Origin of the sequence: Paenibacillus sp. EC2-1, from assembly GCF_049311625.1 — a bacterium.
Lineage (GTDB): Bacteria > Bacillota > Bacilli > Paenibacillales > Paenibacillaceae > Paenibacillus_AQ.
Window position 1 is genome coordinate 310,343 of record NZ_CP186006.1, and the last position, 57,671, is coordinate 368,013.

43 protein-coding genes and 1 other RNA gene (2 of these 44 running past the window's edge) are annotated in these 57,671 nt (G+C 42.8%); 40 read left to right on the plus strand and 4 right to left on the minus strand.

Annotated elements, in window-relative coordinates; all coding sequences use genetic code 11:
* The 19 genes from ACK8P5_RS01630 to ACK8P5_RS01720 all read left to right on the plus strand — a co-directional run.
* On the plus strand, positions 1 to 523 hold the end of the coding sequence (locus ACK8P5_RS01630; protein WP_422659267.1) for a 3-hydroxyacyl-CoA dehydrogenase NAD-binding domain-containing protein. It extends 1,925 nt beyond the left edge of the window; the window shows 523 of its 2,448 coding nt (coding positions 1,926–2,448); its start codon lies beyond the left edge, outside the window; the stop codon is at positions 521 to 523.
* Between the two features lie 32 nt (positions 524 to 555).
* Positions 556 to 1,737 carry an acetyl-CoA C-acyltransferase gene (locus ACK8P5_RS01635; protein ID WP_422661338.1) on the plus strand — a complete coding sequence of 394 codons (1,182 nt, stop codon included), beginning with the start codon at positions 556 to 558 and terminating at the stop codon, positions 1,735 to 1,737.
* A gap of 29 nt (positions 1,738 to 1,766) precedes the next feature.
* A complete protein-coding gene (locus tag ACK8P5_RS01640) occupies positions 1,767 to 3,557 on the plus strand; it encodes an acyl-CoA dehydrogenase family protein (RefSeq protein ID WP_422659268.1) in 1,791 nt (596 codons plus the stop codon).
* A gap of 164 nt (positions 3,558 to 3,721) precedes the next feature.
* Complete coding sequence (locus ACK8P5_RS01645) at positions 3,722 to 5,392, plus strand: long-chain-fatty-acid--CoA ligase (protein WP_422659269.1); 1,671 nt, start codon at positions 3,722 to 3,724, stop codon at positions 5,390 to 5,392.
* A 116-nt stretch (positions 5,393 to 5,508) separates the two neighbouring features.
* A complete protein-coding gene (locus tag ACK8P5_RS01650) occupies positions 5,509 to 5,958 on the plus strand; it encodes a PaaI family thioesterase (RefSeq protein ID WP_422659270.1) in 450 nt (149 codons plus the stop codon).
* 264 nt (positions 5,959 to 6,222) lie between these two features.
* The gene (gene secG / locus ACK8P5_RS01655) at positions 6,223 to 6,453 is read left to right on the plus strand and encodes a preprotein translocase subunit SecG (RefSeq protein ID WP_422659271.1); all 231 of its coding nucleotides are present in this window, start codon (positions 6,223 to 6,225) and stop codon (positions 6,451 to 6,453) included.
* A 200-nt stretch (positions 6,454 to 6,653) separates the two neighbouring features.
* Positions 6,654 to 9,428, plus strand: a complete 2,775-nt coding sequence (gene rnr / locus ACK8P5_RS01660; RefSeq protein ID WP_422659272.1) for a ribonuclease R — start codon at positions 6,654 to 6,656, stop codon at positions 9,426 to 9,428.
* 328 nt (positions 9,429 to 9,756) lie between these two features.
* Entirely contained in the window at positions 9,757 to 10,236 is a 480-nt protein-coding gene (gene smpB / locus ACK8P5_RS01665) for an SsrA-binding protein SmpB (RefSeq protein ID WP_422659273.1), read from the plus strand.
* A 321-nt stretch (positions 10,237 to 10,557) separates the two neighbouring features.
* Positions 10,558 to 10,922, plus strand: a transfer-messenger RNA (tmRNA) gene (gene ssrA / locus ACK8P5_RS01670).
* 471 nt (positions 10,923 to 11,393) lie between these two features.
* Positions 11,394 to 14,102: a DNA-directed RNA polymerase subunit alpha C-terminal domain-containing protein gene (locus ACK8P5_RS01675; RefSeq protein ID WP_422659274.1), complete on the plus strand. Its 2,709-nt coding sequence runs from the start codon at positions 11,394 to 11,396 to the stop codon at positions 14,100 to 14,102.
* A 55-nt stretch (positions 14,103 to 14,157) separates the two neighbouring features.
* A complete protein-coding gene (locus ACK8P5_RS01680; protein ID WP_422659275.1) occupies positions 14,158 to 15,369 on the plus strand; it encodes a hypothetical protein in 1,212 nt (403 codons plus the stop codon).
* Positions 15,362 to 17,929 (plus strand): SNF2-related protein, encoded by a 2,568-nt coding sequence (locus ACK8P5_RS01685; protein WP_422659276.1) that lies wholly within the window; start codon positions 15,362 to 15,364, stop codon positions 17,927 to 17,929. The genes ACK8P5_RS01680 and ACK8P5_RS01685 overlap by 8 nt, the downstream gene beginning before the upstream one ends.
* A gap of 379 nt (positions 17,930 to 18,308) precedes the next feature.
* Positions 18,309 to 22,397, plus strand: a complete 4,089-nt coding sequence (locus ACK8P5_RS01690) for an NACHT domain-containing protein (protein WP_422659277.1) — start codon at positions 18,309 to 18,311, stop codon at positions 22,395 to 22,397.
* Between the two features lie 432 nt (positions 22,398 to 22,829).
* On the plus strand, positions 22,830 to 24,026 hold the full coding sequence (locus ACK8P5_RS01695; protein WP_422659278.1) for an AAA domain-containing protein: 1,197 nt from the start codon (positions 22,830 to 22,832) through the stop codon (positions 24,024 to 24,026).
* Positions 24,010 to 25,617 carry an AAA domain-containing protein gene (locus ACK8P5_RS01700; protein WP_422659279.1) on the plus strand — a complete coding sequence of 536 codons (1,608 nt, stop codon included), beginning with the start codon at positions 24,010 to 24,012 and terminating at the stop codon, positions 25,615 to 25,617. Before ACK8P5_RS01695 ends, ACK8P5_RS01700 begins: the two co-directional genes overlap by 17 nt.
* Before the next feature lie 331 nt (positions 25,618 to 25,948).
* On the plus strand, positions 25,949 to 26,854 hold the full coding sequence (locus ACK8P5_RS01705; RefSeq protein WP_422659280.1) for an ABC transporter ATP-binding protein: 906 nt from the start codon (positions 25,949 to 25,951) through the stop codon (positions 26,852 to 26,854).
* A gap of 26 nt (positions 26,855 to 26,880) precedes the next feature.
* Positions 26,881 to 27,624 carry an ABC transporter permease gene (locus ACK8P5_RS01710; protein WP_422659281.1) on the plus strand — a complete coding sequence of 248 codons (744 nt, stop codon included), beginning with the start codon at positions 26,881 to 26,883 and terminating at the stop codon, positions 27,622 to 27,624.
* Positions 27,625 to 28,797 carry a sensor histidine kinase gene (locus ACK8P5_RS01715; protein WP_422659282.1) on the plus strand — a complete coding sequence of 391 codons (1,173 nt, stop codon included), beginning with the start codon at positions 27,625 to 27,627 and terminating at the stop codon, positions 28,795 to 28,797. It abuts the gene before it with no gap.
* A complete protein-coding gene (locus ACK8P5_RS01720; protein WP_422659283.1) occupies positions 28,798 to 29,403 on the plus strand; it encodes a response regulator in 606 nt (201 codons plus the stop codon).
* A gap of 187 nt (positions 29,404 to 29,590) precedes the next feature.
* Here the strand turns inward: ACK8P5_RS01720 and ACK8P5_RS01725 are convergent, their stop codons facing one another.
* Positions 29,591 to 30,541 (minus strand): helix-turn-helix domain-containing protein, encoded by a 951-nt coding sequence (locus ACK8P5_RS01725; protein ID WP_422659284.1) that lies wholly within the window; start codon positions 30,539 to 30,541, stop codon positions 29,591 to 29,593.
* Positions 30,542 to 30,791: 250 nt separating this feature from the next.
* On the opposite strand from ACK8P5_RS01725, the gene ACK8P5_RS01730 reads away from it, so the two are divergent.
* Positions 30,792 to 32,153 (plus strand): sulfatase, encoded by a 1,362-nt coding sequence (locus ACK8P5_RS01730; RefSeq protein ID WP_422659285.1) that lies wholly within the window; start codon positions 30,792 to 30,794, stop codon positions 32,151 to 32,153.
* 208 nt (positions 32,154 to 32,361) lie between these two features.
* Positions 32,362 to 33,156 (plus strand): sensor domain-containing protein, encoded by a 795-nt coding sequence (locus ACK8P5_RS01735; RefSeq protein ID WP_422659286.1) that lies wholly within the window; start codon positions 32,362 to 32,364, stop codon positions 33,154 to 33,156.
* Positions 33,157 to 33,253: 97 nt separating this feature from the next.
* On the opposite strand, the gene ACK8P5_RS01740 is transcribed toward ACK8P5_RS01735, so the two are convergent.
* A complete protein-coding gene (locus ACK8P5_RS01740; RefSeq protein WP_422659287.1) occupies positions 33,254 to 33,601 on the minus strand; it encodes a hypothetical protein in 348 nt (115 codons plus the stop codon).
* A 538-nt stretch (positions 33,602 to 34,139) separates the two neighbouring features.
* On the opposite strand from ACK8P5_RS01740, the gene ACK8P5_RS01745 reads away from it, so the two are divergent.
* The 17 genes from ACK8P5_RS01745 (at position 34,140) to ACK8P5_RS01825 (ending at position 49,414) form a co-directional block, all read left to right on the plus strand.
* The gene (locus tag ACK8P5_RS01745) at positions 34,140 to 34,658 is read left to right on the plus strand and encodes a GNAT family N-acetyltransferase (RefSeq protein WP_422659288.1); all 519 of its coding nucleotides are present in this window, start codon (positions 34,140 to 34,142) and stop codon (positions 34,656 to 34,658) included.
* A 123-nt stretch (positions 34,659 to 34,781) separates the two neighbouring features.
* Complete coding sequence (nikA, locus tag ACK8P5_RS01750; protein ID WP_422659289.1) at positions 34,782 to 36,416, plus strand: nickel ABC transporter substrate-binding protein; 1,635 nt, start codon at positions 34,782 to 34,784, stop codon at positions 36,414 to 36,416.
* A 13-nt stretch (positions 36,417 to 36,429) separates the two neighbouring features.
* A complete protein-coding gene (gene nikB, locus ACK8P5_RS01755) occupies positions 36,430 to 37,368 on the plus strand; it encodes a nickel ABC transporter permease (RefSeq protein ID WP_422659290.1) in 939 nt (312 codons plus the stop codon).
* Between the two features lies 1 nt (position 37,369).
* Complete coding sequence (gene nikC / locus ACK8P5_RS01760) at positions 37,370 to 38,215, plus strand: nickel ABC transporter permease subunit NikC (RefSeq protein WP_422659291.1); 846 nt, start codon at positions 37,370 to 37,372, stop codon at positions 38,213 to 38,215.
* Positions 38,216 to 39,046 carry an ABC transporter ATP-binding protein gene (locus tag ACK8P5_RS01765; protein ID WP_422659292.1) on the plus strand — a complete coding sequence of 277 codons (831 nt, stop codon included), beginning with the start codon at positions 38,216 to 38,218 and terminating at the stop codon, positions 39,044 to 39,046. It abuts the gene before it with no gap.
* Between the two features lie 28 nt (positions 39,047 to 39,074).
* Positions 39,075 to 39,941: an ABC transporter ATP-binding protein gene (locus tag ACK8P5_RS01770; RefSeq protein WP_422659293.1), complete on the plus strand. Its 867-nt coding sequence runs from the start codon at positions 39,075 to 39,077 to the stop codon at positions 39,939 to 39,941.
* Positions 39,935 to 40,618 carry a class I SAM-dependent methyltransferase gene (locus tag ACK8P5_RS01775; RefSeq protein WP_422659294.1) on the plus strand — a complete coding sequence of 228 codons (684 nt, stop codon included), beginning with the start codon at positions 39,935 to 39,937 and terminating at the stop codon, positions 40,616 to 40,618. The genes ACK8P5_RS01770 and ACK8P5_RS01775 overlap by 7 nt, the downstream gene beginning before the upstream one ends.
* 18 nt (positions 40,619 to 40,636) lie before the next feature.
* Positions 40,637 to 41,056, plus strand: a complete 420-nt coding sequence (gene nikR / locus ACK8P5_RS01780) for a nickel-responsive transcriptional regulator NikR (RefSeq protein WP_422659295.1) — start codon at positions 40,637 to 40,639, stop codon at positions 41,054 to 41,056.
* A 286-nt stretch (positions 41,057 to 41,342) separates the two neighbouring features.
* Positions 41,343 to 41,645: an urease subunit gamma gene (ureA, locus tag ACK8P5_RS01785; RefSeq protein WP_422659296.1), complete on the plus strand. Its 303-nt coding sequence runs from the start codon at positions 41,343 to 41,345 to the stop codon at positions 41,643 to 41,645.
* 122 nt (positions 41,646 to 41,767) lie between these two features.
* A complete protein-coding gene (locus ACK8P5_RS01790) occupies positions 41,768 to 42,130 on the plus strand; it encodes an urease subunit beta (protein ID WP_422661339.1) in 363 nt (120 codons plus the stop codon).
* A gap of 3 nt (positions 42,131 to 42,133) precedes the next feature.
* A complete protein-coding gene (gene ureC / locus ACK8P5_RS01795; RefSeq protein WP_422659297.1) occupies positions 42,134 to 43,846 on the plus strand; it encodes an urease subunit alpha in 1,713 nt (570 codons plus the stop codon).
* A 72-nt stretch (positions 43,847 to 43,918) separates the two neighbouring features.
* Positions 43,919 to 44,362, plus strand: a complete 444-nt coding sequence (locus ACK8P5_RS01800; protein ID WP_422659298.1) for an urease accessory protein UreE — start codon at positions 43,919 to 43,921, stop codon at positions 44,360 to 44,362.
* The gene (locus tag ACK8P5_RS01805) at positions 44,304 to 45,044 is read left to right on the plus strand and encodes an urease accessory protein UreF (protein ID WP_422659299.1); all 741 of its coding nucleotides are present in this window, start codon (positions 44,304 to 44,306) and stop codon (positions 45,042 to 45,044) included. The genes ACK8P5_RS01800 and ACK8P5_RS01805 overlap by 59 nt, the downstream gene beginning before the upstream one ends.
* 311 nt (positions 45,045 to 45,355) lie before the next feature.
* On the plus strand, positions 45,356 to 45,991 hold the full coding sequence (gene ureG / locus ACK8P5_RS01810; RefSeq protein ID WP_422659300.1) for an urease accessory protein UreG: 636 nt from the start codon (positions 45,356 to 45,358) through the stop codon (positions 45,989 to 45,991).
* Entirely contained in the window at positions 45,966 to 46,793 is an 828-nt protein-coding gene (locus ACK8P5_RS01815) for an urease accessory protein UreD (protein ID WP_422659301.1), read from the plus strand. Before ureG ends, ACK8P5_RS01815 begins: the two co-directional genes overlap by 26 nt.
* A gap of 48 nt (positions 46,794 to 46,841) precedes the next feature.
* Positions 46,842 to 47,903 carry a DMT family transporter gene (locus ACK8P5_RS01820; protein ID WP_422659302.1) on the plus strand — a complete coding sequence of 354 codons (1,062 nt, stop codon included), beginning with the start codon at positions 46,842 to 46,844 and terminating at the stop codon, positions 47,901 to 47,903.
* Positions 47,904 to 48,160: 257 nt separating this feature from the next.
* On the plus strand, positions 48,161 to 49,414 hold the full coding sequence (locus ACK8P5_RS01825; RefSeq protein ID WP_422659303.1) for a mechanosensitive ion channel family protein: 1,254 nt from the start codon (positions 48,161 to 48,163) through the stop codon (positions 49,412 to 49,414).
* A gap of 86 nt (positions 49,415 to 49,500) precedes the next feature.
* On the opposite strand, the gene ACK8P5_RS01830 is transcribed toward ACK8P5_RS01825, so the two are convergent.
* Together ACK8P5_RS01830 and ACK8P5_RS01835 are read right to left on the minus strand one after the other, a co-directional pair.
* Positions 49,501 to 50,283, minus strand: coding sequence for a LytR/AlgR family response regulator transcription factor (locus ACK8P5_RS01830; RefSeq protein ID WP_422659304.1), 783 nt, complete (start codon positions 50,281 to 50,283; stop codon positions 49,501 to 49,503).
* On the minus strand, positions 50,255 to 53,218 hold the full coding sequence (locus tag ACK8P5_RS01835) for a histidine kinase (protein WP_422659305.1): 2,964 nt from the start codon (positions 53,216 to 53,218) through the stop codon (positions 50,255 to 50,257). The genes ACK8P5_RS01830 and ACK8P5_RS01835 overlap by 29 nt, the downstream gene beginning before the upstream one ends.
* Before the next feature lie 159 nt (positions 53,219 to 53,377).
* Here ACK8P5_RS01835 and ACK8P5_RS01840 point away from each other — a divergent pair, with 159 nt between their 5' ends.
* The gene (locus tag ACK8P5_RS01840; protein WP_422659306.1) at positions 53,378 to 56,749 is read left to right on the plus strand and encodes an S-layer homology domain-containing protein; all 3,372 of its coding nucleotides are present in this window, start codon (positions 53,378 to 53,380) and stop codon (positions 56,747 to 56,749) included.
* Between the two features lie 222 nt (positions 56,750 to 56,971).
* Positions 56,972 to 57,671: the 5' portion of an amidohydrolase gene (locus tag ACK8P5_RS01845; protein WP_422659307.1), read on the plus strand. Its footprint extends 524 nt past the window's final position; the window shows 700 of its 1,224 coding nt (coding positions 1–700); its start codon is at positions 56,972 to 56,974; its stop codon lies off the right edge, out of view.

A 57,671-nucleotide genomic window follows, 5' to 3' on the forward strand; every position in this document is an offset into this window, starting at 1 on the left:
CTGTAAGGAGCTGGCACTTCGTATCAGCGATAGTCAGTCGGACCCTGAGGCTGATTTACAGCCAGCTATTAATAGGATCTTCGAGACCATTGCCTTGGCGAAGACATCCACAAGCGGACATCATGCCATTTCAATGGGATATGGACGGCAGACAGACAGTGTTGTGATGAACCCCGATTATCGCATTTTCGAAGCGAAGCAGACGGTTCTCTCAATGGATCGCGCTGGATATATACCACAGCAGCCAGGTCTTGTCCGCGTTGTCGGACGTGATGGCCGTGCCGTTCTGCATATGGGCGCGCTAGGCATGAGACAGAGCGGATACATTAGTGATCATGATCTCCTGATTGCGAAGAAGCTGGCGCATATTTTGACAGGGGGAGATGTACCTGCAGGTACCGTGGTATCGGAGCAGTATATGCTCGATCTCGAACGGGAGGCATTCCTCAGCCTGCTTGGGGAAGTGAAGACCCAGCAACGCATGCAGCATATGCTCGCAAAAGGTAAGCCGCTTCGTAACTGATGACCCATTTTAGGAAGAATGAGGTGAGTGACATGAGAGAAGCCGTTATCGTATCTCTTGCCCGTACAGCCGTTGGCAGGGCGAAGAGAGGAAGTCTTGCTGAGACACGCGCCGAGGATCTAGGCAAAGCGGTACTCGAAGCGGTTATTGAACGGGCACCCGGTCTTAAGAAAGAAGACGTGGAGGATGTCATTCTCGGCTGTGCGATGCCGGAAGGAGAGCAGGGGCTGAACGTAGCCCGGATCATCTCCTTATACGCAGGTTATCCCGTGACCGTACCTGCGCTGACGGTGAATCGCTTCTGTTCCTCAGGTCTTCAAGCCATTGCCTTTGCGGCGGAGCGAATTATGCTCGGTCATGCTGAGGTGATTGTAGCCGGCGGTGTAGAGAGTATGAGTCATGTACCGATGACGGGCTTTAAGCCCGCACCCCATCCGGGGCTGGTCGAGCAAATGCCAGAGGTCTATATGGGCATGGGTCATACCGCAGAAGAGGTGGCCCGCAGGTTTGGCGTCAGTAGGGAGGATCAGGATGCGTTTGCTGTCAGCAGTCACCGGAAAGCAGCGGTAGCGATTCAAGAGGGGAGATTTCGGGATGAGATTGTTCCGCTAAGCGTGAAGCTGACAACGTCTGATGATCAGGGGAGTATCCGGCGCAAAGCATTTATTTTCGATACCGATGAGGGGGTGCGACCTGACACTTCGCCAGCGGCTTTATCCAGGTTGAAGCCTGCATTCGCCCTTGGAGGAACCGTCACAGCTGGGAATGCATCACGGACGAGTGACGGTGCAGCGGCTGTTACAGTCATGAGCCGTGAGAAGGCAGAATCACTCGGTCTGAAGCCGCTGGCAACGTTCCGTTCTTTTGCTCTTGCTGGCGTTGATCCGGAGATTATGGGCGTCGGCCCTGTCGAGGCCATTCCCAAAGCGCTCAATATGGCCGGGATTACGCTGGATCAGGTAGATCTGTTCGAGATTAATGAAGCCTTCTCTTCTCAATGCCTTCACATTATTCGTGCACTGGATCTGGATGAGCGAAAGGTCAACGTGAATGGAGGAGCCATTGCTCTGGGGCATCCGCTGGGCTGTACAGGAGCCAAACTGACAACGAGTCTGATCTCAGAACTGAGACGCCGTGGTGGCGGCTTTGGTGTTGTGAGTATGTGTATTGGAGGAGGGATGGGTGCAGCAGGCGTGTTCGAGGTACACGGTTAGCTCATAAACGGTGAAAGGGGAAATCAAGCATGCGTGAGAATCAAACGAAGCAACCCAAAATCGCAGGCGGCGGATTTGTGATTGAGAACCCGGATATAGACCGGATCCTGACACCTGAGGATTTCACTGAGGAGCATCGTATGATTGGTGAGACCGTTCGTGACTTTGTTGAGGGAGAAATTATTCCGCAGGATGAACATATCGAGAAGCTAGATTATAACCTGACCGTAGAATTGCTTCGTAAAGCTGGGGATCTTGGCCTCCTGGGTGCCGATATTCCCGAGGAATACGGTGGTGTCGGACTCGATAAGGTAAGCTCCACGATTATTAATGAATCGCTTGCGAAAGGATCTTCCTTCGCCCTATCCTTTGGTGCCCATGTTGGGATAGGCACCTTGCCTATCGTGCTTTTCGGTACAGCAGCGCAAAAACATAAGTATCTCCCTGATCTGGCTACCGGAACCAAAATCGCAGCCTATTGCCTTACAGAGCCGACTTCTGGCTCAGATGCAATGAGCGCGAAGACAACAGCGCGCTTGTCGGATGACGGCGAACACTACATTTTGAACGGGTCCAAATTGTACATTACGAACGCCGGATTTGCAGATATTTTCATAGTATACGCGAAGATCGACGGGGAGCATTTCACCGCATTTATTGTGGAGAAGGGCCTTGAGGGCTTCTCGCTCGGACCGGAAGAGAAGAAGATGGGCATTAAGGGCTCGTCTACTCGTCCACTATTCTTCGAAGATGTGTTGGTGCCGAAGGAGAACCTGCTTGGTGAGATCGGCAAGGGTCACCGAATCGCATTTAACATTCTGAACATTGGACGGTATAAGCTCGCGGCAGGAACGCTTGGCGCAGCGAAGGAATCGATTGAGCTGAGTTCGGAATATGCAAATACACGTAAGCAGTTTGAGACACCGATTTCGAGTTTCCCGCTGATGCGTAAGAAGCTTGCGGAGATGAACATCACCTCTTTTGTGATGGAGAGCATGGTATACCGGACAGCCGGTCTCCTTGATGAAGCGATGCAGGACATCGACTACAGCAGTGATGATGCTGGCGCTCAGGTGGCAGCTGCTGTATCTGAGTATGCGATTGAGTGCTCCATTAATAAGGTGTATGCCTCGGAGGGGCTCGATTTCATCGCGGACGAAGCGGTTCAGATGCATGGAGGCTACGGGTACATCCAAGAGTATAAGGTTGAGCGGATTTACCGCGATTCTCGGATTAATCGGATTTTTGAAGGAACAAATGAGATCAATCGCTTGCTCATTCCGGGTACGCTTGTCAAAAAAGCGTTGAAAGGCCAGATTGCGCTTTTAGAGAAGGCTCAAAGCCTTCAGGGCGAACTGCTTCAACTTATTCCGGGTCAGACGTTCGAAGGTACACTTGAGCAGGAAGCTCATTATCTCGATATGAGTAAGAAAATTTTCCTCCTCGCTGGTGGTCTTGCCGTACAGAAGTTCGGTACGAAGCTTGAAAAAGAACAAGAGGTGCTCGCGAATTTAGCGGATATGATGATTGATATCTATGCTCTAGAGAGCGCACTACTGCGCACCCGGAAGCAGATAAACCGTACATCGGAAGAGAAAGCGGCTAACATGATTGAAATGACGCAGGTATGCGCCTACGAGGCCTTCCAGCGTATTGAAGCGATCGCTAAAGAAACACTTGCCTCGGTGGATACTGGAGATATGCTGCGTATGCAGCTCTCGATACTGAAGAAGCTTACTCGCAGTACACCTACGAATACGGTAGCTCTTAAGCGCAGCATTGCGGCACGTGTGGTACAGAACCAGCGTTATACCGTGTGATGGTGGATGTATTGCCTGAGCACGTAAGATAGGCGTTACCCTATACCGCTTCTGATTCATTACGAGATAGCCCACTTCTTAGATGAGAAAGGGCCGTGTAAATTTTCACATGGAGTAGGAGTGAAGGAAGCTTACAGCATCCCTCAGGAAAGGGTTGGTTTTGTATGAATGCAAAGCCTTGGCTGCCGTTTTACCCAACTGAAGTAGCCCCTACTTATGAATATCCGAAACAGAATTTGGCGTTATTTCTTGTAACATCTGCACAGAAATATCCGGATCGGCCTGCACTGTATTTTATGGGTAAAAGTATAAGCTACAAAAAATTACTAGAGTTGTCCTACCGGATGGCTCATGCACTTCGAAGCAAAGGAGTGAGTAAGGGAGATCGGGTAGCAATTATGCTGCCTAACTGCCCACAGGTGGTCATCTCCTATTATGGAACGCTGCTAGCCGGAGCAGTTGCTGTAATGACGAATCCGCTTTATGTGGAGCGGGAGATTGAGCATCAGATGAGGGATTCTGGGGCCAAAATAATGATCACCATGGATTTGTTCGTGAACCGGGTGGAAAAGGTCATGCCAGAGACGGAGCTTAAGCATATCATTGTAACCTCCATAGCAGATTATCTCCCTTTTCCCAAAAATAAATTGTATCCGATCAAGGCCAAAAAAGACGGCCCACTTCCCGTAGTCACTTATCGTGATTCCGTTCATTCGTTCAAGGCAGTTCTCGCTGCTGCAGCGGACATTCCCGTATGCGAGAAGATTAACGGTGATGTGGATTTGGCTCTGCTTCAATATACGGGGGGAACGACAGGTGTGCCCAAAGGGGTGATGCTTACCCATTCGAATCTCATTGCGAACACGCTCCAAAGTGCCCATTGGTGTTACAAGGTAGAAGAGGGAAAGGAACGCTATTTAGCGGCGCTGCCTTGCTTCCATGTGTTCGGTCTCACGGTACTGATGAATCAGGCGATTTACAGGGCGGGAGAGCTGCTTCTTGTGCCAAAGTTCGAGGTAACGATGATTCTAGAGCTGATCCGAAAAAGAAAACCGACCCTATTCCCCGGTGCCCCAACAATGTATATAGCACTCATTAATCATCCACGTATTTTGGAATATGATCTATCTTCCATAAATGCATGTATCAGTGGTTCGTCAGGGTTACCAGCAGAGGTGCAGGATAGATTTGAGGAGTTAACAAAAGGACGTCTGATCGAGGGCTACGGCCTGACAGAGGCATCTCCTGTGACACATGTGAATCCGATCTGGGAAAGACGCAAGCTGGGTACGATCGGGCTCCCGATGCCGGATACCGAGGCGATGGTGGTGAATCCAGACACGGGGGAAGAGGTGCCGATCGGCGAGCCTGGAGAATTGGTAGTTAAGGGCCCACAGGTGATGAAAGGTTACTGGAACCGCCCAGAAGATACATTTGATACAATCCGCAATGGCTGGCTATTCACGGGTGATATGGCGACGATGGATGAGGAAGGGTATTTTCGTATTATCGACCGGAAGAAGGATATGATCATTGCCAGTGGTTACAATATATATCCGCGCGAAATCGAAGAGGTACTATATGAACATCCGTCTGTGAAAGAGGCTGTTGTCATTGGCACTCGGGACGAATATCGCGGGGAGACGGTCAAAGCATTCATTGTGCTGAAGGATGACGCGAAGCCCGATCCTGAGGATCTAGAGAAATATTGCCGCAGCCAGCTAGCAGCCTACAAGGTACCACGCCAGTATGTATTCCGGGATTCACTGCCTAAGACGATGATTGGGAAGGTTCTGCGGAGAAAGTTAATTGAAGAGGAGGATGAGGGGAAATAACGGAGCATAGCGCATCATGACAGAGGCGAATCGTCCGCTCGTCCGCATGAATAAGAAGTATTTTGGTTAATCAATGAATAGTTAACGAAAATACGAAGAAGGGAGGTACTGTCCTTATGAATCATGCCGATACCGGACCAAGCATGTATCCGAAACCGAATGATGAGGAACGTGAGGCATATATACAAGCGATGAGCAAGGCTGCAGAGCCAACCTTCTGGGGATACCTGGGGTGTCAGATGGAGTCTGCAAGTGAGGAGGAAGTGGTTGTAACACTGGATGCAGAGCCGCATCATATGAATATGATGGGCATTGTTCATGGCGGTGTCCTGTCCTCACTGATGGATAATGCGATGGGGATCGCAGTCATGTTAGAGCGCCCTGGAGATCAGACGGTAACGAGTAATTTGAACGTTCACTTTCTAACTCCGGCAAGAGAAGGGAAGCTGACAGTGAAGGCAAGTATCGTGCATCGTACACGGCGCTCAGTTACGGTGGAATCTCGGATTTCACATGAGAATGGGGAGCTGGTAGCGATCAGCACGGGATCTTTTCGGGTCAAATAGTGTCAGGTTATGCACCCTCGTATGCAGGTTTATAGCAGGTAACATCCGTGGTCTGCCGTTCTTCGTTTGATGAAGAGGGAGGCCACTTTTTTGCGTTGTCAGGGGAAGTGAACATACTAGTAGTGAACTTCCTGAAATCACCATGTCTGTCTTGTCAATCCTTTGTAGCTATGCTACAATAAGAATGCTGTTTTTATATGTGAAGATGTAAGTATACTTATTGTAATAAATATTAGATGTCTACTCGTTTAGGAGGTGGAAGTAATGGGAATGTTTTTTGAGGTGCTGCTTGTTATTTTCTCGATCGCGTTGATTGCAATTGTTCTTCTGCAGAAAGGGAAAAGTGCAGGTCTTTCCGGTGCCATCTCCGGCGGTGCGGAACATCTTTTCGGTAAAACGAAAGCCCGCGGTATGGAGCTCGTGTTGCAGCGTGTAACGGTTGGTGTTGCAGCGGCATTTTTCATTCTAGCCATTGTCGTAGCCGTTTTGAAATAACTCACAAACATAACCTTCGCTTTTTCATCTATGGAAGAGCGGAGGTTTTTTTATTTTTTTCTCATATACATAGGATATGATGCTAAGGATACCCGGGATTAATTTCGTGTATACTAGGGTATGAGTAATAAGTAGGTAAACATTGGACGACATTTGTATTTTAGACGAACAGGTTTGCACGTTCCCTCGAGGTGATAATGATGATAACAGAAGAAAACATATTGGATTTAATGCGGGAAACCGATTATAAACCGATGACGTATCAGGAATTAGAGAAGCATTTTGGAATTAATGATGCGCAAGAATTTCGTGAATTTTTAAAGCTATTAAACGAATTAGAGGAATCTGGAAAGATCCTGCTGACTAGTAACCAGCGCTATGGTGTACCGGAGCGCCTTGATTTTCTGCGTGGAAGACTTCAAGTTCATGCGAAGGGCTTTGCCTTCCTCATTCCGGATGATCGCGAGCATCCTGATGTATATATCCATGCGAATGACCTGAAAAGCGCTATGAATGGTGATATCGTGCTGGCACGTGTTCATTCGAAGAGCGTCGCTGGTGGCAAGCTGGAGGGTGAGGTGGTTCGCATTGTGACACGCGCGGTTACCCAAGTGGTTGGCGTGTTCCAGAATCATGAGGCGTATGGCTTCGTTCTACCGGATGATAAGCGGATTAATCGCGATATTTTTGTACCCAAGCATGCGATAAATGGTGCAGTAGACGGCGTTAAGGTTGTTGTGAAGCTGGTGAGCTATCCAGAAGGACGCGCCGCTGCCGAGGGTGAGATTATTGAGATTCTTGGACATAAAGATGATCCAGGTATCGATATTCTGTCCATTATTCGGAAGCATCAACTGCCTGAAGGATTCCCAGAGGATGTGCTGGCTGCGGCGGATCATGCACCGGACTCCATTACGGAGGAAGAGATCGCACAGCAAGGCCGCCGGGATCTACGCGGACTGAATATCGTTACAATTGATGGAGAAGATGCTAAGGATCTTGATGATGCGGTTAATGTAGAGCGTCTGTCTAACGGTCACTATAAGCTTGGTGTACACATCGCAGATGTAGGCTACTACGTACGCGAGGGTTCGCCACTGGATATTGAAGCCTATAACAGGGGTTGTAGTGTGTACCTGGTAGACCGGGTTATTCCGATGCTGCCACACCGGCTCTCGAACGGGATTTGCAGCTTGAATCCTCAGGTGGACCGTCTTACATTGTCCTGTGAGATGGAGTTCGATGAGCAGATGAAAGTTGTGAAGCATGATGTGTTCACAAGCGTGATTCGCACGAAAGAACGGATGACCTACAATAATGTCCGTAAAATTCTGATCGACGAAGATCCAGAATTAATCGAGCGCTACAGTGATCTCGTTGAGGATTTTAGATTGATGCGTGAGCTGGCACTCAAGCTTCGGAATCGCCGGATGCAGCGCGGTGCGGTGGATTTCGATTTCGTGGAATCCAAGGTCATTGTGAATGAGAACGGTAAGGCTGTAGACATTGTTAAAAGAGAACGCTCTATTGCAGAGCAAATCATAGAGGAATTCATGCTTGCGGCGAATGAGACCGTGGCAGAGCACTTCCACTGGCTGAAAGTGCCGTTTATTTACCGGATTCACGAAGATCCGGATCAAGAGAAACTGCAGAACTTTATGGCATTTGCTGCGAATTTCGGTCATCACGTCAAAGGACGGGGCAACTCGATTCACCCGCGTGCACTTCAAAGCTTGCTTGAAGACATCCAGGGTACGAAGGAGCAGACCGTACTTAGCACGATGATGCTTCGCTCGATGAAGCAGGCGAAATACGATGCAGAAAGCACGGGCCACTTCGGACTTGCAGCAGAGTATTATTCTCACTTTACATCCCCGATCCGCCGGTATCCGGACCTTGTTATACACCGGGTTATTCGGGAAGTTATTGAGAACAACAATATATTGTCAGAGAAGCGTCAGGCGTATCTGGCAGAGAGAATGCCGGATGTTGCACAGCAATCGTCCGAGCGGGAACGTGTTGCAGTTGATGCTGAGCGTGATACGGAAGCTCTTAAGAAAGCGGAGTATATGCTGGATAAAGTCGGCGAAGAATTCGAAGGTATTATCAGCAGCGTAACCAGCTTCGGGATGTTTATTGAGCTGGAGAACACGGTTGAAGGCTTGATCCGTATGGGTGGCCTTACTGATGATTACTATCACTTCGATGAGAAGCACATGGCCCTGATTGGTGAACGGACATCTAAGGTGTTCCGGATCGGTGATGAGGTGAAGGTGCGTGTAGCGAACGTGAACATGGCGGAGCATACCATCGACTTCGAGATGGTGGATATGAAGCCACGCGGAGGTCGTGGTGGCAACCGCGGTGGAGCTGGAGCAGGCGCCGGAGGCCGCGGTTTCGGCGGTGGTTTTGGTGGTAATCGTGAAGGCGGCAATGGTAAAGGTGCCGGCCCTAAAGGCGGCGGACGCGGTAAACGTGGCGGCGATGCACCAGCTACTGGCGGCGGCGAGAACGGCAGCTATGGTGCAAGACGTAGTAAGGGCAAGCGCGGTACTGGCGATCCAGCAGCGCGTGGTAATGAGAGCGCAGGTCATACAAGTGGCGGGCGTGGTAAACGCAGCGGTGATGCTGCTGGCCAGTCCGGTTCAGCGAGTCAAGGAATTGCGATCAACAAAGGTGAAGCAAGAGCACCTGAATCGGCCGGTGGTGAAGAGAAGCGCAGCTTTGCTTTTGGCTCAGGTAAAGGTGGATATAGCTCGAAGAGCGGTGGAAATCTTGGGTTTGACCGTAACTCCCGCAGTGGCGGAAGCGGCAAGGGACGCCGGAAGAAGACAACGGGTAGTGGGATCTTCATCGGTGACGGACCTACTCCTGGTCAGAGCGCTGGCGATGAGAGCAGTGGTAACGGTGGTCGCAAACGGAAGAAAAAAGGCGGCAACAGCACAGCGGCTTTTGTACGGAAGAAGAAAAAGTAAGAAATGCTGATGGGAATAACCCCTGAAGTGATGTGGTCGGTGGATATCGGCTGCAAATGAGATATAGCGTGTCAAATACCCTGAAGTCAGAGAGATAGGGAACACGGAGCGGGTAAGAGCGGTTTCGTATTCTGCTACGAGTTGATCGAATCTGCTTAAACCCGCGGTCCATCTTGCATGTGAGAACGGCGCAACCGCCTGTCCTTTCTTGCTTTTGACCCATTCAGTTGGTACAATGGACTTCTGGTATGATTGCTGTTTGAGGCGGTCTTCCGGAAGTCCTTTTGATTAATAATGAAGTGATATGACGATGATAAGGAGTGAGACCATGGGTAAGAAAAGTGACGGGAAGGTTCTGGCCCAGAACAAAAAAGCTTCCCATGATTACTTCATCGAAGATACGTATGAAGCCGGTATGGTGCTGACAGGCACGGAGATAAAGTCCATACGTAATGGCCGTGCGAATATCGGGGATGCGTTTGCTACGATTCGAAATGGCGAGATTCATATCCATAACATGCACATCAGTCCTTTTGAGCAAGGGAACCGGAATAATCCCACAGATCCGACGCGGACCCGTAAGCTCTTGATGCATAAAGAACAGATTCGCAAGCTGCTCGGTCAATCCAAGCAGGATGGATACTCAATTGTACCACTTAAGGTGTACATTCGTAACGGTTACGCGAAGCTGTTGCTTGGTCTTGGTAAAGGTAAGAAGCAGTACGACAAGCGTGATACGGCTGCGAAGCGGGATGCTCAGCGTGATATCCAGCGTGCTCTGCGTGAGAAGCAGAAGATTGCGAGATAAGCTGAGATTTATATGAGAAGTATGAATTTGGCATGATGTTTAATTCATGGACATATCGTGTAATGATATAGACAGTGGATGGCAGCAATTAGCTGCTTTCCCTGTTAAATATATATCACTGTACAGCAGAATGTGATATACTAAGTGATATAAGAGATCGCTAAGATCATTGAAAACAAGCTTTAAGCTTCGTCATTCTTTCTTGGAGGGAAAGAATGCGGAATAGATCGATCTGCTATGGCTGATCGTCTTTGATCTAATCCGGAAGCCCTTTTGAGTAGACAGTTCACCTTATAAGGTAGTTACTGTTTCTCATATTAAGGGGGCGTTTTTGGATTCGACGGGGATAGTTCGGGCATGAGTAGCGGGTAGTGGGGACGCGTCCACTTCATCAACGCTAAAGCCTATTAAACGGCAAACAACAAAACAACTACGCTTTCGCAGCTTAATAACCTGTGAGCGTGCTCTCGCTCTGTATCGCCCATGTACCGGGATGAGGGCCCAACTTTAGTGGGATACGCTGTCACATCTCCGCCTGGGGTGTGCTGAAGAAGACAATCAGGCTGACCCAAAGTAGAGCCGGTTACGGGGCGCTACTCGGGTGACATCAAAACTGTAACTACACCCGTAGAAGCTTGTGTTGTCGTTATCTTCGGACAGGGGTTCGACTCCCCTCGCCTCCATACATACAATTCAAAATCCACAACCGAATGAGGTTGTGGATTTTTGCATTTTTACTAATTAGAACTTGAGTATGCTCTACATGACACGTTATAAATGGTGCCCTTTTATAGTAGCCGATGAATTTCTTGATCTCAGGAAGATCGGGGTTTGATATGAGGGCTCCGAACTGAGAAAGCAGTCATATCAAAGTATCTTTTGTGATGACGGTTTTTTTCTATTTCTCACGGTAGATATGAAAGATCTTGATTATAGTGTTTTTCGTGAAGAGTTCTAATCTCCTAGAGTCAGTTTGTTATTTGATTCGTTATCAAATCATGTCTGATTTTTGTGGTTCATGTTATATTATGTATATAAAAAGGCTTTTACTCGAATACATTGCTCAGTGCTACGAACTGCAATAATATGGGGAATTTAATGTTGAACTGCTTTCACTTACGGCAATTCTTTTGCGAAACGAGGGGGATGTAGTGAATTTGACGCGAATAGATCCAATAGAAAAATTAGAACTCTCTGTAAGAGCGTATAAAGCACTTCGTAAAGCAGGTATCAATGGGGTGGGCGATCTGCTGGATTTCCCAAAAGAAAACTTCCCAAGTCTGAAAAACATGGGGGTTAAATCTGTAAGGGAAATTACGGAAGTGATTGAGCAGATAGAAATTATCGAGATTGATCCTATAAATTGCAATGCAAACAAAAAGGCAGAAGATGATTTGGATGCATGGTTTATTGGAAGGGATGGCCAAAAATATAGAGACATCACTATAAAAGATATTGAACTGTCAAGGAGATCATTCAATTGCTTAAAGGGAGCTGGAATTGACTATATTTCCAAGTTGCTGGAAAATACAGAAAATGATCTATTTGCAATCCCTCATATGGGCGCAAAGAGCGTGAGAGAAATAATGGAAGTTATAAATCAACTTGTTCTTGAACCGGCACCTGCTGCTCAGAGCTCACACAATAATGATTCAGATTCCAGATATGGTAATATTTGTAGTTATATATTACAGGAAATTGTTAAGACGGTAGACGTTCATGCAGGCCAGCTATATGAGGAGATACTTCCGCTAGTTGAGAATTTTAATAGTAGGTTTATTCCATCAATATCAGTTGTTGAGATCGATGAGCAACTAATTACAGAACTTTATGGGTCATCTCTTTTGAGATGTGCAATCAAGGGTACTTTTTTGAAGCAACTAGAATCTAACCCTTATGGATTGGATAAGTTTAATTTAGTGAGGACTTTACCTTCATTTCTGCAGCACGAAGAATTAGCGGATAGTCTAATATCAGAACTTATACAGGACGGTGATGTACTTTGCCTAAACGATCAGAGGTACAGGCGGAAGTATCTAACGGCTCTTCAGTATGCCGCATCCTTGCCAAAATCTCAAGAATGTACTGTATTAACTGGAAGGCTATACGGACAGACGCTGGATGAGATAGGAAAGAGATTAAACCTTTCGAGAGAGCGAATAAGGCAAATCGAAAAGAAATGTATCCGTAATGCACCTACTCTTAGTGAGGATCTTTATGCACTTGTTTTTCAGAAATATGACATAGCAAAAGTAGATTTTCTTTCAGGATTCAAGGAATCTGAGGTAACATACAATTACCTTTCCATCACATATAAAAAAGGTGATAATCCCGTTAATGACTTAGTCACAGATTGTGATCTCCCCGACTATATTAAAAAGGGCGCAGAACGAATAATTTATAAAAATTACGTGATCCTTGGTAGTGAGCGAATTCTCTGTAGCCGCGATGAGCTTAGTGAATACATATTGCGCACAGCGGGCGTTGAAGGTCTTACCTTTGAGGAGTTTTCGCAATTGTATAAGATGCTTCTTGAAGATTTAAATCTTAAGGATAATCCTAAGTTTTCGGTGATGGATCGAGGTTATTCTAACAAATTAGCAGCAAGCAACCATGTTCTGTGGAAATATGGGCAAAAACTTCGCTACTATAATATTGATGCGTATGATTACGCAGATCTGCTCAATGGTCTTAATCTCAGCGATTATAAGAATGTGGAGTTCTCAACACGCAAATTTTTTCTGGAATATCCCGAGATAATGAGTGATTATGATATTCAAGATGAATATGAGTTGCATAATCTACTTAAAAAAATTTGCACAAGCGATGATTACCCACAAATACACTTTAAGCGAATGCCTAACATAGAGTTTGGGGTAGCAGACAGAGACAATCAGGTTATGGATATGTTATTGGCTCTCGCTCCAATTAAAAACACAGATTTTGCTGCAGCTTATGAACATGCTTACGGTGTATTGTCTCAAACAGTGCTGGCCAACTACATGAAAAATTTCGACCAGTATTTTTATTCGGGTATTTACAAAATAGATGTGCCTATGCTCTCTGGCATAATGTCTACTAGGATGAAGCAACTTCTGTCCAGAGAATTCTATCTCTTGTTCGATATTCGAAAGTTGTATGTGAACGAATTCCCCCAAGCTGATCCTAAATTGCTGAATCCGTACACCTTAAAGGCACTTGGGTTTCGGGTTTATGCTAACTATGCAATTAAAGACCAATATCCATCTGCAGCGGAGTACTTTCGTTCGATCCTTACTAAAGAGGAGATCGTAGATGCGAAGTCCTTTCCCAAGGAAGTGCTAAACACGATAGCGTATACATCCGAGGTTTATAAACTAAAAGCTTCGTATGATATTTTTGAATATGCACCATTAAAATATGTTCATTTTCGCCGGCTAAATTACGCTGGTGTAGAAAAGGAAGCCATACTAGACTATTGCTACAAAGTATATCAAGCAATTGATTCGCAATATTTTACTGTATATTCCCTGCAGCAAAAAGGCTTTACCCATGCCCTTGATGAGCTTGGCTTTGACGAATGGTTTTATGCTTCGCTACTTTCTGAAGATAAGGAACATTTTTCTTATCGTCGGATGGGAAAAAACAAGCTTTTCAGACGAGGTAGTGAGAATGTATCTCTGGTCGATTTTTTGGAGTGGATCCTGTATTCTAGTGAATCACTATCATTAGATGTATATGAGCTGACTGAAAAGCTATCAAGCGATTACAACATAAATTTCGAATGGTATAAAATAGTCGAAACAATTAAAGGTAGCGCAATGTACTATGATACTATAACTCAAAAAGTTTACGCTGATTACGATGTATATTTTGAGGAAATCTAAATCTACTGGGTGCTGGTGAGCTATTACTTGATAAATATGAGGAGGTATTAACAAAATGAGTTTACTTATAAAGGGTATTGAAAATAAAAGCGTTATACCAACATCACTGACAAAAAAGCTTTCGGTGGATAATCATATGCAAGCTTATGCCATACATAAGATTAGGCTGGATCAGCTGTATTATAATGATCAGAACGATCGTATTGCAACTTGGATCAGTCAGTACAAAGCGGAAAATAGAATTTTGGACACTGACGATAAAGAACAATATAACCAGATTATTCAAGGATTTATCACTGAAAGTAATCCAGAAGCATTGAAAAAAACACAAAACAATATCGAACTCATTGGACAACAAGAGGCTGGAGTAGTTTTGACAGATGGCAGAATCATTGATGGTAACCGGCGTTTTACTTGCTTGCGGAATTTGGAGCAAAAAACTGGACAGACTCAATACTTTGAGGCTGTCATATTAGAGCATGATATGGCTCACAATGCTAAACAAATCAAAATGCTTGAATTGTTGCTTCAGCATGGTGTAGACAAACCTGTTGACTATAATCCGATTGATCGACTGGTGGGTATATATAATGACATTGTAGAAAATAACCTTCTTACAGTACGGGAATATGCCACCAGTGTTAATCAATCGGAAGCAGATATCAGGAGAGAAGTAGAAAAAGCAAAACTAATGGTGGAATTCTTGGAGTTCATCAACGCCCCGAAACAATTCCACTTAGCTCGCACCATGAATCTCTCTGAATCACTAAAAGACTTGTATAGCATGCTAAGCAAGTTGAAAGATGATGATAGCCGTGAGGACTTGAAAAACAATGTGTTTGCTCAATTACTTATGGCTCCAGTTGGAGATACAAATAGATATATAAGAAAAATCGGTAAAATTGCATCAAATCCCAGAATTCTGAACGAATATCTTGCTGAACAATCAGAGTTGACTGAAAAAGTTTGTGATGCTGTGGAGCAGCACCCAATTACGACTGAAAAAGTAATAAATGAACATATACGTGCAAAGAAGGGAGTCCAATTAGAATTCGCCAGATCCACTGAGAAATGGATTAGTAAAGCGGACGGTGAAGCCAGTAGAAATCGTCCTGCACAACAAGCTGAAAAAGCATACGAAATGCTTGATACCATTGACATAAATATCTTTAAGAAAATGTCGGATGAGCAAAAAGATGATATTCGAGAAAAACTTGATTTGGTACAACAAACATTAGATAGCATTAGGGGAGAACTTGATGTTTAAGGATCTTTCTTTAAAGGCAACATATTCTTCTTATGAAGATAATGTTGGTGCATCTTTCTTTACCCCAACATTGTGTGAAAGCATCACTTATGACAGAGCTACGGCGTATTTTTCAGCCAAAGCACTAGCCAGTTATGCAAAAGGTCTTGAAGTGTTTGCACGTCGAGGGAACAAATGTCGCATGATTATTTCGGCTGAAGTATCAGAAGATGACTATCGGCAAATCAAAGAGGGATACCAGTTAAGGGAAGAGGTTAATCAAGGATTGTTAGAAAAGTTGAGAGAAACTCTTTCTCTTGAGGAAGAGCGCAATATCTCAAATATTGCCTATTTGATCTCTCTTGGGATTATTGATATTAAGATGGCTTTTACACGCAAGGGGATTTTTCACGATAAGTTTGGCGTTATGGAAGATGAAGTGGGCGATGTAATCTGTTTTCGAGGATCAAACAATGAGACTGCGGCAGCTTATAATTTCAACTATGAAGCGTTTGATATTACATGTAGTTGGCAGGCGTCAGCATTCGATTACTCTAAAATTACCAAAAGCAAAGAAACATTTGAAAAGCTGTGGAATAACAAAGCTGAAAATGTCCTTGTCTGTGATATGAGTCAAACCCTTCAACAAGAAATAATATCTCATAGTAAAGGGATGGTCATAGTAGACACTGCACAGCTTGAGGAGGATTGTCTCCTTTTGGATTATGATGAAGGGTTAAAGCTTGACATAAAAATTAAACCTTTGCTTCTTTTAAACAATGCAGTTTATAAGTTAAAGCTCAAGCGATATGTTGATATTGAGCGGAGCAACGAACATATTATTAGTTTTAAAAGCAATTTAACTTATCCAGCATACAAGAGAATCATTAATATTCTTGAACGGGATGCCCTAAAGCGAGACTATCGTTTCTTTACTACGCAACGACTCCGTAATTATATCGCCAGCCGCGAAATATATATTGAAAAGAGAGCGAATATTGGACTTTCGATAAAAGATCAAGACCCTAATGTGCATGCGCAATTTGCTGAGTATAAAGCGGTAGTCGATAGCGTTTTTTATCGACAACTTCGAGATAAGCAAATGTGGGATTCGTTTTTCATGTGTGTCATGAAAAAATCCAGTAACTTTTCTGTCCCCGGATCAGGAAAAACGGCATCTGTTTTAGGGGTATATGCATATCTGCAAGAAAAAGGTCTGATCAAAAGAATTGTTATGGTTGGGCCTAAAAATTCGTTTGGTTCTTGGGTTGATGAATTCAAAGCATGCTTTGGTACGAAACAGCAGGTTCAATTGTATAGTATACAAGATCCAAATTATCCTTCTTCAAAGGAGAAACGGCAAGCCATTCTATATGATACGGGAAATAAGAATCTTTTGTTGTTTAATTATGAGAGTTTAGGAATCTACCTGACAGAAATCGGAAAACTAATCGATGCAGAAACACTGCTGGTATTTGACGAAGTACACAAAGTAAAAGCTTTGAATGGCCGACGCGCTGCTGATGCACTCCAATTAGCGAAGAATGCTTCCTATACCATCGCTCTTACGGGAACTCCTATACCTAACTCGTACACTGACATTAGGAACCTGTTGGACATTCTTTATCACGATGAATATGCTGACTTTTTTGGGTTTTCTATTCCACAATTGAAAGACCCAAGTGCAGATGATATTACCGTTATTAATCAGAAATTACAGCCATTCTTTTGCCGCACAACAAAGCAACAGTTACAAGTACCGACTGCAAATCCAGATTCTTTTATCCAAGTATTGGCCAGCGCCCCTGAGAACGAATTGTTTCATATTTTGCTGTTAAAATACGTAAAAAATAAACTTGTCTTAATTATTCGTCTTTTACAATTGGAATCCAACCCACAACTATTATTAAAATCACTTAATTTATCGGAATTTTCAGATATCTTAGATATGTCTGGCGAGATAGAGGAATTTGATTATGTGGATTTTTCTAACGACGTGATTACTCTCATTAATAATATTGAAACCACAAAAAAATTTGATGCCTGTATAGAAATTGCTTTACAGCTTTATAGAGAGCACAAACCTTCAATAATTTGGTGTATATTTGTTGATTCTATGTTGAATATTAAGAGGTCCTTGGAAATAGTAGGAGTTCGCGCTGCTTGTATTTATGGGGACATAAGTATGGAAGAGCGACAAATGATCTTATTAGCCTTTCGTAAAGGCGAGCTAGATGTCCTAATTACTAACCCACACACTCTGGCAGAGTCTGTCTCTTTACACACTGTATGCCATGATGCAATATATTTTGAGTATAGCTATAATCTTGTACATCTTCTGCAGTCGAAAGATCGTATTCATCGCTTAGGTTTACAAAACAATCAGTATACACAATACTATTTTATACAAGGGATATTCTCAACCAAAGATGGAGAACCATATTCGTTGGATGAAAAAATATACCTCCGTCTAATGGAAAAAGAGCAAATCATGTTGGATGCGATTGAAAACGACACACTTGAACGAGGTAATACACCAGAAGAGGATTTAGATCTTATTTTTTCAGACCTAAGATTATAGATTAATTTAGTGTTCAATATAAACAATACTTAAACGAATCGATTGCTTATCAGTACGAGGTTTGTTATGGACGACATTCCCGAACGACTACCGTTAGCATTTAGTAAAGATGTCCGTTGTGAAACAAAAACTGAGGAAGTTTGAAGTAAAAAAAAAGAAAACCCGCTCAATGGCGGGTTTTCTTTTTTAGTTGTGAGCGTTACTAAATATTTTCTTTTGTTATAAATTATTAATCACTGTTAAACTGGATTTCTAATATATAATATATCCAAAGTTAACCAAACAATGGACTGAACAAAATGTAAATCGAGGTGTAAACATGTCAAACATAACCTACATGTGGGAGAGGTTTTGGTGTGAGCGTACAGAAACGTTTAGTTTGACTGAAAAAGGATACTTAGTAGATCCAAAATCCGAGTACGGCAAGTTTATTAATCTTAATATAAAAACAACAGAAGATATCTCGAATTTTACTTGCGTTGTTTTATTAGGTGAGCCTGGAATTGGAAAATCAGAAAGTATGAAGAGTTTAGTGTCTGCAGAAGATAACGAAGATAAGTTTTTACATATTAATTTGAGGTCGTATGGTTCAGAGGAGAGATTGATCAGAAGTTTGTTTGAAAATCCAATATTTTTGGAATGGGAGAAATCTAATGAAGATAATATATATATTTATTTAGACAGCTTAGACGAGTGTTTGTTAAGGATTAATCATGTTTCTTCCATATTGGCCGATGAATTTAAAAAATTTGATGTCCAACGTATATACTTAAGAATTGCTTGCCGTACCTCAGAATGGCCACATCAGTTAGAAAAAGACCTTGTCGAGCTATGGGGGAAAGATCAATTCTCGGCGCTTGAGCTGCTACCATTACGTGAAAAGGATGTTATTGAGGTAGTAAAGGACAAGGGCCTACACGTTAATAACTTCATTACTGAGCTATCTGAAAAAGATATTGTCCCTTTTGCAATCAAGCCTGTAACACTACAGATGTTAATTGATATATATCAGAGCAGTGGGAGATTTCCTGAAACACAAGGTGAAATATATCTTCAAGGGTGTCAAATCCTATGTGAAGAACCGAATGAAACCCGTAAAAAATTTGCCCATGTTGATCCAAGGAGAAGATTGACTATAGCTTCAAGAATAGCTGCATTAACTGTATTTACAAATAAATACGCTATAGGGTACAACAGAAGTATTCGAATTGCAGCAGAAGAAGATATTCATATATCTGATATTATAGATGGATCAAATAGAACTTTAGAAGATGTTTTAGTGTTAAATGAAAGTGATGTTCTCGAAGTACTCTCAACAGGACTTTTTACTTCGCGAGGAATTAATCGTCTGGGATGGGCTCATCAAACTTACGCAGAATATTTATCAGCGTTGTATATAGTAGAGAATAAACTGGAGCTAGAGCAGATAGTTAGCTTAATTAGGCACCCAGAGGACGGGCATATAGTTCCACAATTGTATGAAGTGGCTTCTTGGTTAGCATCATTTAATATAGATATTTTCAAGTATATCTGTGTTCATGATCCAGAAGTGTTACTAAGAAGTGACATCAAAGGCGCAGACGTTAAAGCAAAAAGCGAACTGGTTACAACCCTGTTAGATAGATATGACTCTGGTCTAATGCATGATGGGAATTATGAGATAAATCGTAACTTTTATAAGTTGAGGCATAATGATTTAGCATCGCAGTTAGAACCCTATATTATGGATAATTCCAAAGATTTAATAGTTAGAAGAGTTGCAATACGAATAGCCAAAGCATGTAACATAACAGAAGTAAAGAAATATCTTCTTGATCTGACATTCAATAAAAAAGAAGAATACTATTTACGTGTAGAAGCGGGTAAGGCCTTTATAGGAATGAGTGACGATAAAGGGATTTTGGAATTGTTTCCACTAATTCGTTTTGACCATGAAGATGATCCAGATGAAGAACTGAAAGGCATAATATTAAAGGCTTTGTGGCCAAATTACATTTCTGCTCAGGAGTTATTTTCATGTTTGAACTTACCGAAGAGGAGCAATTTAATAGGATTATATCGACATTTTATAAGTCATGATATCATTGAAAGTTTAAGTGATGAGGATCTACCATTCGCACTAAATTGGGTAGAACAATTCATTGATGTTCACAACATAAAGTTAATTATAGAAGATTTATTTCATGCAATTATGCAAAGAGCTATAGAACTGATAAGTATCCCATCAATTTTCGTACCATTTATAAGAGTGTTGAAAAAAAGAATTAAAAATTTTGACCGATTTGCATACCTGTCAAGATTGCATAATGATGAGATATTAAAAAAGACAATTATTACTGGCTTAATAGATGAAGTTGAAACGCCTTCTGATATGAGACACATCTCATACGCAGCTTTTTTACAGCCATCAGATCTTCCATGGTTACTAGAAAAAATAACTATCATAAAAGAAGTTGAAAGTCAAAGAGAATATGCAAGGGTTATAAACAGGGTATTTAACCCGAGTGATTACGAACATGTTGATTTATTAATGGCTGCAGCCCAGGAGAATGAAGTACTAACACAAGAACTTAGATACTACTTTGATAGCGTTCAAATAAACTCGGAAAATGGAAAAAAGCTAAAAGAAAATCACTATTTTTTAGAGGGAATTAGAGAAAAAAATAATCAAGCAGAAAGGGTTGAAATACCTTCCTTAACACAAAGGATTAATAAATATTTGACTCAAATTGAGTTAGGTAATGTTGAGGCGTGGGAACGTCTTTGTTATGAGCTTTCCTTTGACAAGGATGGCAATGGTTCTAGTTTACTGGAGCCAAATTTTATGAATTATTCTAGTTGGTTACAGTTAGATGTAAATGATAGAAAAAGGACTATTGATTGTTCTGAGATCTATATAAAGTTTATAAAATTAAAAAGAGATCAATGGTTTGGAGAGAAATTTAATAAATCATTTATAGCCGCTTATAAAGCACTAAGACTAATCTACGATTATAATTATAAAGTTATACTCGAACTAAGCAATGATGATTGGGCAAGGTGGTCACCAGTACTTTTAACGCAGTATACCGATTCACAACAAGAAAAGTTGATTCAGACACATCTGATTAAACTAGCATATTCAAGAAATTCCGATCAGATTATTTCAGACTTGCTAACTCTTATGAGGGAAGAGAACAAATCTCATAATAATATATTTGTGAATGAACTAATTTCTGATTGTTGGGATGAAAAAATGAAACTCATTATGTTTCAATTTTACAAGTCCAATGATTTGGCACCTCAATCTAAAAAAACATTACTTAAGGATTTGCTGATAAATAAAGTAAATGGTATAGAGAAGTATGTACTAACTGAAATCAAATCCGAATTAACTGCTGGTAACACAGAGAATAGACAAAAAATCATTTTAGAGGCAGTGGCACTTTGTAATTACTCTATACAAGGATGGAAAAGGATATGGAATTTCAGGACTACTCAAACAGAGTTCCTAAAAGAGGTTTTCTTAGCAGTAGCAGATGAGGGTCAATCATTGTTAAAACTTAATTCTATAAAAGATTCACTGCTAGCTGATTTCTATTTATGGTTAGTGAATCATTTTCCATATGAAGAAGATCCAAAGTATGAAGATGATGAAATGGCTCATTTTGTAGCTCCCAGAGAGAGTCTGGCTGAACTTAGAGATAATATTCTGAGACTTTTGAAAATGCGTGGAACTAAGGAATCGCAATTTGAATATCAAAGAGTTGTTCATGAATTGCCTCAACTGAGTTGGCTAAAATGGGGATTAGCAGAGGTCAATCTAGCTGTTAGACGCAATACATGGACTCCTCCTAGGCCTATTGATATTATTTTACTTACAAGTAATAAAGAAAAGAGACTTGTAAGAAGCGGTGAAGAGCTCCTTGATGTCATTGTTAATGCATTAAAAAGAATTGAAAAAAGGTTTCATGGTGTCACCCCTGAAGTACGTTCTTTATGGAATGATCTAGGGGATAATAAATTCACTCCTTGGAGCGAAAATGATTTTTCTAATTATATTAAGCAACGTCTAGATGATGAAATAAGAGGAAGAGGAATCATAACAAATCGTGAAGTTGAACTTCAACCTACATTAGGATCGGAAAAGGGCGAACGAACTGATATCCATGTAGATGCTATATTACCTGAGAATCATAACTATGAGAAAATAACAGTAATAATAGAGGTTAAAGGGAATTGGAATCCAGAGCTTCTAGGAGCTATGCAAGACCAGCTCTCTAATAGGTATTTGAAAGAAGGTAAAACACTTTATGGTCTATATTTGGTTGCATGGTTCGATAGTGATAAGTGGGATCCAAATGATCCTCGTAAAAGAAAAAGTTTAAAACACGATATTTCAGAGATGAAAAAAGTTTTACAGGAACAAGCGGAAAGGCTGTCAACTAACAAAATGATAAAACAATACGTAATGAATGTGACTTATTGATTACAAATATATACCACAAAACCCGCTCAATGAGTGGGTTTTGCCTTCCAAAGTGAGTATAATTGTTTTGTGGTCTGATATTCTATAATCATTCTGTTATTAAATGTAACGATATATAAATGGAATCGAAATTATGAACCTTTCCGGTCATCCACTAGTTCAATAACTTCTCGAATATCAGTCATTTTAAAAGACTCAGCAATTCTTACGGTATAACTAAATCTGATACTTTCCCATCTTCCATTGGTAAGTCCACTTAATTTGCAAGATATACATCGGATAGGCGGGATAATCAAGAAATAGAAAAAGGAATTTCACACTAGTGTCCTTAGACAAGGTGCCCTCGCTCTAATAATCCTCCACACGGCAGGAATATATACCCAATGTATAGAAGACTCTGTTTAACATCAATTTCAATATAGAGAGGCTCCTATGGACCAAGAGAAAATTATGATCATCGTTAAAGGTGATGACAAGACAGAGGATGTATCCTCATATAAAGCGGATCCTCCCATAGTAAGGATTGTATATAAAGGTTCCTCCAAGGTTTATACATATAAGTCGAGTGATATACAGTTACTAACGCCGACCGTTCAAGATATTACGGAGGATATGGCTGTTTTTCACGATAATTATCCTTTTTATAATGTAAAACGGGTGCTAGATTTCGGTCCAAAGATTCGGGTGTGTTTCAACAATGGAAGTATTCGTACATATGATAGGGAGCGTATTCAAGTTAGAAGCAGTAGTACCCAAAATGCTGAAGGGCGTCAGATTCTGGACTATTGGCGCGCGATTTCAAAATATGCAAAGAGTGAGGATGAACAGGGGAACAAGGAAGCTTTTTTGGCCAAGCAATTCGCAAAACTACATTATGTAGATCCGGATAGTGTCTTGAGTCATTATCTTCTGAAAAAACCTATAAAGAGCGATACCCCGGTTACAAGCAAGCCGATTTTTCCGTTTAGGTACAATTTGAGTCAAAGGAACGCGCTTGAGCAGGCTTTAAAAAGCACTATCAGTATTATAGAAGGCCCTCCGGGTACAGGTAAAACTCAGACGATCTTAAACATTCTTGCGAATCTTGCGGTTATGCAGGGGAAAAAGGTAGCGGTTGTTTCCGGTAACAACGCAGCAGTTCAGAATGTGCAAGAAAAGATGGAACGGCAAGGGTATCACTTTTTTGTAGCTAGTTTGGGAAAACAAGAAAACAAGAAAAAGTTTTTTGCCAATCTGCCAAAATGGGATGTATCGGAATGGACAAGTGAGTTGTCAGAGGACGAATTAAACGCCAAGCTACAAGATTTGGATCAACGTATTCATCGTTTAATGGAACTGGATCGGGAGAAGGCGAAGCTACTGCAGAAGCTGTCGGCTTATTTACTTGAACAAGAGCATTTTGAGCATTATTATGCTAGGCAGGATGTATCGCCGATAGAGAAGTTGTCATTTTACCGGCAGACACCAAAACGGATTATGGAGTTTATGAAGGACAGCTTCCTGGCTGTAGAGATGAAAAGGAAATATAAGCTCCTATACCAAATTCAAGTTGTTCTTCAGACATGGTTTTACGGATTTCAAACGATTGAAGGAGCAGGGGCTGGAGGTCATCTTGAATGTTCAGCGTAAATTTTACAAGTTAAAAGTTAAAGAGTTATCAGATGGTATTCAGGAGCTTGAGAAAGAGTTGGAGTCCCAGGACTATCAATATTTAATGGATCGCCACCAGCAGTTCTCCGAAACGCTTTTTCGACACAGATTACAGGAAAAATACCATAACCGTAAGGTTGTGGACTGCAATGAGAAGACATACACTCAGAGCAACAAATTTAAAACGTTTATCGAGCATTATCCTATTGTGCTTAGTACAACACATTCTTTGCGGAATTGTGTTCCTGAGAATTACTTGTTTGATTATTGTATTATTGACGAATCCTCGCAGGTTGATCTGCTGACAGGGGCTCTGGCTTTGTCCTGCTGTAAACAGGCTATTATTGTGGGCGATACCAAGCAACTACCCCATATTATAGAAAAAGAGATTGAACAGAAGATTCAGAGTCAAGCCACTCCTGACATGGATGAAGCTTATAGTTATATCAAGCATAATTTATTGTCGTCCATGTTGACTTTATATGGGGATTCCATTCCGAAAGTGATGTTACGGGAGCATTACCGCTGTCATCCACAAATTATTGAATTCTGCAACAGGAAATATTACGATGGCGAATTGATTGCTTTTACCGATCCGGGAATTTCCGAATCTCCTTTATTGATCTATAAGACGTCACCAGGCAATCATATGAGGGAAGTGACCCATGGAAAAAAAGGAAAGTTCAATTCCAGGGAACTTGATGTTATTGAACAGGAGATTCTGTTGGGATATCTCGAGGCGGCAGCAGGTCATAAGGATATCGGCTTTGTGACGCCTTACCGTAAACAGGTAGAGAAAGCGACTCAGCAGTTCACTGCTGACATTGAAAGCGACACGATCCATAAATATCAGGGACGTGAGAAGTCCGTCATGATCATGTCTACGGTGCTCGATCGGACGAGAGCAGGAGGCATGGGGATGAGCTTTGTTAATGATCCTTGCATGATTAACGTGGCTGTGTCCCGCGCACAGGAGAGGTTTATTCTGGTGACCGATCATTCTGTGTTTCGCAAGTATGGGAATGAATTGGGAGATCTCATGCGATATATGGAATATAGTACGCTGGATAATAACGTCGTGGAGAGCGAGATTCATTCTATATTTGACTTGTTATACAAGGAGTATTCTGATCATCTACAGGATTTTCGAGAACGCGTTCGTTTCTTTAATAAATCAAGGCATCGGAGCGAAAATATTATGCACGCATTGCTCGACCAGATATTACATGAGCCTATGTTTAAGGATTTTGAACTGGGGAATCAGGTTTTACTAATGAATTTGTTTACTGACCTGGAACGATTAAATGAGGAAGAGCGCAGATTTGTCCGAAATCGTTCTTCTGTGGATTTTGTGCTTTATCATAAACTGGACAAATCGCTAGCGCTGGCGATCGAAGTCGATGGATTTGCCTTTCACGAGAACAATCCTGAACAACTAAAGAGAGATGAAAAAAAAGAACGTATCTTCAAAAAATTTGGAATGGAATTAGAAAGGTTCCGTACAAACGAGAGCGGGGAAGAACAGAAGATTAGGGAGTTATTAAGATCTATGCTGTATAAGGTGGAGTGACTTAGTTGCGGGTTTTACCTTTTAATGTTCGACTCCCCTCATCTCAATACATAAAAACCACAACCACAGAGATTGTGATTTTTACTATGTTCGATTAAAAATGTAGAATCCTTAGCTATAAGTTTGCAAACCAAGACACCTCAATCAAAGAATGTCACATGCACGTTATGCTGAAGAAGGGCCTAGAGGTCCTTCTTTTTTTGCGTTCGGTCTTTTTCTGACATTTGTCATAACCGGCTTGTGACAACCCACACTAATTGGTTCTCGCACTTATTCAATATAATAAGGACATCAAGTAACGATAGAAGAAATTAGCGGAGGTTAGTACAAAATGACAAAGGCGATTGAATGTATAAATCTAGTGAAGAAATTCGGTAACTACTGTGCCGTTGATCATATGAATCTATCATTTGAGAAAGGTCAAATATCAGCATTGCTCGGACCGAATGGGGCAGGCAAGACAACAACCATTTCTATGATACTCGGAATGATTAAGCCAACATCAGGAGAAGTCAGGGTCTTGGGGATGCCGTCTGGAACAAAAGAATTACGGCAACGCGTTGGAGCGCTTTTGCAAGATGTTAAAGCAGCAGATGGACTTACGGTCAAAGAAGTGCTTCAATTGTTCCGCAGTTATTATCGTAATCCGATGTCGCTAGAGCGATTGTTAGACATTTCGGGTCTCCATGCGGATCAGAAACGGCGCGCATCCTCCCTGTCTGGAGGACAACGTCGTAGATTAGCCTTCGCCCAAAGCTTGGCGGGGAATCCAGAGCTTCTCCTGCTTGATGAACCAACCGTCGGAATGGATATCGAGGCTCGTGGTCGCTTTTGGGACACCATTCAAGCACTGGCAAATGACGGACGTACTGTGCTCTTAACTACACATCATTTGGAGGAAGCTGATACCGTTGCAGATCATATCGCAGTAATCGCTAGTGGCCAGGTTGTTGCGGAAGGGACTCCAGAACGTCTAAAGGCTCAAACAGCACTTAGAACCGTTTCATTTCGAGCGGCGAACGCGCCAGCAGAGCAGGAATGGCTCACATTACCGGGTGTAGAAAAGGCAGAATACAACGGCGAGCGAATTCGTCTGTATGCTCAAGAGACGGATGTATTGTTATTTACATTGATGCAGTCTGAATGGGGAATTTCGGATATTGATATACAATCAGCCAGCTTAGAAGATACATTCTTAAGTCTTACAGGTACACATAAATCAACGATTATACGATAAAAAACATTTTTAGGAGGAAAATAGCTATGTTACATATGTTTGTTGCCCAGACCAAAGCAGAAAGTTTACGAATTATCCGCAGTCCATTTTTCTTACTCTTCTCTATTGCGATGCCGCTTGCTTTCTACTTTTTATTCGCGAGTATGAATGGGGTAGATAAATCGATTCAATCAACAACTTGGGGTGTCTTTTCATTGATGTCGATGACTGCATTTAGTTTGATTGGTACAGCTGTATCTCAATTCGGTATCCGTCTATCGTTCGAGCATCAAGACGGGTGGGTACGCTTGCTGAAGCTAACTCCACTATCTCCTGCAGTCTGGATTGGCAGCAAAATTGTATCGCAAATGGTTGTTCACTTGATCGTCATTGTTGTTATATTTTTATCTGCTGGCCTTGTACATGAGATACAATTGACAGCCGGGCAATGGATTTTATGCGGATTATGGTTATGGATTGGGAGCATATCTTTTCTGGCGCTCGGTGCATTGTTAGGAACGCTTAATAATGCGAATACCTCCGTTGCCATCGGAAATGTATTACAGATGGGACTTGCCATTGTGGGAGGGCTTTGGATGCCGCTTAGTACTTTGCCAAGTTGGATGGGCTCGGTCGGCGAATGGCTTCCATCTCACCGTTACGCCAATGGGGCATGGAATATGATCGCTGGAAAAAATCCAGCAAGTATTGATTTCATAATTTTGACAGGTTGCGGTCTCTTCTTTATGCTACTATCAATCTATATTTATAATCGACGGGATGCGGTCTAATTGAATAGTGAGAAGTGGCGCCTCTTTCCAAAATCGGAAGGAGTCGCTCCTTATATTTTGTTAACAAATTTAATGATACCCATGTACTTTTTACTCTATGAGCCATCAAGTATACAGTGGCTTGGCTTTGTTCTGTTAGGCATATTCGTTCTATCGTTTCGACAATCTTACTTTTATGCAAAGTGGGCCACGCCAATAATGATCGTTCAGGTGGGTATACTTTTAATTCTAGCAGCTGTATTTCATCCAATGTATACGTTTATAGGTTTTATGATAGCTGCTCCACTGAGCAAACAAAAGCTGCCGATATTACTCTCTATAACGATCGCTTTCACTGTAGCTATGGGATTTATCGCTTTTCCTTATTTGGATCGGATGGGCAGCCTAGTATGGATAGGGCTAGTGCCTATGTTTGGCATCTGTATTCTGCCGTATATTATTCGAACTTCGACCAGATTCCAACAGAAGTCTGCGCGATTGCGGGCAGAATCGGCTGAACGAATGGCACAGCAGGAGGAGCGCCAGCGGATCGCACGTGAACTCCATGATACATTGGGCCATACGCTGTCACTAATCGCACTAAAAGGGGAGGTGGTTGAGAAATTGGTCAATCGTCATCCCGAGAGAGCGATAGAAGAGGCTCGTGAAATACGAGAAACGGCACGCGCAGCCTTGAAACAAATGCGAGAATTGGTTACGGAGATGAAAGTTACATATCTCGCTGATGAATATAAGCATGCTGTATCTTTATGTTCAGCTGCAGGCATACCGCTTTTATTTCAATATCAATCGATTTCAGATCCCAAACTTTCTAATGTAGGGACGGAAGACGATTTAGTGAACAATACGCTTCCGTTAACACCCTTGCAGGAGACGATTCTGGCGATGTGTTTTCGCGAGACGATTACCAATGTGGTTCGACATAGCCGAGCAACAAGTTGCAACGTTCTTCTAGACATTCAGGAAGGGGAAGTACGTGTATCGGTAAGTGATGACGGTATTGGGGCAGATAGGGATCAATTCTATACTAGCAGTAATGGACTCGCCGGTTTACGGCAGAGGTTGGTTATGATCGATGGGCGTATGTCGCTGTCTTCGTCCCCAGGCAAGGGGACGGAAGTCACCTTACATATACCTAGGGTAATACGAAATGAAAAGGTAGGTAGTGCTTAGATGATTCGTATTGTTTTGGCAGAAGATCAAAAGTTATTAAGGGGAGCATTGGCTACTTTACTCTCGTTAGAAGATGATATTGAAGTAGTCGGTCAAGCTGAGAATGGGGAAGAAGTGATGTCCATGATTCAGCAATATCAACCAGATGTAGCTGTTCTGGATATTGAGATGCCGCTGAAAACGGGGTTAGATATTGCGGAATTGGTTCAAAAAAATAAGTTAGCTTGTCGTGTCATCATCTTGACGACATTCGCGCGTCCTGGCTATTTCCAGCGGGCTATGCAGGCAGGAGTGTATGGATATCTTCTCAAAGATACGGGCAGCGACGAATTGTCCGACGCGATTCGTCGGGTCTATGATGGGAAGCGTGTCATTAATGCAGAATTGTCACTCGCGGTATGGGATGATCCATGTCCATTATCGCCCAGGGAGCGTGAAGTCATGAAGCTGGCTGCCCAGGGCTTAGTTCTTCAAGATATTGGAGCGCAGCTGTTTCTATCCTATGGAACGGTACGGAACTATATGTCAGATGCGATTGGGAAGCTTGGGGCGAATACACGAATCGAGGCGATAGATATCGCACGTAACAAGGGATGGTTGGACTAAGGCGCTAATTAAATGATACAAATTTTAAAATCCACAACCGAATGAGGTTGTGGATTTTTGCTATGTGTAATGAAACGCTAATTTTTCTCGATTCGTTATCAAATATCAACGTACACTACAATTTGAAAATCCCCGTATACTTCCCCTGCTCCTTTACGCCAATCAACGATTCTCTTAACATCTTATTCTACAATTCAATCGGGTACTCAAAGCTCGCCTTATACTTCTTGCGATATTCTGAGGGAGAGATTCCCTCCTCCCGGCGAAACGCCCGCGTAAAATGATGCTGATCGTCATATCCGAGCCTGTCTGAAATTTGCTTCATTGAATCGGAGGTAAACAGTAAGAGCTCTTGAGCTAGCTGCAGACGGAGCTGGGTGACGTATTTCATGGGAGATAGACATAACTCTTTCTGAAACAAAAAACGAAGATGCTCTTTGCTGAGCGAAACAAGCTTGGCAAGTTCCGTCAGTGACGGGCGCTCGTGCAAATGTTCCTTAATGTAGTCGCATACATCATAGACACGATTATCGTAAGTCACCGGCTGTTCAGGCAGCTTATGCTGTAACGATTGGAATAACTGATGGACCCACAGATTGCCTAAGGAACGAATCTTAAGATACTGACTCGTTTGCTTTATATCGAAAAAAAAGACAGGGTAGTCCTCTTTTCTTGTTTTTCCTCGCTCTGAGCAGTTCAAATTCTTTTCATTGAGACCATGAAGTAGGCGTTGAAAGTTATCCGAAAGCTGGAACCAAAGACTTACCAACTCTTCGTAATCGCGATGGTCGGAAAGAGTTGTATGGTTAGGGAAGCGGTATAAACGCAGCAGATCGAATGCACCCACTTTAGCCTCGCAAGCAAGCGAAAGATAATGAAAGGGTCCTTCGTTCCCGAGGGAAATCCATTTATGATAAGATTGCGCGGGAAGCGCCACAATATCGTATTTTTTTACCTCATATACGTCCTTGTTGAACTGCATCGTAGCGCTTCCTGACAACACCAGCCAAAACGTATTATAGGGCAAGGGCCCTTCGCCCGTATGTTTAAGACTAGAACGTCTCCATTCCTTCATCCAGCGTATGTTGATGTATAGATTATCCAAGGAACTTCGGTTATTCAATTCCATCTGCAGCATTTGCATGCCCCCTTATTGATGTCTTCTAATCGTGATTTCTCCGGGTGAAAAGTCGCGAGGTCATCTGTATTTTTGAAACATTTCCCCCCGTCTTTGGTACATCCGAATGTTCACCTTTATGTTAGAGTTAGGCACAAACCTGAATATTAGGGATATCTGATGAAGGCTGGTTATGAGAATGTTTAGCCTCGTACAAAGGCTTTTTTTAGTCCCATTATACATTGACATCCAATAGAGGGGGCCATTATAGATGAGTAATCATAATAGCAGTACAGGCGTCAAGCGTCCGAACGTTATCTGGATATTCGGCGATCAGCATCGCGGACAGGCATTAGGCTGCAGTGGAGATCCGAATGTACATACGCCAAACATTGATAACTTGGCAGCCTCCGGGGTACATTTTACCAATGCGGTAGCAGGGATTCCCTTATGCTGCCCGTGCCGGGGATCGCTAGTAACTGGGAAATATCCGCATCTTGCAGTACCCGGCCATGAACATAGGCTTCCATCGGATCAACTGACAATAGCACATGTCATGAACCAATCCGGATACAAGACAGCATACTTTGGGAAGTGGCATCTCGACGGGTTCAAAGAGCGACATGGCAGAGCAGCCTTTCATATCATCCCTCCGGAGCGGCGGGGCGGATTCAGCCACTGGGTTGGATATGAAAATAACAACAGCCAGTGGGATTGCTGGGTTCATGGCGGTGAAGGTGCTAATGCCTTCCATTACCGCTTGCCCGGCTACGAGACGGATGAGATGACTAAACTGTTCGTCAAATACTTGCAGGAGCGAGGGGACGAACAGAGGGAACAAGAACAAGATCAGCCTTTTTTCGCCGTATTATCGGTTCAACCGCCGCATGATCCATACATTGCACCGGAATCATTTCGCGGGAGGCACAACGCTGCCGGCATTAAACTAAGGCCCAATGTTCCGTCGATACCTCGCATTGAGGAACAGGCTCGCAAGGATTTGGTTGGATATTATGGGATGATTGAAAATTGGGACTGGAATATAGGACAGATCATGACAACGCTTCGGGAGAATGGGCTTGCGGAGGATACACATGTCATGTTTTTCAGCGACCACGGGGACATGCACGGTTCCCATGGCCAATTCCGCAAAATGTCACCGTGGGAAGAATCTATCCGTGTACCGATGATCATCAGTGGGGAGCAGTCGTTCTATGGGCGCCAGACAGGAGTATCGAACATACCGTTTAACCATGTCGATGTTGCCCCAACTACGCTTGGCTTATGTGGAATCGCTAAACCGGATTGGATGCAGGGGACGGACTTGTCGGCTTTAAGACTAGGTGGATCCATTCCAGAATTGCCCGATTCCGCCTATTTGCAGTCCGTCATACCGACAGGCCATGGCCACAGTGTGGATCGTCCGTGGCGTGGAATCGTCACAACGGACGGTTGGAAATACGTATGTCTGGAGAATACGCCATGGTTGATGTTCAACCTGAATGAGGATCCTTATGAGCAAGTAAATATGGCTTACAATTCCCTCTATAACCAGGAGCGAAAACGCCTTAACGACCGTTTGCGGCAGTGGGTAGCGGATACGGAAGATGAGTTTTTGCTGCCTACGGTTTGATACCTGTGTTACTTTTTATGAGGGCACCCGAGAGGGTATCTTTTTGTGTTTAATAAGCAACATAGTTTTGTGCATAAAAATCTCTAGCAACAGTCCTAGTCTAAAGTCTAGGACCAGATACCTCCTCAGACGGTTATGTCAGCTCAATAACGCAGATATAATGGACTTATAATTCAGAGCGTGATTGAAGCCAAGGGAGTGTTTGAATATGAAGGCAACAGAAGCGACTGCAGCGGCGCAGTCAGGGAAGGTGAATTGGGTGCTGTTTAACTCAAAAACCTATGCAACGATCCTCTATTTACTGTTAGCTCTCCCGTTAGGGATTATTTATTTTACAGTAGCGGTTACAGGAGTTGCATTGTCCATCGGCTTAACTCCGGTACTTATCGGAATCCCGCTGTTTTTTGGAGTAGCTAAGCTACTTAACGGGATTGTGAATTTTGAACAAAACATCATCAGACAAATTTTAGGGCTACCTACTCCTCCTGTGTCGTATACACACAATGGACAAGCGGAAACCGGTCAGAATTGGTTGAAGCAAATGGTGAGAGGCTTTGACGGAGGATTATTTATCCGAAATTTGCTTCTCGTATTCCTAAGATTTGTTACGGGCATCGTATTCTTTGTGATTATGATAACGGCCCTTTCACTTGGACTCGGATTTATTGCACTTCCCGTTGTGCATATTATTTTGATGAATGAAATGCAGCTGGATATTTTAGAGAATAGTTTGTTTAGCTATTTCCATATCGATTGGACATATAATCAGCAATACTTACTGTACGTAGGTGTTGGACTTATCCTTTTCTGGGTCGCGCTTCGTATTGTGAATGGACTGATGCAAATTCAGCGTAGAGTCATGTATGTGGATGAGCCATATCAGCAGTCAGTCATGACGCAGGATGAAGCCCCAATTGATGAACTTGTTCAATCTCAATATTATGAGTACCAAGCGGATCAACCCACGCAAGGGATGATGCAACCAGCCCATAGAGAGCTTTAGCAGCTCTCTTTTCAAGGGATCTTGGAGGTTGTAAATGCGGGGAATGATAAGTTTAAAGCAGCCTCTCCTTTCGGGAGGCTGCTTTTTTTTATGTAATTTATGAATTGGTTTGTTGCTCTAGCAGCTCTTTGATTTCAAGATACTGCGTATTCGTTATGTGTTGAGATTGATGAATAGCATCTAGTTTGTCTTCTATTTTTTTCAGGCGAAGCTGTGTTTCTTCTTGGGTTTGCTCGGTCTTCTTTTGAGTTTTGGAGGTATCCATAATGACTAATATGGTCAGGCCCGCGCTAAAGACGGTTAACCCTCTAGCGATTTGATTCAAATCGGGCTGTTTCAAGGCAATCAGGCAATCGGCAAATCCAGCTCCGATGAGTAGACCACCAATCGTGACAATCCCAGTCCTTTTCCATCGATCCAGAATGATATTTAAGGGTTGCTTCATGGGGTAGAGATCTCCTTCAGCTAGGTATTATAGTATGGCGATTATGAATCTATACTTACTAAAACACAAATATTGGAATAGGAAAAGGAGAAACGTTTAATAAGATAGGATGACTTTAAAATATGTCGCATTGCTTGGTTGCCCATACCCGTTGAAATGTTGCCTGTGATGTTTTTCATATTATGTAAACGGATTATAATAAATAATTACCACAACAAAGGGTTGTGCAAAAAGGAACAAGGAGGTTTGAATCTACTGACTTGCAATCGGTTTCAGGTAACATGCTGGCGAAGCTCTTTTAAGCCTTCGCTTTATGGGTTTAGCCATGATCTTTCGTGTTACGTTCTTGTAGATATGTAACACGGGTGTGGCGCACATGTGAACCGTGGTTATCCCTAGGTGTTGAGCTTGCTTTATGCTAAATGAGGTTTTTGTAGAGTCGTTTCTTTCTGTGTAATCGTGTTACTTTTCGAATGAAACGTGTTATCTATTCAGCACATGACAGAGGGAATAAGACAGCGAAAGAAGGTAGGTAAAGATGAGTAAGCATCTAGATACATATGTAATAAGAGAGATTGAGCTCCATGAGTTGACCTCGGTTATGCGTTTCGTACTGGAGATTATACGGGAAGTGTTTCCTATGCTTGACCCGAACCGCATTCCCCCGGATATGGCAGCATTTCAAGAGACTTATTATCGATCGGATACAGCGACCTTTCTTGCCGCATTCGATAAAGAAGGGACTATTGCAGCTACTTCCGCTTTTCTTCCGTATGATGATCGAATCCCTGAAATTAAAGGAAAATACGTAACGAGGGTCACTGCAGAGTTGGTTAAATGCTATGTTAAGCCGGAGCTAAGACATCAAGGTCTGGGGACGGAATTAGTCAAAAGATTACTTCCGATTGCTCGTGCCAAAGGGTATGAAACGATGTATTTGCATACGCATCGATTTTTGCCAGGAGCCGTACCCTTTTGGGAAAGACAAGGATTTCAAATCCAGCTGGAGTCATTTGATTCCTTTGAAACCGTGCATATGGACAAGAGACTGAGATAAGTTAGCAGGATAAGCATTTCCAGATTGTTCGTTCGTTATAGTGCCTAACCGGCCTGTCCAATAAGCAAATAAACGAAAGTCTTATCAAAACTCAAAATCTAAACTTTAAGGAGAGTTACATCCATGACAAATCCGCCTAATCGTTCATTTAAATCGACTTACCTGCTAATCATTATGCTTATATCTTCTCTTCTAGTCACTGCATGTAACGGAACGCCTTCGGGTTCGGCGGCAGCAGAGAATAGTAACAGCTCTCAGGCCGAGGGAAAGATCATTCGATTCTCGTCTGCTAACGATATTGGCCCACTCAATCCCCATATGTATGCTCCAAACCAAATGTTCGCGCAAAATATGGTCTATGAATCACTTGTTAAATATGTTGATGGGAAAGTGGTTCCTCATCTGGCTGAGAAGTGGGAGATCTCAGAGGATGGGAAGGAGTATACGTTCTTTCTTCGTCAAGATGTTAAGTTCTCTGACGGTTCTGACTTTAATGCGGACATTGTGGTTAAGAACATTAACGCAGTTTTGGCTAATAAAAAGCGCCATAGCTGGCTAGAGCTAGTGAATCAGATCAAAGATGCAACCAAAGATGGAGAATACCGTGTAACCATCTCTTTACATAACCCTTACTATCCGATGCTCCAAGAGCTAGCTCTTATCAGACCCCTTCGTTTCTTGGGAGAGGCGGGATTTCCTGCAAGCGGCAATACTTCGGAAGAGATTAAGGCACCGATTGGAACTGGACCTTGGGTCTTGACGGACTACAAGATTAATGAATACTCCGAATTTAGTGTTAATGAGAACTATTGGGGAGAGAAACCGAAGGTAGATCAAATTCGCATTGCTGTTATACCTGATGGGGAATCCAGAGTTCTGGCATTTGAAAATGAAGAAATTGATGTGATCTACGGTGATGGGAGCATCAGCCTGGATTCATTTAAATATTTGAAGGAGACAGGCAAGTACGAGACAGCCATTTCTGCCCCTCTCTTTACGAAATCCATAGCCATTAATTCAAGTAAAGGGCCTCTTCAAGATATAAACGTCAGAAAAGCGATTGAGCACGCCTTCAACAAACAATCAGTCATCGACAATGTGTTTTACGGTACGGACAAACTTGCGGATACCCTATTTCCAGCCGACTTTCCGTATTCTAACGTGAATCTGACGCCTTATACATACGATGTGAGTAAAGCGGAACAATTGCTGAATGATGCGGGTTGGGTATTACCTGCGAAGAAAGAGTTTAGAGAGAAAAATGGAGCTGTACTAGAATTGGAGCTCAGTTTCGATAGTGCTAACAATGTACATAAATCTATCGCGGAAGTGCTGCAAGGTGATCTAAGGAAGATTGGAATTCATGTGAAATTAATTGGCGAAGAGAATCAATTATTCGGACAGCGTCAAACAAACGGTAATTTTGACATGATCTTCAGCGATACATTCGGCATACCGTATGATCCTCATGCAATGGTATCATCCATGCGAATACCTTCACATGCTGACTATCAGGCACAAGTAGGATTACCAATGAAAAAGGAACTTGACCAGAAAATTGAGGAGGCACTACTAAGTACAGACGAGGAAACACGGCAAGAGCTATACACCTATATTCTCACTACACTTCATGAGCAGGCTGTGTATCTCCCAATATCGTATGGTACGAACTTAACGGTCTATCATCAGAACATTAAAGGTCTTCAGTTTGGACAAATGAATAGTGAGATCCCCTTTGAGAAAATGGACAAGGAATAGGAGTTAATGTGGGATGGTCAGGTTTATTGTAAAGCGAGTGCTCAGCATCATACCCATTCTATTGGGCGTTTCTATAATTACATTCCTGCTTGTTCGTCTCTTGCCCGTCGATCCAGCTGAAGCATATTTAAGGTTATCCAAAATCCCTATCACCGATGATGCAATTCAGCTTGTCCGGACAGAACTCGGATTAGATCAACCGCTGTTTATTCAATATGTGAATTGGTTAAGCGGTGTTCTCAGACTGGACTTTGGCAACTCTTATATAAGTAATAAGCCTGTGTGGGATGAAATCTTAAATTACCTCCCGGCAACACTAGAGCTTACATTCTCATCAATTGCTCTTGCATTTATTATCAGTCTGCCGATCGGCATCTTCTCAGCACTGTATAAAGATCGAATGTTCGATCACTTTAGCCGGACACTCTCATTTATAGGAGCGGCTACACCTAGTTTTTGTCTAGGATTTTTGCTTATTTACATTTTTTCATTAAAGTTAGGCTATTTTCCTGTATCGGGGAGGGGAAGTATACTGCATCTTATTCTACCTTCCCTCACCCTTGCCATGGCATCCGTAGCCGTGTACACACGGATGCTCCGAGGCAGTACGATGGACGAATTGCATCAACCCTATGTTCTTTATGCCAGAGCAAGAGGGGTTCGAGAGAAACTCATTATCGGAAAGCATGTGCTGAAGAATGCCATCACCCCCCTGATTACAACAATGGGTATGCATATCGGTCATAAATTAAGTGGTTCAATTATTGTGGAAAATGTATTTGCATGGCCAGGCATGGGACGTTATTTCGTCAATGCTTTGTCTGCTAGGGATTACCCGGTGATTTTATGTTATGTGGTTCTTGTTACAACGATTATTATTATTTGCAATTTATTAATTGATATTTTTCATGCGGTTATCGATCCGAGGGTACGCAAGAGAGGAGTGTACTAGTATGGATGCCGTAGTGTTCAAAAAGCTGGTAAGTAATAAACTAACAGGGATCAGTTGTCTTATGCTTGTCCTCATGCTTGTTCTAGCGGTCTTCGCACCGTGGCTTGCGCCACATGATCCCAATTTCGTTAGTCTTGAGCATAAACTGGAAGGGCCTTCATCTACATATCTGCTTGGTACAGATCACTTAGGAAGAGATATTTTATCCCGCTTGATTTATGGTACACAAATTTCACTCGGGATCTCATTTATCGTGATGCTGTTGATTATTTTAATCAGCGTAGTTGTTGGAACGTGTTCGGGGTATATCGGCGGAGTGATGGATCGTATTTTTATGCGTTTTTGTGATCTATTCATGGCATTTCCCAGTCTGATTCTGTCACTCGCTATGCTAGGTATCCTTGGGCCGGGCATGGGCAATGTTATTTTTGCTATGGTGATGTCTTACTGGGTTTGGTACGCGCGCTGGATCCGAGGCATGGTTATTACAGCTAAGCAGCAGAACTTTATTTTAGCAGCCAAAATTGCTGGAACGCCAAGTTATAAAATCATTTTATTTCATATTATCCCTACCATATTACCTCCAACCATTGTACTGGCCACTTTAAACTTAGGGAGCATCATTCTAAGTATTTCGGGTCTTTCATTCTTGGGGCTAGGTATTCAGCCGCCTATACCGGAATGGGGGGCCATGCTAAATGACAGTAAGCAATTCTTGAAGAGCAGTCCGTTGCTGATGCTATATCCGGGTGTATGCATTATGCTGGTCGTCATGGCTTTTAATTTTATCGGAGACGCTTTGAGGGATGCGTTAGACCCTCGCCAAGAAAGAATTGAGGTTAAGTAAATGAACAATTCCATCGTTTTAAATGTCGAGCACTTGCATATTCGTGTTTCCACGCCACAAGGAATGAAGAAGATTGTGAACGATGTCAGCTTTCAACTGAAAAAAGGAGAAGTATTAGGTCTTGTTGGAGCCAGTGGAAGTGGTAAAACCATGACTTGTCTGGCAATTATGGGCCTGCTCCAAGAGTCAGCAATCATAGAGCAAGGATCGATACATCTGGGGAGTAGAAATCTACTTCAATTAAATGCCAATCAAATGAGAAGTATGCGCGGTAAAGAGCTTGCAGTCATCATGCAAAACCCGATGAGTGCCTTCAATCCTACAATCACGATTGGTAATCATTTTATAGAAACTCTTCGTGCACATGGTTCATTCTCCCGTGTAGAAGCTCATGAAATGGCCGTGACATATCTCGCCAAAACAGGTCTTCCTCATCCCGCAAAAATAATGGATCAATATCCGTTTCAATTGAGCGGAGGGATGCTCCAGAGAGTGATGATTGCGATAGCGATGTCTTTACAGCCAGCTGTATTAATCGCCGACGAGCCGACTACGGCTTTGGACAGTGTGCATCAGGTGAAACTGCTAGAACAAATGTATTTATTGTGTCAGGAACAGAATACAGCAATGCTGCTTGTTTCCCATGATCTTGGCGTCATTGCATATATGGCAGATGAAGTGATGGTCATGAACAATGGGCGTGTTGTAGAAAAAGCTCCGGTAGCTAAGCTATTCGACCAACCAGAGCATCCGTATACTCGTATGTTGCTAGAAGCAAGACCTGGAATGGGGACAGCTATACCTGAATATGAACAGCCGGAAGTTAGGTAGAGGTGAGAATATGCTTGAATTATTAAATGTGAACAAAAGTTATACCCTGGGTGCGGGAAGCATGTTTAACAACAAAAAGCTAAAGGTGGCGGACAACATATGCCTAACCTTAGACCAAGGGATGTGCCTGGGTCTGGTTGGAGAGAGCGGCTCCGGTAAAAGTACACTGGGAAAGATGATCCTTGGTCTTGAGAAACCAGATCAAGGAGAAATCCGGTTCGAAGGAAAAGACCTGGTGACCATGAGCAAGAAAGAGCGTTTAGTCGTTCGTAGAAAAATCCAAACCGTATTCCAAGATTGTTATAGTTCATTAAATCCTAGATGGCCTATTTACGAATCGATAAGTGAGCCTCTAAGAAATTTCGAGAAATTAAGTGCCCGCGAAGAGAAGAGAACGGTACAAGAATTATTGGTGTCGGTTGGATTACATCCAGAAGATATAAAAAAGTATCCTCATCAATTCAGTGGTGGGCAACTACAAAGAATAAGTATTGCACGAGCCATTGCATTAAAGCCCAAGTTGATCGTGCTGGATGAGGCAGTCAGCAGTCTTGATGTACTTATCCAGCATCAAATCTTGAAACTGCTAGATGAGTTGAAAGAGCGGTATTTGTTGTCATACCTATTTATTTCGCACGATATTATGGCGGTCCGTTCCATCTCAGACCAATTGGCTGTTATGAGCAAAGGACAAGTTGTCGAAACAATCAACTGTAAGGACCCACTTTCTTCTATGAAACACCCTGTATCTAAGCAGCTCCTGGCATCTATTCTCCCCAGTCACCCGAGAGATCGAAATAAAGCGAGACTGACTCCATCAAAGGGTGAAATGCAAGAGCCTTTCCTAGAAACGAATGTACAACAACGGATCGTAAGGAGTGGACAAACATGTTAGAAACGGAACATAGCTATGAGGTATGGTGGAATAATGAAGCTGGCGAATCCCTAATGGAGGAAGGACATAAAGAGGGCTGGATGCAGCTCATTTCAACCTTGAAAGAAGAGAATTTATCGGAATATTCCGTTCTGGATTTCGGTTGTAATCGAGGTGGATTCTTAAGACTTCTTCACCAAGTTAAACCGTATAAGGACGCGGTAGGCATCGATTTAGGACAGAAATCCATAGAGATAGCCGATGAAAGAAAAGGGGATTTACCGATTGATTATATCGTATCGGGGTCACCGGAACAGTTTGAAGGTAGGTTCGATCTTGCTTTCTGCTTGTCGGTCATTTATTTGATCGATGACTTAAAAACCCATGCATGGAAATTGAGCAAAGCGCTAAAGCCTGGCGGAGTTTATTATGTAACCTACATGGATCTAACGTCTAACCCCAGCGGGGAGTTTTATAGAGAAGAGATCGAAAAGTACAGTCATTTAAAGGCCAATATGCATACCCTTGACGATATTGCTTCAGCCTTTAGTCATGAGGGATTTGGAGTAGAGCTTAAGCGAAGAGTGCCGTCTGATTATATTTCAGTTTCTAGCAGTGAGAAATATTTCAAGAGCCTGCATGATGAGATGACAGCGGCTTATGAGAATAGTTATATATTTCGATTTACGAAGTTGTAAAGAAGGAGGTAGGGTGCAGTGGATGATTCGTCATTAAAGAGATTTGGTGTTTCAATGGAGGGGCATTTGCTTCGAAAGTTTGATTATCTAGTGACACAGAAAGGATATACCAATCGATCTGAAGCTGTACGAGATCTTGTGCGAGATGCGCTTATTCAGCAGTCATGGGAAATGGAGGAGCAAACCGTAGCTGGGAGTATCCTTTTATTTTACAACCATCACCAGAGAAATCTGCTTGAAGAGCTGACCAATATTCAGCATGATATGCACGATAACATACTGGCTACAACTCATTTTCATCTAGATAAATCGAGCTGTCTTGAACTCATCATCGTAAAAGGAAAAGCGAGAGATATCAAGCTTCTGAGCAACAAAATGACTAGTTTGAAAGGGGTGGAATACGGGAAATTTATAGTGGCCCCAGTAGAGCAAGTATGAGTTGAAGAAATGCACGTATAGTTATAACTTTTGTTACATCGAATTGAAGGCTAGTCCACCAAAAGGTCTAGCTTTTTTTGTTATACAAAAAATTACATATCCAAACTAAAAATCCATTTTGCTCCATCCAATTGTATCGTGATGACCATCGTCAGATGAGTACTCGTTCCTAGTTATGAGAAGTTAGTCACAGCTTGCAATAAATTTACGTTGTAGAATCAGTAACCATATGGTGAATATAACCATTTTATAAAGTCAAGTAATCCATAGGAAAGAGGTGAAGAGAGTGCATTTGATCCCAGTTGAGAAGGAAAAACTACTCATCTTTCTAGCGAGTGAATTAGCATGGAAGCGAAAAGCGAAAGGTCTTAAATTGAATTACCCCGAAGCGGTTGCTATTATTACTAGTTTTATTTTTGAAGGGGCAAGAGAAGGAAAGACGGTAGCTAAGCTGATGGAAGAAGGGAAACACGTATTAACAAGAGAGGATGTTATGGACGGAGTTCCGGAAATGATTGCCGATATTCAGGCAGAAGCAACTTTTCCAGATGGAACTAAACTCGTTACAGTCCACAACCCGATTTTGTGAAGATTAGCATGAGGGTTTGAAAGCGTTAACAACAAATCTTGTTAAGAAATAGCATCTAAAACCAGGGGAAATTAAAAAGGGGGATAGAACAAATGAGTGATCAAGCTGTAGCAAGTGATTATATCGTACCCGGTGAATACCGCTTAGCAGAAGAACCTATAGAGATTAACGCAGGCCGCATGAAAATTAAGATTCGTGTAGCCAATACCGGGGATCGACCGATCCAGGTAGGCTCACATATTCACTTTGTGGAAGTGAACCGCGAGTTATCATTCGAACGTGAAGAAGGTATCGGCATGAGGCTGAATATTCCAGCAGGTACTGCGGTTCGATTTGAGCCAGGTGAAGAGAAGGAAGTTGAATTAACCGAAATCGGTGGTGCCCGTCGTGTATTCGGGGTTGCAGATTTAACCAACGGTTCAGTTAACAACAGACAAGAGATTCTAAATAGAGCTAAGGAATTAGGATATAAAGGAGTTGAATAGACGTTGAAATACAGTAGACAGCAATATGCTGCCAATTACGGTCCAACGGTTGGCGATAAAGTTCGCCTCGCGGATACGGATCTATGGGTAGAAGTCGAGAAGGACTACACCGTTTACGGAGAAGAGTCGATGTTCGGCGGCGGGAAAGTCATTCGTGAAGGTATGGGACAGAATGGTACGAACACTCGGACTGAGAATGTTCTCGACCTTCTTATTACAAATGCACTTATTCTTGATTACTCAGGAATTTATAAGGCAGATATCGGTGTGAAAGATGGTTATATCGTCGGCATCGGTAAAGGCGGTAACCCAGACATTATGGATGGAGTTACTCCGAATATGATCGTTGGCGCAGCTACAGAAGTCATTGCTGCCGAGGGCAAAATTGTTACGGCTGGCGGAATTGATACCCACGTGCATTTTATCAATCCGGATCAGATTGACGTGGCTCTCGCTAATGGGGTAACAACCTTGTTCGGCGGTGGGACTGGACCAGCGGAAGGATCTAAAGCGACAACCGTCACTCCAGGTGCATGGAATATAGAAATGATGTTAAAAGCAGCTGAAGGCTTTCCAATTAACGTTGGATTTCTAGGAAAAGGCCACGCTTCGTCTCTCGCTCCTCTCATCGAACAAATCGATGCGGGTGCAGTCGGTCTGAAAATTCACGAAGACTGGGGAGCAACACCAACATCGATTGATCGCAGTCTGACAGTAGCAGACGAAGCGGATGTGCAAGTTGCTATCCACTCGGACACACTGAACGAAGCAGGATTTCTTGAAGATACACTTCGTGCCATTAATGGCCGGGTCATTCACTCTTTCCACGTCGAAGGTGCTGGAGGCGGACATGCTCCAGATATTATGAAGATGGCTGGTCAGCCGAATGTTTTGCCTTCATCAACGAATCCAACAAGGCCGTTCACGGTAAACACGATTGATGAGCATCTGGATATGCTGATGGTCTGTCACCACCTTAAGCACAACATACCCGAAGATGTCGCATTCGCGGATTCAAGGATTCGTCCGGAAACGATTGCGGCTGAAGATATTCTCCACGATCTGGGCGTGATTAGTATCATGTCAACGGATGCTCTTGCGATGGGACGGGCTGGGGAAATGGTTCTTCGCACATGGCAAACGGCAGACAAGATGAAAAAACAACGTGGTGCACTGCCTGAAGAGAAGAACGGATCCGATAATATTCGTGCTAAGCGGTATGTAGCAAAATATACAATTAATCCCGCGATTGCACAGGGCATCTCGCATGAAATTGGTTCCATCGAAGAAGGGAAATTTGCCGACCTTGTTCTGTGGGAGCCGAAATTCTTTGCCGTGAAAGCCGATCGAGTCATTAAAGGTGGATTCATTGTTTCTGCGCAGCTTGGTGACCCAGGTGCATCTATTCCGACACCACAGCCAGTGATGTATCGTCGTATGTTTGCCGCTTACGGAAGTGCGATTTCTAGTGCCAACATTACCTTTATGTCGAAGAGAGCGATTCAGCAAGGAGTGCCAGATAAACTTGGCTTGAAGCGACGCATTGGGGCTGTGAAAAATTGCCGTAATATCGGCAAGAAGGATATGAAGTGGAATGACGCGACGCCGGATATCGACATCAATCCAGAAACGTACGAAGTTAAGGTGGATGGGGAACTTATTACGTGTGAACCGTTTGAGAAGCTCGCTATGGCCCAAAAATATTTCTTGTTCTAGAAGAAAGGTTCAAGTGCGCGGAAAGAGATTCGGATTAGGTACTATTGCACGAAGTTAAAGGAGGGCAAAAGGATGGTTATTACAACGACAAAAGGAAATCTCAAGGATTATACGTCTTCTAATAAAAAGATTGATTGGATTGAGTTGGAATGGGAAGAGCTCAATAAGCGAATCTTGCGCAAACAAACAGAAGGCGGTAGCGATGTCTCTATATCACTCGATAATGGAGGTCATCTGCATTATGGAGATGTACTGTATGAAGATGAGGATACCTTGATTGCCATTCGTACAAAGCTGGAGAAGGTGTATGTCATCAAGCCGAAGACGATGAAGGAAATGGGGAAGGCAGCTTTTGAAATAGGTAACCGTCACACGCCTTGTATTATCGAGGATAATGAAATTCTGGTCCGTTATGATCATACGCTTGAGAAATTAATGGATGAAGTGGGGGTTACCTATGAACAATCAGAGCGGAGGTTCAAAGAGCCCTTCAAATATAAGGGACATCAACACTAATCCGTGGTTCCTTCATCTTATTCAAATCCATGATTCCGCGTTTCCAACCGGTAGTTTTGCGCATTCCTTCGGCATGGAAACCTATATTCAGGAGGATCTCATTCGTAATGAAGATGATTTAAGAGAATTTTGTGAAATGTATGTTCGTCATAATCTTGCTTCAACGGATGCGATCCTTGTTAAGGAAGCCTATGAACTAGCAGGAAAGTTCGACAAACAAGGGCTTATCCACCTCGAAAAGATATGTCATGCCATCAAGTTATCTCCCGAGACAAGGAAGGGTAGTGCGATGATGGGTAGGCAATTTCTACATATGGTATACCCATTACACGAAGAAGAATTGCTTAAGTTCTGGTATGAACAATTAAAAAGCAAGAAAATCAAGGGTCATTATCCCGTGATATACGGCATATATACGGCAACTTTAGGCGTGGATCTGAAGATGGCGGTTGAAACATTTCTCTATTCATCCATAACAGCACTTGTTCAAAATGCTGTCCGTGCAGTTCCTTTGGGGCAGATGAGCGGAGTCAAAACGACCTTCTCCTTACTACCTGTCATACAAGAAACGGCAAGGCGAGTCATGACGCTAGACTTGGACGATCTCGATAACAATTCTATTGGGCTTGAGATTGCATCCATGAAACACGAATTTCTTCATTCACGTTTGTTTATTTCATGATATGCACGGATATGTCAAGGTGCACAGTAGGTCATTGTTGAGGTGAAGGTCCTTCAAATCCCCTTCACCAGTCAACAACGTACCTTGATACGTAACGGACTCATATCTAGCTAATATCATTTCATGATACCGGGATATACTTCTTTTCATATGGTTGCACCCAGATGAGAAGAAGTGGCCCCTTAAATGAGGTCCTAAGATGATTATACTGGATTCTCTCAGCGTATCCAAATGAGTGACTTTTAATTTTTGTAAGCATAAATAGGCCGAATTGAGATTTTAAATCATGTATAGACGAGGAGATTGTGAATATGAGAACAATACACCTTGGCATTGGTGGACCCGTTGGTTCCGGTAAGACAACGCTTGTCAAAATCCTTTCAGAAGCACTGAAAGATCAATATAATATCGCTGTTATTACCAATGATATTTACACGAGAGAAGACGCTGACTTTCTGATCAACGAGAAGGTTCTTGAACCCGATCGCATCATCGGTGTTGAGACGGGCGGTTGCCCTCATACCGCAATACGTGAGGACGCGTCAATGAATTTCGAAGCCATTGATGAATTGAAACAGCGATTTGAGAACTTGGATATTATCCTGCTAGAAAGCGGCGGCGACAATCTATCGGCAACTTTCAGTCCTGAGTTAGTGGATGCCTTTATCTATGTAATTGATGTTGCCGAAGGTGGAGATATTCCGAGAAAAGGTGGCCCTGGTGTTACCCGTTCCGATTTACTTATCGTTAATAAAACGGATCTTGCCCCTTACGTTGGCGTAGATCTTGACAGAATGAAGAGTGATACGAAGAAGTCTAGAGGCGAAAGACCATTTGTTTTTGCAGACATTAAAACGAAAAAAGGCCTTGAAGAAGTCGTTTCCTGGATTAAATCTGATTTATTACTGGAAGTGATATCGGATGAGTCTGCAAAACAGTTCAATTAAACGGCTGAATCACAATGGCTCTTTATCATTAACGTTTAACCATCGCGGGAACAAAACAATCATGATGAATTGTTACCAGACTCCCCCGCTTAGAGCGAGTAGAGCCATGTATCTTAATCCTGCTAAGCCATCTGAGGCAACGGTATATATGGTTGAAACGTCAGGTGGCCTTCTGGCAGGGGACCAAAATCAATTTCAGATCGATGTCCAAGAAGGAGCACATGTCTGCCTTATTCCACAATCTGCGACCAAAATCTATCCTTCATATAACGGAATATGGAGTACGCAGAATATTGACGTGACGATCGGCACAGGTGCTAGTCTTGCATGGAAAACAGAAGCAGTTATCCCGTTTGAAAGTGCAAAATTTAGTGGGAAAACGGTTGTTCATATGGCACAGGATGCTGCGCTTCTGTGGGGTGAGATTCTATCTCCAGGCCGTGATAAGCGGGGAGAGCAATTTCAATATCATGATGTAAAAACAAATTTTCAAGTGTGGATGGATGAGGACTGTTTGATTTATGACGCCCTCTTATTTTCTCCTGACCACATGAATCTTGGACAACTAGGTTTGCTAGAAGAACATTTATATATCGGATCATTGTGGTGTGTGTCTCCTAAGCTACAGCAAATGGACATCCGGGAATTAAATGAAAAACTTCAGCGGTTTGAACATATTCAGGCAAGTGCCGCGCTGCTTGAAGGAAAAGCAGTGAATGTCAGATGGCTGGCGTCAGACTTGGTGTTATTAAAACAAGAAATGAATAACACATGGGATGAGCTTGCCACCTACTTGGCATGATCTTGCGTAAATGCCTATACAATCTAAAATATATTGGGAGTGAAAGATTTGGTTAGTAGTAGTATTCAAAATAATGTTCAGGTGGGACAGCGCGGAGCATCCAATGCTCGGGCCTATGTGCTCCTCTTGATCGGTATCGCTGCACTCGCATTTACTGCCCCTTGGGTAAAATTATCGAACTTCGAACCAGCAACATCAGCGATACTACGCTGTTCGATTGGGCTTTTGGCATTACTCCCATTTGCCTTTAGAGAAGTGAAAAAGATCGGTGCACTCAACAAAAAAGGTATTCTTCTTTCAATTCTTGCAGGATTGTTTCTCGGAATTGACTTCACAGCATGGAACTATTCCATTTTCTACGTCGGATCGGGTATTGCCTCGATTTTGCTGAATCTTCAGATCATTATTTTGCCGGCGCTTGCATTTTTATTTGACCGGGAAAGAATCCCTAAAACTTATTTTATTATTGCTCCAATCATGATATTAGGTGTAGTCATGTCTGGTGGTGTGTTTGATGGTGGTGGGACTTCGGAAGGGCCAGCCACGATCTATGGAATGAATATTGCTATTCTTGGAACGATTGCTGGTATGGTATCTGGGGTGTGTTACGGGATTTACCTCTATACGAGTCGTAAGGCAACTAAAGTGAATATGGGTCAGATTGTCCAGCCTATGGTATGGGCGACAGCTGCTCAGTTAGTGGCTCCTGTGATTTTCATGACCTTTTTCTCCGATCGCGGTTTTGATCTGACTCACGGAGTTTTGGTCAATGGTGCACTTCCAATGAATCCAGAAACGACCCTCGGTGATCCGATTACTGCAATGAACTGGGTATGGATGCTTGTTCTGGGTATCGTAGGGCAAGCTATCGCATGGACATTTGTTCAGTATGGTTCCGTTCGGTTGAATTCGACCATTGTTGCGGGACTCCTGTTGCTTAGTCCAATTTCTACGGTTGCTATCATCTCTATTATCCTATTTAGTGAAATACCGTCTGTTATTCAGATTCTGGGCGTCGTTGTAGTCCTTGGAGCGGTAGCCTATCAGAATAATCTGCACGCGGGAATCATGAAGAAATTTAAAGGGGAAACATCGGCAGGATTACCCTAACGAGTAAAGTAACGATTATTAAATTTAAGTTCTATTATTTCTATTATTATAGAAGCTTTATGAAATTATCGGACAGTAACACAGTCGCATGTCATCAAACATAGCTAGAAAGATCCAGCGAAAGCTGGGTCTTTTTTTGTGCAAAGTTTTCTTGAAAATTACTTAGCTGCTTGGGTATATGGATATCGTTCGCATTTGCGAAAGCACAAAAACTACACTATAATCTAGGCTAATCCACACATCGTTAGGAGGAAATGATGGATTTTATAAAAAATCAACTAGATGGCTATGGACTGAACGAATCTTTAACGGGTGTTCTATCAAATCTGATCATGGCTGTTTTTATAGCTTTGATCTGCATATTAGCTAACTTTATCACCAAGAAAATTGTGCTGAAGTCGATTACGCATATCATCAATAATAACCGGTATACGTGGGACAATATTATTTTGGAGAAACGAGTATTTCATAAGCTTTCACATCTTGTCCCAGCCATTATTATCTATTCTTCGGCCTCTATTTTTCCGTTCTATCAAACTGTAATTGAAAAATTGGCCGTAACTTACATCATTATCGTAACGATTACGGTGTTTAGTGCGTTACTTAATGCTGTTGAAGCTATTTATCGTACATTTGAGGTTTCCAAGATCAGACCGATTAAAGGATATATACAGGTGACAAAGATCTTCTTGTACATTATTGGTACGATTGTGGTGATCTCAGCCCTTATCGGTCAGAACCCTGTAATTATTCTTAGCGGACTTGGTGCCTTATCAGCTGTTCTGATGCTGGTCTTTAAGGACTCTATACTAGGTCTTGTCGCAGGTGTCCAGTTATCATCCAATGATATGGTTCGGGTCGGAGACTGGATTGAAATGCCTAAGTATGATGCAAATGGTGATGTCATTGATATTACACTGAATACGGTCAAGGTCATGAACTTCGATAAGACCATAACGATGCTTCCAAGCTACGCCCTGATTTCAGACTCCTTCAAAAACTGGAGAGGTATGCAAGTATCCGGTGGGAGAAGAATTAAGCGAAGTATCCAGATCGATACGAGCAGCATATCTTTTTGTACCCAAGAAATGATTGAGGAATTTCAAAAGATAGATTATCTTTCGGAGTATATCACGACAAGATTGGAAGAAATCCATACGTATAATATAGAACATGAGATTAATATGGAGAGTAACGTCAACGGTAGACAGCTAACGAATATCGGTGTGTTCAGGGAATACATTCATCAGTATTTGAGAAATCATCCTAAAATTCATAAGGATATGACGCTGATTGTTAGACAGTTAGCGCCTGGAGATAACGGGCTGCCGCTAGAGATCTATGCATTTAGCAATGATATTAACTGGGCGGCGTATGAATCACTTCAAGCTGATATCTTCGATCATATTTTTGCAGTTGCGCCGACATTTGGTCTTCGTGCCTTCCAGAATCCTACGGGCCACGATCTTGTTCATTTACAAGAGAGTAAAGAATATTCGCGTGAGTATTGAAGACATAGAAAAGGCCTGCCCTTATTAAAAGGTCCCGCCATCGTTAGATAATGCTAACGAATGGGGGACCTTTTTGGATGTCTATATTAATAAGTAAGTGAATCAACCGGCTCAAAGCGATAAGCCCATAAATACCCTTTCGACTCTAGAAGAGAGGAGTCTGATTGCTCTGCTCCTTCAATGATAATACTGTTGTTAGATTTCATGATGTATCCATCATTCATTCGTTCGATGACGATGGGAATGTCTAGCTCCATGAACAGCTGCCGCATGCGATAGATGGTATTGTACAGATTCGAGAGCGCACGCTTTTCCTCTACATTCGTCCAGAGATCATCGACAATTCTCCATTTGTAGCACAATTTATTCTCATGAAGTAAGAAATAGAAGAACAGCTCCTCCGTTATACGAGTAGGCCATTTAACGAGTTGCTCGCCCTTTTTGACATATGATTCTCCATATAACTGGACATGCAGCTCCTTTTTACTCGAGAGTTTGGGCTTCTGGCCATAGTATTTCTGAAGGCGCTCATCTAGCCGTTTAACCATATTTAAGGTCATTGGCTTCAGGATATAATCGATGGCTTGTACACGAAAAGCCTGTACGGCATATTGCTGGTGAGCTGTTGTAAAGACCACGGGCACGTCAATACCTTTCTCCACAAGGCTTTTAGCGAGCTCGATTCCTGTCATCCTCGGCATTTCAATATCTAGTAAGATGGCGTCCACCTCAAGCTTCGGTATTTCTTCTAACGCATCGAATGGCGATGTAAAACAACCTACAATTTGAAATGGGCCATAGGTTTCAAGCAATCGTTCATGCAGGTTTAATATCGGTTTCTCATCTTCTACGATGATGATCTTCCACATGTTCTTGTCCCTCCTTCAGGGGAATGGTTATATCAATGGTTGTTCCTATGCCTGGTACAGAACTGATCTCAAGGCGTCCATGGGTGAGATCATGTACGCGGCGGCGTACATTCGTAAATCCGATGCCGCTATGCGCATTCGCTCCCTCCATCAGCTGGATACATTGGGTCGTGGACATGCCTACACCATCATCGGCAACCTGTATGTTTAGTAGTGAGCCTTGTTGAGAAATCGTAACCTGAACATGTCCTGGACCTTCTTTGTCGAATAGGCCGTGGCGAATCGCGTTCTCAACTAAAGGCTGTAAGAGCAGGCTCGGGATCCATACGTTCTCTGCTCTAATGGATGGGTCGATGTCATAACCCAAGGTTAATCGTTCACCAAATCTAGCCTTCTCTACCTCTACATAAGCCTCTATCGTTTCCAGTTCCTTCTGAAGAGAGGAGAACTGGGCATCCCTACTCGTTTCAAATATATATCGTAGATAAGAACTGAGCATGGTTAGAAGATAAGCTGCACGCTCTCCATCGGTGTAGCAAAATGAAATAATATTACTGAGTGCGTTGTATAGAAAATGCGGCTTGATCTGCGTCTGCAGAAAGGCCATTTCATAATCTATTGCTTTATGCATAAACAGCTTTGTTTGTTCCGTAGCATTCAGGCGTGCCATCAAGGTCTCTGTCGAAAAAGGCTTCATTAAATAGTCATTAGCTCCAGAATCAAAGATCATCTCAATATGTCTAGGATATTCGGAAGAAATCATCATCAAGATTGGCAGTTCCATTAAGGAGGCTCGTATACGGATTTGCTGAAGCAAATCCAGACTGTTCATGTCGCCCGGAATAATATCATCAATGACCATCATCGCGATTTCTGGATGATTATCGTAATATTCAAGCGCATCCTTCGCCGTATAAGCAACTCGGACCTGGTACATATCTTTGAGCATTCCCCTTATAACTTCTGCATGAACCACATTGTCTTCCACGAGCAGGAGGGTCTTTAGCTCTCGCTCTTCTTGGGACAACGCAGGGGGGATGTTGTAATCGTGCTCTTCTGCATGAGTGGGCTCTTTATAGTCGCTGAAAGCAAGTCTGACGGTGAAACAGATGGCGTTCTGCATACGTTCATATGTAATACTTCCGTTCATCTGCTGAATCAGCTCTTCCGTCAACATGAGTCCCGATGAGCTTTGGCGTTCATCATTCATTGTTGTCCACTCGCGTGAAGCTGCTACTTGAAGCAGAACATCGTTACCAACCTGTTCGGATGTAATGGTTAGGATGTCTTCCGCAGTTTCATGGGATATTTCTGTCATGACGCGGATAAGTATTTGTGTCAGACGCTGCTCATCGGCCCATACGTAAAGCTGATTTGAAATATGTTCGTTTATTTCGATTTTCTTCTTCGTAAATGTAAGCTGCATCAATTGAATGACATGAAGCATGACCATCCGTAGATTGGTTGAATGAAGCTGGACTGCATAATCATCAAATCGCAAGCGAGTAAAATCGTGAAGATCTCTCAGTAAATAAACCATGTTCCCCATGAGTTGCTCAGCGATGTATAATTGCTCGCTTTGCTTCTCGTAATTCTGTTCACGGGTAATCGTCTTCATTAAATGAATGGCATCATGCAGAGGTCTTTGCAAATCCTGTGTAGTGACTTTCAAAAAAGCATCTTTCGCATCGTTTGCTTTCTGCAGTTTAGCGGTTAATTGTTCCGATTCCTCAGCCCGATTCATTAGACGGATGCCAAGAAAGATATTCATGGTCATCATAAATCCGATCAACCCGATTCTGTTCAGATCATTGCGACCCGTAAAATACAGGTTATCTGATGAAGAACTTATAGCGAATATGGCTAGAAATAGAAGCATGAGCATGAGGATGATTGCTTCATTTTTCCGTATGTTAATTCGATCTTTGACCGTCAAATAAAAGATGCGAATGATGATGCTGAGGAACAATACATCATTGTAGTAAAAGAACAGGTACTGTGCGCCTGATACCGTTCTGGCCGGGAGAACGGCATTTAACAATGCATAGACCAGGAGCGGGAGAATAAGCAGAAACAGCGTTTTTTGCTTCATAATAGAAGGAATCATTTTAGTAATAAAAACAATAAGCAAGAGTGATGTCAGGAAAGTAAGGGTATCTTGCAAGCGAAAATAGAGTTCGAAAGGAAACGACGGGAACTGATGGATTAATAGTCGCTCTCCTCGCAGTACAATAACAAATGCTAAGAGCAGAAAGTGCAGTCCGCTGTACAGAAAAGCTTCGTCCTTCGTTCTTAGTAAATAGATGGTTAGATGGAACACACTGAACAGCAATAAACATAAAGTCGCGGTCCATTCCAGTGAAAGATCCTGATTCACATCTTCCTTCATCAGTTCGGCATCACCGATATCAATCGGTAGCACGATACCGCCTCTAGTGTTGTAGAAATTGGATGCATGAATGGTGATAAGTAGCTGGCGTGCGTCTGGTTTAAAGTACACCTCATAAGCTGGATTCTCCGGTAAGGTATCTTGCTTATTCTCCGCGACCTTCCCTTTTTCCGATATGGGAATCCCATCGACATAGATCGTGTGAGCGGACCAAATATTCCGAACACGAAGTCCAATCTCAGACCAGGAATCGGGTAGATATACAATTAATTGATAGGTTCCCCACTGCACGTTGGATGCCCAAGGGCCGGGCACCTCTAGATTATGAGCTTCACCGTCAAAATCTGCTGGGGAGACAAATGAATCGGCTGTGAACTTCCAATCACCGGCTAACGACACGGATGGTGAATCTGACAGTGCTCTTAGGTCTAGCACACCGTCAACGGCTTTGATCTTGGCGGGATTTGCACCTTGGTCACTAAAAATCATATACAGAATGGCAATTAAGGCACATGCGACACCTACGTAACCAATCCATTTTTTCATGATGTCACGCCCCTATGTTTCACACTTCTGTGTGTTTAAGATTTCTTTTAAAGCTAACAGATGATATCGGTTGTGTTTGAGAGATTTTTGAGAGATGTCTCTGATATTTTTATATTAGAAATTTTTAGAAGTTACTAACTTACAGAATAGGTGGAACAAATGAAGAAAAAATGGATTTCAATGATCGTGGCATTCGTGTTCATTGTTGCGAATACTTCAATGGCATATGCACTATCACCGGTAGCAGAGGTCTACTACAATGTGGGAACAAGTTCATATGACTCTAGTGATTTTGAGAGTCAATTAAATGAAGCGGTTAAAGCTAAACTGATTGCCGCAGGCGTAAATCCTAAGTATGTGTCTATTATGGATGCGAGCGCAGACCCAGCAACAGTAACGGATACAACATATGTACATTCCGGTTACGACAGTTGGTATATGGGATATAACGAACCGCTTGTTGAAACGGCGGATTATAATCATGTTCAGATCTCTAATAATGGAAAAACGTTGACCTTTTACGGTTATACCGAACCTGCTTATAAGGATTTCATGCTGACAAGTGGAAGTCCTACAGGTAAGAAGATCATCACTTTCGACATGGATGAGTCCAAAGTGGACTATCACAGTATGGAAGGCGGAGGTTTTCTATTCAATACGAAGGTTGATGTTGACGGGAAACTAAGCGGTTATGCCATTTTATATGTGCAAGGTGCTGTGAAAGTTTATAAGCTGAATGGGGTAGATCAAAAGCTGCTGCATAATGAGACTGGAAATCTCTTGAGTGGGATGGATGGCGTCTCGGAAATCGGTCATTATACCAAAGGCTCAGCAACGAACCACAGCATTAAAATTGTTGCAACCGGTACGAAGGTGAGCATGTGGGACAACGGTGAATCCATTATTAATGGATTGACCCTTGATACGGAGTACGGGGATGAGTTTGGTCCAATCGTTAGCCATGTAAGTCATAGCTGTGGAATCATCTCGATTTTTGCATTTGATAATATGAAATTGTATTCGACTTCTACCAAGACGCTGGATGTGGCTGTAGACAATATCCGTTGGGAGCCAAATGCACCCTTGCGTTATGTTGTGAATATTAACGATGATCCTAGCGTCAATCTGGATGGAGGAACGAACCAGTCTGCTCTAGGCGGCTCATTCAATAACAATGGCGCGCAGTATGTGGGCGTAACAGATGCCACTTATACAGAAACGGATCAAGCTTTTATTGACAGCCTTGCTCATGGTGGGCTGCATGTCGACGCCGGTCCAACCAGCACAGATATCATTAATGCCATTGCTGATCGGATCGTTAATCAGATTACTACGAATTATAAAGATGCTATCTTGGCAATCGAAACAGCTGAGAATAAGACAGATGTGAAGTTTAATGGTGGCGATTCGAAAGGTGCAGTGCAGAACAATCTCACACTGGAACAAGACGAGGGTGTAACAACAGTCTGGTCCTCTGACCAGCCATCGATCATCGCACATGACGGAACCGTGACGAGACCAGTTATTGCTCAATCAGGAACGTACGTAACATTAACAGCGACCATGACTAAGGATGGACTTACCAGTGAGAAAACATTTACCGTCTATGTGAAGGCAGCAGAACCAGCTCCATTAAAGACGCTGTCTGCTACAGCAGGAAATGGCCAAGTAACCTTGAAATTCCCTGCTCTAACAGGGGCTACAAGCATTGTTGTAGAGCAGTCTACAGATGGTGAGACATTTACGCCGGTAAGTTCACTTGAGGAGCTGGATGCTTCCTCAACGAGTGCAACCATAACGGAATTAACGAATGGTACAACCTATTATTTCCGATTGAATGTCGGATCTGGATTTTTTACAGGCGTGTCTAATGTTATTGAAATTGCACCTTCACAATCTTTGACTACGTTGTCGGCTACAGCAGGAAATGGTCAAGTGACCCTGAAATTCCCTGCATTAACAGGGGCAACAAGCGTTGTTGTAGAGCAGTCTACAGATGGTCAGACCTTTACACCAGTAAGCTCAGTTGAGAAGCTAGATGCTTCTTCAACGAGTGCAACCATAACGGGATTAACGAACGGTACAACTTATTATTTCCGCCTTCAAGTTGAGTCAGGTCCGAATGCAGGCGTGTCCAATGAGATTACGATCAAACCTATGGCACCGCCAGTAACGGTACCTTCAAACCCTGAGACTTCTGCTCCTGGACCTTCTGTTCCTGTAGTTCAGCAGCCTACCATGAAGACGGAAGTTATCGTATCCGATTCAGCGAATGGTGGTAAAGTCGTTCAGGATCCCATCACCAAATTAATCGGAGACAACTTGAAAGTATCCGGTAAAATTAAATCGGCAACCGGTCAAGAACTTAATTTGCCGAGTGTGCTTATGAGTAAAGATGGAAGCTTTGCGCTTCCGAAAGTAGCGCCAGGATCTTATATTCTGTCTTTGAATGTAACTGCACCTAATGGAGAGAAGCTGGCTGGTCCTGCTGGCAAGCTCATTGTCGATAGTAACGGAAATGCTAAGTTATCTATTGATCTGGTCGATCCATATGGAACGATTCTTGATGAGGTAACAGGTGAGCCCGTTTCAGGAGTAGATATGAAATTGTACTGGGCAGATACGGAACTGAACCGTTCCAAAGGAAGAGTCCCAGGCACAGTGGTTAAACTACCAGAGTTGCCGGACTTCTCGCCTAACAAAAACCATAACCCGCAAATCAGCACAGACAGCGGTCAATACGGCTGGATGGTATATCCGGATGGAGATTACTACTTCCTAGGTGAGAAGAATGGATACACCATGTTTGATAGCCGTAAAGATAAGCGTGAAGAACGCTTTGGGCATGACAGCTATATTAAAGGTGGCCTCATCCATGTTGGTGAGACTATCGTAAAATTCAACTTCTCCATGCAGCCGAAAGTAAAAGCAGCAGGGGCGCATAAACCATACATGGTAGGCTATCCTGATGGTACATTTAAGACAGATCGTGGCATTGTCCGGTCTGAGGTCGCTGCGATCTTGTCTCGTTTATATACACCGGCAGCGAGTTCGAAGAAAGTATCTTACTCCGATGTAAATGCTAAACACTGGGCAGCCAATGCAATCACGAAAGCAACTAACAACAAATGGATGGTTGGGTTGGGTAATAACACATTTAAGCCGAACAAGCAGATTACTCGAGCTGAATTCGTCCAAATTCTCACGAATTTGTATTCATGGGATGCAGCTCAGGAAAGTTCCTATACAGATGTAACGGGACACTGGGCTGAGAAAGCTATTGCTACGGCTGAGAAGCAAGGAATCTTGTTCGATTATACGGAGAAGACATTCCACCCGAATCAGCCGATTACAAGATTAGAAGTGGTTCGAATCTTTAATCAGCTGCTTGATCGTCAACCGTGGGATATTAAGGTAGCGCAGAAGTGGACGGATGTTCCGGAGACGCATAACAATTATTCGGACATTATGGAAGCATCGATTCCACATCCATTCGAGCTGTTTGAGACTGGAATTGAGAATTGGAAGTAGAATTGATTTCATGAACAAACTAGTTCAGCACAAATTTAATTAACATCTATAGTATTTAATTGAGCTCAGCCATATGTAAGTGGCTGGGCTCTTTGCTATCCCTTTACTTCCGTTATCAACTTGACAGATACATCTGAAATAATGAAGATAGAGGGCAAGGGAAACGATTGTCCCGGACTTGCATGAACAGAACAGTCTACTAGGGGAAGGATGAGTATCCAATTGAATGAAGCTTATTGGTTAATGAATGTCCGGTTGGAGAGCGGATATCGATATGAAGCAGGTCTAGTTACAGAGACCGTGACGGAGCAATGCCATATCTTAATTGAAAACGGTTACATAAATAAGATTATCCCATACACTACAGCAGTGACTGACAATCTGCCGAAGAAGGACGCGGCAAACCTGCTGGCGCTGCCTTCATTTATTGAAAAGCACTGCCATCTGGATAAGACACTACTCGGCGATTCGTGGAGAGCAGTACGACCTGCCTCAAGTATATTTGAACGATTCGAAATCGAGAAAAGTGTGCTTCCGACTTTACCGACATCGCTACAAGAGCGGGCTGAATCGTTGCTAGGCCAGTTGCTGCAAGCGGGTTCCACTCACATTCGTACACATGTCGATATTTATCCGGAGGTGGGACTAAAACATCTGGAGGCCGTTCAAGAGGCACTATCCACCTACGATGGGAAGTTGTCGCACGAGATCGTAGCGTTTCCGCAGCATGGTCTGCTCCGTACCAACAGTGCGAATTTGGTCAGAGAAGCACTTCGCCATGGAGCCGGATTGGTTGGCGGTGTTGATCCGGGAACTGTAGATGGCGATATGGAAAGATCACTGCAGCAGATGATGGATATCGCGGTCGAAGCGGACGCCGATGTAGATTTGCACCTACATGATGGGGGGCATATGGGTCTTG

Bases quoted from the DNA above. Each gene is read 5' to 3' on its own strand.
- ACK8P5_RS01825 (WP_422659303.1), top strand. From the start codon at position 48,161: ATGGATTTTATAAAAAATCAACTAGATGGCTATGGACTGAACGAATCT.
- ACK8P5_RS01635 (WP_422661338.1), top strand. From the start codon at position 556: ATGAGAGAAGCCGTTATCGTATCTCTTGCCCGTACAGCCGTTGGCAGG.
- ACK8P5_RS01800 (WP_422659298.1), top strand. From the start codon at position 43,919: ATGGTTATTACAACGACAAAAGGAAATCTCAAGGATTATACGTCTTCT.
- nikC (WP_422659291.1), top strand. From the start codon at position 37,370: ATGGATGCCGTAGTGTTCAAAAAGCTGGTAAGTAATAAACTAACAGGG.
- ACK8P5_RS01710 (WP_422659281.1), top strand. From the start codon at position 26,881: ATGTTACATATGTTTGTTGCCCAGACCAAAGCAGAAAGTTTACGAATT.
- ACK8P5_RS01745 (WP_422659288.1), top strand. From the start codon at position 34,140: ATGAGTAAGCATCTAGATACATATGTAATAAGAGAGATTGAGCTCCAT.
- ACK8P5_RS01705 (WP_422659280.1), top strand. From the start codon at position 25,949: ATGACAAAGGCGATTGAATGTATAAATCTAGTGAAGAAATTCGGTAAC.
- ACK8P5_RS01650 (WP_422659270.1), top strand. From the start codon at position 5,509: ATGAATCATGCCGATACCGGACCAAGCATGTATCCGAAACCGAATGAT.
- ACK8P5_RS01805 (WP_422659299.1), top strand. From the start codon at position 44,304: ATGAACAATCAGAGCGGAGGTTCAAAGAGCCCTTCAAATATAAGGGAC.
- ACK8P5_RS01685 (WP_422659276.1), top strand. From the start codon at position 15,362: ATGTTTAAGGATCTTTCTTTAAAGGCAACATATTCTTCTTATGAAGAT.
- ACK8P5_RS01720 (WP_422659283.1), top strand. From the start codon at position 28,798: ATGATTCGTATTGTTTTGGCAGAAGATCAAAAGTTATTAAGGGGAGCA.
- ACK8P5_RS01735 (WP_422659286.1), top strand. From the start codon at position 32,362: ATGAAGGCAACAGAAGCGACTGCAGCGGCGCAGTCAGGGAAGGTGAAT.
- secG (WP_422659271.1), top strand. From the start codon at position 6,223: ATGGGAATGTTTTTTGAGGTGCTGCTTGTTATTTTCTCGATCGCGTTG.
- ACK8P5_RS01840 (WP_422659306.1), top strand. From the start codon at position 53,378: ATGAAGAAAAAATGGATTTCAATGATCGTGGCATTCGTGTTCATTGTT.
- nikA (WP_422659289.1), top strand. From the start codon at position 34,782: ATGACAAATCCGCCTAATCGTTCATTTAAATCGACTTACCTGCTAATC.
- rnr (WP_422659272.1), top strand. From the start codon at position 6,654: ATGATAACAGAAGAAAACATATTGGATTTAATGCGGGAAACCGATTAT.
- smpB (WP_422659273.1), top strand. From the start codon at position 9,757: ATGGGTAAGAAAAGTGACGGGAAGGTTCTGGCCCAGAACAAAAAAGCT.
- ACK8P5_RS01835 (WP_422659305.1), bottom strand. From the start codon at position 53,218: ATGAAAAAATGGATTGGTTACGTAGGTGTCGCATGTGCCTTAATTGCC.
- ACK8P5_RS01640 (WP_422659268.1), top strand. From the start codon at position 1,767: ATGCGTGAGAATCAAACGAAGCAACCCAAAATCGCAGGCGGCGGATTT.
- ureG (WP_422659300.1), top strand. From the start codon at position 45,356: ATGAGAACAATACACCTTGGCATTGGTGGACCCGTTGGTTCCGGTAAG.
- ACK8P5_RS01645 (WP_422659269.1), top strand. From the start codon at position 3,722: ATGAATGCAAAGCCTTGGCTGCCGTTTTACCCAACTGAAGTAGCCCCT.
- ACK8P5_RS01765 (WP_422659292.1), top strand. From the start codon at position 38,216: ATGAACAATTCCATCGTTTTAAATGTCGAGCACTTGCATATTCGTGTT.
- ACK8P5_RS01775 (WP_422659294.1), top strand. From the start codon at position 39,935: ATGTTAGAAACGGAACATAGCTATGAGGTATGGTGGAATAATGAAGCT.
- ACK8P5_RS01830 (WP_422659304.1), bottom strand. From the start codon at position 50,283: ATGTGGAAGATCATCATCGTAGAAGATGAGAAACCGATATTAAACCTG.
- ACK8P5_RS01680 (WP_422659275.1), top strand. From the start codon at position 14,158: ATGAGTTTACTTATAAAGGGTATTGAAAATAAAAGCGTTATACCAACA.
- ACK8P5_RS01695 (WP_422659278.1), top strand. From the start codon at position 22,830: ATGGACCAAGAGAAAATTATGATCATCGTTAAAGGTGATGACAAGACA.
- ACK8P5_RS01815 (WP_422659301.1), top strand. From the start codon at position 45,966: ATGAGTCTGCAAAACAGTTCAATTAAACGGCTGAATCACAATGGCTCT.
- ACK8P5_RS01730 (WP_422659285.1), top strand. From the start codon at position 30,792: ATGAGTAATCATAATAGCAGTACAGGCGTCAAGCGTCCGAACGTTATC.
- ACK8P5_RS01740 (WP_422659287.1), bottom strand. From the start codon at position 33,601: ATGAAGCAACCCTTAAATATCATTCTGGATCGATGGAAAAGGACTGGG.
- ACK8P5_RS01725 (WP_422659284.1), bottom strand. From the start codon at position 30,541: ATGCTGCAGATGGAATTGAATAACCGAAGTTCCTTGGATAATCTATAC.
- nikB (WP_422659290.1), top strand. From the start codon at position 36,430: ATGGTCAGGTTTATTGTAAAGCGAGTGCTCAGCATCATACCCATTCTA.